We start from the raw sequence: 57,223 nt of genomic DNA on the forward strand, positions 1-57,223 counted from the left end.
GCGCCGCGAGACCGACACCATGGACACCTTTGTCGACTCGTCCTGGTACTTCATGCGCTACTGCGATCCGAAGAACAACGACAAGATGGTGGCCGAAGGCGCCAACTACTGGATGCCCATGGACCAGTACATAGGCGGCATCGAACACGCCATCCTGCACCTGCTTTATGCGCGCTTCTGGACCAAGGTCATGCGCGACCTGGGCCTGGTAAAGGTCGACGAGCCGTTCACCAAGCTGCTCACGCAGGGCATGGTGCTCAACGAAGCCTTCGCGCGCACCACCACCGGCAAGCAGTATTTCTGGGCGCACGAGCTCGACATCGTGCGCGACGAGCACGCCAAGGTGCTCTCCGCCACCGCCAAGGCCGACGGCCTGCCGGTGCCCTACGAGGGCTGGACCACCATGTCCAAGTCCAAGAACAACGGCGTCGACCCGCAGGACCTGATCGAAAAGTACGGCGCGGACACCGCCCGGCTCTACACCATGTTCACCGCGCCGCCCGACACCACGCTGGAGTGGAATGACGCCGCGCTCGAGGGCTCCTACCGCTTCCTGCGCCGCGTCTGGAATTTCGGCGTCAAGCTCGGCGCCGGCAAACAGCCCGAGGGCGGCGCGCCCGCGTTCGACAAGGACACCAAGGCCTTGCGCCTGGAGATCCACACGGTGCTCAAGCAGATCGACTACGACTACCAGCGCATGCAGTACAACACCGTGGTGTCGGGCAACATGAAGCTGCTCAACGCGCTGGAAGACTTCAAGGGCGCGGCCTCCGCCGGTTCGGACGCCGCCCTGCGCGAAGGCTTCGGCATCCTGCTGCGCTGCCTGTACCCGGCGACACCCCACCTGGCGCATGCGCTGTGGTCGCAGCTTGGTTATGCCGCGCAGCACGGCGAGCTGCTCGACGCGCCCTGGCCGCAGGTGGACGCCGCCGCCCTGCAGCAGGACGAGATCGAACTGGTGCTGCAGATCAACGGCAAGCTGCGCGGCGCCGTCACGGTGCCGGCCGGCGCCGACAAGGCCGCCATCGAGGCGGCCGCGCTGGCATCCGAGGCCTTTACCAAACAGGCCGCGGGCGCGCCCGCCAAAAAAGTGATCGTGGTGCCCGGCCGCCTGGTCAACATCGTCATCTGAGACCGTTTTAACGAAAAGAAGGCAAGCCCATGCAGCGTCGCGCATTCCTTTCCCTGTCGGCCGCGGCCGCCGCCCTCACGCTGGGCGGCTGCGGTTTCGCCCTGCGCAAGGCGCCCAACTTCGCCTTCAGCACGCTTTTTTCGTCCCTGGGCGAAAGCTCGGCGCTGGGCGTGGAGCTCAGGCGCTCCTTGCAATCGACCCGCAAGGTGGAGGTGATCTCCGACGTCCGCCGCATCAACGAAGCACAGGTGATCCTCGACGTGCTGGGCGACCAGCGCGAGAAGGTGGTGCTCAGCACCAACGCCTCGGGCCAGGTGCGCGAGTTCCAGCTGCGGCTGCGCTTTCGCTTCAAGCTGCGCACGCTGGCGGGCAAGGAATTGATTCCCGAGACCGAAATCCTGCAGCAGCGCGACATCAGCTTCAACGAATCCGCCGTGCTGGCCAAGGAAGCCGAGGAAGCCTTGCTGTACCGCGACATGCAAAGCGACGTGGTGCAGCAGATCATGCGCCGACTGGCGGCCGTGACGGAACTCTAGGCCGTGCCGGCGGGCATCAAGCCCGCATCAGGGTGCTCTTGCCGAACAGGCTTTCGATCAGGTCCACCGCGACTTCGGCCGTGCCGTTGCGCACGTCCAGCGCCGGGTTCAGTTCCATCACGTCCAGCGAGCCCAGCAGGCCGGTGTCGGCGATCATTTCCATGCACAGCTGGGCCTCGCGGTAGGTCGGCCCGCCCTTGATGGCGGTGTCCACGCCGGGCGCGATGGACGGGTCCAGGAAGTCCACGTCAAAGCTCACATGCAGATGCGTGTCGGCATCCATGCCGGCCAGCGCTTTTTCCATGGTGTGGCGCATGCCCATCTCGTCGATGTAGCGCATATCGAAGACCTCCAGCCCCTCCTGGCGCACAAAGCGTTTTTCGCCTTCGTCCACGCTGCGTATGCCGACCTGCCGTATCGCCGAGGGGCTCATGGCCGGCGTGGCGCCGCCTATGCCGGTAAGTTCGGCCGGGCCGTGGCCGCACAGCACGGCCACCGGCATGCCGTGCACATTGCCGGTGGGCGTGAGGGTGTTGGTGTTGAAGTCGGTGTGGGCGTCCAGCCAGAGCACGCGCAGTTTTTTGCCGCTGGCGCGGCAATGGCGCGCCACGGCGCTGATGGAGCCTATGCCCAGGCAGTGGTCGCCGCCCAGCAGGATGGGCAGGCGGCCCGCGGCCAGGCTCTGGTACATGGCCTCATGCACGGCCTTGTTCCATTCGACCACCTCCACCAGGTGGCGGTAGCCGTCGGCCGGCGGCAGCCAGGGATTGGTCGGGCCGGCCAGGTTGCCGGTGTCGGCCACTTCCAGGCCGCGCGCGTGCAGCGCCTCGCGGATGCCGGCCACACGCAAGGCCTCGGGGCCCATGGAAGCGCCGCGGCTGCCCGCGCCTATGTCGGTGGGCGCGCCTATCAGGTCAACGGGAATGCTCATCAAGAGGTCATTTCAGGGATGGTATCGGGACGGGTTGCCTTGACTGTACGGGCTGCGGCCGGCGCCAGCAAGCCGAACAGGTCCTTGGGGTTGTCCAGGCGCGGCACCAGGTCGATCTGCCGGCGCAGGGCCGGGTCGGCCAGCTGCAGCTTGTGCAGGTAGCGCAGGGCCGAATAGTCCTCCAGCGCGAAGCCGACCGAGTCGAATATCGTGACTTCTTCAGGCGAGGCGCGCCCCACGGCCGTGCCCTTGAGCACGTCGGCGAATTCGGCCACCTTGAAGTCCTCGGGCATCTGCTGGATTTCGCCCTCTATGCGCGACTGCGGCTCGAACTCGACCACCACGCGGGCGTCCTTGCGCAGCAGGATGTCGGCGTGCAGCTCGGTCTTGCCGGGGCAGTCGCCGCCCACGGCATTCAGGTGCATGCCGGGTTTGACCATCTCCGGCGTCAGGATCACGGCATTGCGCTTGTCGGCGGTGATGGTGGTCACGATGTCGGCGCCTTGCACGGCCTCGGCAGCGGAGCGACACACCGTCACGCGCAAGCCCTGCAGCCCCATGGCGTGCAGATTGCGCGCCAGCTTGTCGCTGGCCCCGGCGTCGATGTCGAAGAGACGCATCTCGCGTATGCCCAGCATGTGGTGAAAGGCAATCGCCTGGAACTCGCTTTGCGCGCCGTTGCCGATGAGGGCCATGACGCGGCTGTCGGGACGCGCCATCCACTTCGCGGCCAGGGCCGAGGTGGCGGCAGTGCGCAGCGCGGTGGTGATGGTCAGCTCGGACAGCAGCAGCGGGTAGCCGGTATCCACGTCGGCCAGCACACCGAAGGCGGTGACCGTCAGCAGGCCCAGCTCGGTGTTCTTGGGATGGCCGTTGACGTACTTGAAGGAGTACTGGTGGCCGTCGCTGGTCGGCATCAGCTCGATCACGCCGTCGGGCGAATGGATGGCGTGGCGCGCCGACTTGTCGAAATCGTTCCAGCGCCGGTAGTCATGCTCGATCTCGCCGGCCAGGCCTTCGATAAAGGCGGCGGCGCCGCGCTGGCGCACGATTTTCTGGATGCTTTCAATGCCAATGTAGTCAACCATGGTGGGGCTCCCATCTTTATGTTGATTTCCATTGTCCGCAGCCCCCATGGCAAAGAAAAGTCAGTAGACTGATCAATTTCTCGGGTTGTTTGAACAAATAGTCAGCCCATATTGGCGTTTCGCCAATAAAATTGGCCTATGGACGATACCGACCGCCAACTGCTGTCCCTGCTGCGCGACAACGCCCGGGCCTCCGTCGCCTCGCTGGCCAAGGTGCTGCGGGTCTCGCGCGGCACGGTACAGAACCGGCTGGCCAGGCTGGAGGCCGACGGCACCATCACCGGCTACACGGTGCGCCTCAAGCCCCAGGCCGAGGGCCACCGCATACGCGCCTTCATGACGGTGGCGGTCGAGGGCAACCGCACCGACGCGGTGCTGGCCGCGCTGCGCGGCGACCCGGCCGTCAGCGCCCTGCACACCACCAACGGCCGCTGGGACATGGTGGCCGAACTGCAAGCCGACAGCCTGGAAGCCTTCGACCGCGTGCTGGGCCGCATACGCCTGCTCGAGGGCATTGCCAATACCGAGACCAGCCTGCTGCTGTCCACCACCAAGCTCTGACCCTGATCCGCCCGCTAAACTCCCCGACATGAATCTGGCCCCCGCCCAACTCCAGGAACACCTCAAGCGCGGCTTGAAGAGCCTGTACACCCTGCACGGCGACGAGCCCCTGCTGGTGCAGGAATTCGCCGACGCGCTGCGCGCCGCGGCGCGCGCCCAGGGCTACACCGAGCGCACGGTGCACACCGTGGCCGGCGCGCATTTCGACTGGAGCGAGGTGCTGGCCAGCGGCGGCTCCTTGAGCCTGTTCGCAGACAAGCAGATCGTCGAGATCCGCATTCCCAGCGGCAAGCCCGGCAAGGACGGCTCGGTCGCGCTGCAGCAGATCGCCGAGCGCGCGCAGGGCGACGACAGCACGCTCACGTTGGTCATGCTGCCGCGGCTGGACAGCATGACAGCCAAGGGCGCCTGGTTCGGCGCGCTTGAGAGCTTCGGCATCACCGTCAAGTTCGACCCGATAGACAGGCGCAGCCTGCCGCAGTGGATCGCCCAGCGCCTGCAGCAGCAAGGCCAGCGCGTGGCCGCCGGCGAGGAAGGCCAGCGCACGCTGCAGTTTTTCGCCGACCGGGTCGAGGGCAACCTGCTGGCGGCGCACCAGGAAATCCAGAAGCTGGGCCTGCTCTACCCGACCCAATCGGGCGGCAGCGACGGCGTTCTCAGCTTCGACCAAGTCGAGAACGCCGTGCTCAACGTGGCACGCTACGACGTCTTCAAGCTCTCCGAAGCCGTGCTGGGCGGCCAGGCCGTGCGCGTGGCGCGCATGCTGGACGGCCTGCAATCCGAGGGCGAGTCCGAGGTGCTGGTGCACTGGGCGCTGGCCGAAGACATCCGCAGCATGAAGCGCGTCAAAGATGCGATCAGTGCCGGGCGCCCCATGCCCATGGCGCTGCGCGAAAACCGCGTCTGGGGCATCAAGGAAAAACTGTTCGAGCGCGTGCTGCCGCAGATCGGCGACACCACCCTGGCCAATCTGCTGCATGCCGCCCACAAGGTCGACGGCATCGTCAAGGGCCTGAAGCAGCCCGACTGGCCGGCCGACGGCTGGCAGGCACTGCACCGGCTGGCCGGCATGGTCTGCGAGCAGTGCGCGGCACCGGGCCGCACCCGGCAGGCATAGCCCCCGGCGCCGTGAGCGCCCTGCGGCAGGCCTAAAATGGCCCCATGAACGCGCCCGACTCCCACCAAGCCCTTTCTTCTTCCAGCGATATCGCGGGCGATGTCGCTGGCCTGATGGAACTGCTGGGCTCCCGGGCCAAGGCGGCTTCGGCCGAGATCGCGCGCGCGCCGGCCGCCGCCAAGAACAAAGCCCTGCTGAACCTGGCCAAGTCGCTGCGCAAAAACACGGCGGCGCTGGAGGCCGCCAACCAGCGCGACCTGGAGCGCGCGACAACCGCCGGCCTGGCCGGTCCCCTGCTGGACCGGCTCAAGCTCACGCCCAAGATCATTGACACCGTGGCCCAGGGCTGCGAGCAGCTGGCCGCCATGGCCGACGTGATCGGCGACATCATCGGCATGAAGGAGCAGCCCAGCGGCATACGTGTGGGCCAGATGCGCGTGCCCATAGGCGTGTTCGGCATGATTTACGAAAGCCGGCCCAATGTGACCATCGAGGCCGCCTCGCTCGCGATCAAGAGCGGCAACGCCTGCATACTGCGCGGCGGCTCGGAAGCCATTGAATCGAACAAGGCGCTGGCCGCGCTGGTGCAGCAAGCCCTGGCCGACGCCGACCTGCCGCCCGACGCCGTGCTGCTGGTGCCCACCACCGACCGCGAGGCCGTCGGGCAGCTGATCGCCATGCCGCAGTATGTGGACGTTATCATCCCGCGCGGCGGCAAGGGCCTGATTGAACGCATCAGCCGCGACGCCAAGGTGCCCGTCATCAAGCACCTGGACGGCAACTGCCATGTGTATGTCGACGACCCTTGCGATATCGACATGGCCGTGAAAGTGGCCGACAACGCCAAAACCCAAAAATACAGCCCCTGCAATGCCAGCGAAGGTTTGCTGGTCGCGCGCGGCGTGGCAACGCAGTTTCTGCCCAAAATCGGCGCGATTTACGCCGCCAAGGGCGTTGAAATGCGCTGCGATGCCGAGTCGCAGGCCATTCTGGCGAGCGTTAAAGGCGCCAACCTCAAGGCCGCGACGGAGCAGGACTGGTACGAGGAATACCTGGCGCCCATCATCAGCATCAAGGTGGTGGACGGGATTGATGAAGCCATCGCCCACATCAACCACTACTCCAGCCACCACACCGACGCCATCCTCACGCGCGACCACATGCACGCCCAGCGCTTTCTGCGCGAGGTGGATTCGGCCAGCGTCATGGTGAATGCGAGCACCCGCTTCGCCGATGGTTTCGAGTTCGGGCTGGGTGCCGAGATCGGCATCAGCACCGACAAATTCCACGCGCGCGGGCCGGTCGGCATTGAGGGGCTTACCTCCCTCAAATATGTGGTGCTGGGACAGGGCGAAGTGCGCTCCTGAGGGCATGCCGGGCCGCGAAGCCGGCCCACGGATTTTTGGATGGCTTGGCTGGCGTTACCCCTTGTAACCCAGGCACCGCATCCCAATCTCCCTAGAATTCGGTCAGCTATAGCCGAAGCAAATAACAGAATCACCTATCGAAAGTGGCCGAATGGTTCCGCACCTCATCACCGCCCTGAACGGCCCCATCAACGAACTCGAACAACGCGTGCTGGACTCCACCCCGGCCATCGAGCGCTGGTTCCGGCTGGAGTGGATGGAGCACACGCCGCCGTTCTACAGCTCGGTCGACATCCGCAACGCGGGCTTCAAGCTGGCCCCGGTGGACACCAACCTCTATCCCGGCGGCTGGAACAACCTGACGCCCGAAATGCTGCCGCTGGCGGTGCAGGCGGCCATGGCCGCGATCGAAAAAATCTGCCCGGAAGCGCGCAACCTGCTGGTCGTGCCCGAGAACCACACGCGCAACAGCTTTTACCTGTCCAACGTGCTGCAGCTCAAGCGCATCTTCCACCAGGCGGGCCTGAATGTGCGCTTCGGCTCGCTGAGCCCCGACATCAAGGCGCCCACCACGCTGAACCTGCCGACCGGCGAGACCATCACCATAGAGCCGCTGATACGCACCGACAGGCGCCTGGGCCTGAAGGACTTCGACCCCTGCACCATCCTGCTGAATAACGACCTGTCGGCCGGCATCCCGGGCATCCTGGAAGACGTCAACGAGCAGTACCTGCTGCCGCCGCTGCACGCGGGCTGGTCGGTGCGCCGCAAGTCGCACCACTTCAAGGCTTATGAAGAAATCTCCAAGCGCTTCGGCAAGCTGCTGGGCATAGACCCCTGGCTGATCAACCCCATGTACGCGCAGTGCGGCGAGGTCAACTTCGCCGAAAACACCGGCATGGAGTGCCTGACCACCAATGTCGACGCGCTGCTGACCAAGATCAAGCGCAAGTACAAGGAATACGGCATCAACGAAAAGCCCTTTGTCGTCGTCAAGGCCGACAACGGCACCTACGGCATGGGCATCATGACGGTGCGCGACGTCAAGGACCTGGACGCGCTGAACCGCAAGACCAAGAACAAGATGAGCACCACCAAGGATGGCCAGGCGCTGTCCGAAGTGATCATCCAGGAAGGCGTGCTGACCAACGAGCGCGTCAACGACGCGGTGGCCGAACCCGTGGTCTACATGATGGACCGCTATGTGGTCGGCGGTTTTTACCGCGTGCATGCCGAGCGCGGCGTGGACGAAAACCTCAACGCGCCCGGCGCCAGCTTTGTGCCGCTGGCCTTTGCCGACAGCGGCCGCCTGCCGCAGCCCGGCGAAAAACCCGGCTCCAGCAGCCCCAACCGCTTCTATATGTATGGCGTGATCGCCCGGCTGGCCATGCTGGCGGCAAGCTACGAACTCGAAGCCACCGACCCGGACGCCGAGGTTTACGACTGAAAAACCCCCGCAAGGGGGTTTTTTGATGGCTTTTTAGGATTTTTCGGGGCCGCCCCCCATGCGCTATAGGCGGCCTACTATTAAATACATAGCATTAACCGGCAATAGGCCGGAGACAGCCCCAAGCACGTGCTGCGCCCTCCTCTTGTTACAAGTTGTTGCGGTGCAACAAAATCGGGATTAGTTGGATTTAGGGGTGCCCGCCGACTTGCAAGCCGGGTCCCCGGGCGCAAAATAGCGTTCCCAAAGGTAACCATTCCCGCCCGCTTGGGACCCGTTTGAACGGGCCTGGCGCAAAGACGGGAAGTTTTTGTGTCTAGTCAAAAATCATCACTCGCGGCGCTCACCCTGGGCGCCATCGGTGTCGTCTACGGCGACATCGGAACCAGCGTTCTGTATGCCGTCAAGGAAGTTTTCGGTTCCGGGCATGTTCCCTTCACCCCCGACAACGTCTACGGCATCCTGTCCATTTTCTTCTGGACGCTGACCGTCATCGTTTCCATCAAGTATGTGGCGCTGGTCCTGCGCGCCGACAACAACGGCGAAGGCGGGCTGATCGCCATGCTGGCGCTGGCCTCCACCGCGGTGAAGGACAAGCCCCAGCTGCGCCGTACCCTGCTGGTCGTGGGCATTTTCGGCACCTCGCTGTTTTACGGCGACGGCGTCATCACCCCGGCGATCTCGGTGCTGTCGGCGGTCGAGGGCCTGGAAGTCGTCTCGCCGGCCTTCAAGCAGGGCGTGATCCCCATCACCCTGATCATCCTGTTTGCCCTGTTCGCGGTGCAAAAGCACGGCACCTCCGGCATAGGCCGGTTTTTCGGGCCCATCACGCTGATCTGGTTCGCCGTGCTGGCCTTGCTGGGCATTTCGCAGATCGCCACCAACCCCCACATCCTGGTGGCACTGAGCCCGCACTACGCCGTCATGTTCATGTGGGCCAATCCCGGCACCACCTTCATCATCCTGGGCGCCGTGGTGCTGTGCGTGACCGGCGCCGAGGCGCTGTACGCCGACCTCGGCCACTTCGGCAAAAAACCGATACGCCTGGCCTGGTTCTCGGTGGTCATGCCCTCGCTGGTGCTCAATTACTTCGGCCAGGGCGCGCTGCTGATCAGCAACCCCGCCGCCGTGAAGAACCCTTTTTACCTGATGGCGCCCGAATGGGCACTGCTGCCGCTGGTGGGCCTGGCCACCATGGCCACGGTGATCGCCTCGCAGGCCCTGATCACCGGCGCCTTCAGCGTGACCAAACAAGCCATCCAGATGGGCTACCTGCCGCGCCTCAACATTCAGCACACCAGCGTGCGCGACACCGGCCAGATCTACATGCCCTTCGTCAACTGGGGCCTGTTCATCACCATCGTGCTCGCGGTGGTGATGTTCCGCTCGTCCAGCAACCTGGCGGCCGCCTACGGCATCGCGGTCTGCACCGACATGCTGATCACCACCATCCTGACCTTCTACGTGATCCGCTACGGCTGGAAGTATCCGCTGAGCCTGTGCATCGCCGCCACCGGCGTTTTCTTCCTCGTCGACTTCGCCTTCTTCGCCTCCAACCTCATGAAGCTGTTCGCCGGCGGCTGGTTCCCGCTGGTCATAGGCGGCGCCGTCTTCACGCTGATGATCACCTGGAAGGAAGGCCGCCACCTGCTCAATGAAAAACTGCGCGCCGACGCGATAGACCTGCCCAGCTTCCTGGACGCCGTTTTTGTGAGCCCGCCGGCCCGCGTCGAAGGCACGGCCGTGTTCCTGACCGCCGAACCCGGCAGCGTGCCCAACGCACTGCTGCACAACCTCAAGCACAACAAGGTGCTGCACGAGCAGAACCTGTTCGTCACGGTGCGCAACCACGAGATTCCCTGGATAGGCATGAACAAGCGCCTGGAGATCCAGGCGCTGGGGCACGACTGCTGGCAGGTCAACGTGCACTACGGTTTCAAGAACGACCTGGACCTGCCCAAGGCCCTGCAGCAGATCAAGGGCCGCGGCTGCGAGCTGGAATCCATGACCACCAGCTACTTCCTCTCGCGCGACACCGTGATCCCGACGATTGGCAGCGGCATGGCGCCGTGGCGCGAGAAGCTGTTTGCGCAGATGCACCACAACGCGAGTGGGGCGGCTGACTTCTTGAATTTGCCGAACAACTCCGTGGTGGAGCTGGGCAGCAAGATAGAGATCTGAGGCCCGCCCGCGAGGGCGAGCAAACCCTCAAGCGCCGCCCGCCAGCAGCGTGGCATTCCCGCCAGCCGCCGTCGTATTCACAGTGACCGTCTGCTCAGCGCAGAAACGGTAAAGGTAATGCGGCCCGCCGGCCTTGGGGCCGGTGCCGGAGAGCCCCTCTCCACCAAACGGCTGCACCCCCACCACTGCGCCAATCATGTTGCGGTTCACATAAATGTTGCCGACATGGGCCGCCGCGGCCAGGGCCTGGGCGCGGGAGTCTATGCGGGTCTGTATGCCCAGGGTCAGGCCGTAGCCGAGTGCGTTGATCCGCGCGATCACGGCCTGCGGGTCCTTGAGCTCGCCGCTGCCCCAGCGCACGACCTGCAGCACGGGGCCGAAGATTTCGTCCTTCACCTCGGACAGGCTGCGCACTTCAAAGGCCGCGGGCGGAATGAGGTTGGCCGGTGCAGCCGGTGCCGCCGGCGTGACCAGCACCTTGGCGCTGGCACCCAGGCGCTGCAAATGCTTCTGGATATTGTCAAAGGCCTCACGGTCTATCACCGGGCCGACGTCGGTGGCAAGATCGGCGGTTTCGCCGGCCACCAGTTCCTGCGCCGCGCCCTGGATCATTTCGATCACGTGGTCCGCGATGCCTTCATGCACGCACAGCAGGCGCAGCGCCGAGCAGCGCTGGCCGGCGCTGCGAAACGCGCTTTGCACCACAGCGTCGGCCACCTGCTCGGGCAGGGCCGTGCTGTCGACCAGCATGGCGTTGATGCCGCCGGTCTCGGCGATCAGCGGGACGATGGGGCCGTCCTTGGCGGCCAGCGCGCGGTTGATGATTTTGGCGACCTGGGTGGAGCCGGTGAACACCACGCCGGCCACCTGGGGCGCCGCCACCAGCGCCGCGCCCACGGTCTCGCCGGGGCCGTGCGCGAGCTGCAGCGCGCCCTCGGGTACGCCGGCTTCATGCAGCAGCTTCACCGCCTCCCAGGCAATGCCGGGCGTCTGTTCGGCCGGCTTGGCCAGCACGGCGTTGCCGGTGGCCAGCGCAGCCGCGACCTGGCCGGTGAAGATGGCCAGCGGGAAATTCCAGGGACTGATGCAGACCCAGACGCCGCGCGCCGAGAGGCGCAGCTCATTGGTCTCGCCGGTCGGACCCGGCAGGGCCACCGGCTGCATGATGCGTTCGGCCTCATTGGCGTAGTAGCGCAGAAAGTCCACCGCCTCGCGCACTTCCGACACGGCATCGCCCCAGGTCTTGAAGGCTTCCTTCACCAGCAGCGCGCAGAGCTTGGGCATTTGCCGCTCCATGGTGTCGGCGGCGCGGCGCAGGATGGCAGCGCGCCCGGCCACGTCCACTTTGCGCCATTGCTGGTAAGCGCCGACGCCCTTCTCCACCGCAGCCGCGGCCTGCCGGGGATCAAACTCCGGCACTGCGGGCACGGAGGTGGTGGCCAGCGCGGTCAGCAGCGGCGCGCGCATGCTGGCCACCGTGAGGTCCAGGCCCAGGCTGTTGGGCCGGCCGGGGCCGTAGAGCGCGGGCGGCAGCGGCAGCGAAGACTCGGGCTCCAGCCGCAGCGGCGAGGTCAGCAGCTCGCCCATGCCGACCGACTCGTCGGCGAGCTGGTGCACAAAGGAGGAATTGGCGCCGTTCTCGAGCAGGCGGCGCACCAGGTAGGCCAGCAGGTCGCGGTGCGCGCCCACGGGGGCGTAGACGCGGCAGCTGATCAGCGGGTTCTTGAGCACCTCACGGAACACGCCCTCGCCCATGCCGTGCAGGCGCTGCAGCTCAAAGGGCACGGCGTTGCGCGAAGCCATCTGCAGGATGGCGGCAATGGTCGCGGCATTGTGGCCGGCGAACTGCGGGTAAATCGCATCGGGTGCGGCGAGCAAGGCCTGCGTGCAGGCCAGGTAGGACACGTCGGTGTGGTGCTTGTGCGTGAACACCGGGTAGTGCGGCAGGCCCATCTCCTGGGCGCGCTTGATTTCCGAATCCCAGTACGCGCCCTTGACCAGGCGGCACATCAGGCGCAGCCTGTATTTGCGGGCGATGGCGGCGATGTGATGGATCAGGTCCAGCGCGCGCGTCTGGTAGGCCTGCATGGCCAAGCCAAAGCCCTGCCACTGCGGGTGGTGTTGGGCCACCAGCGCGGCCAGCGCTTCAAAGACGTCGAGTGAAAGCTCCAGCCGGTCGACTTCCTCGGCGTCTATCGTGAGGTTGATATTGGCCCGGGCCGACAGCTCGCACAGGCCCCAGACGCGGGGCACGAGTTCGGCCATCACGCGTTCGCGCTGGGCGTCTTCATAACGCGGGTGCAGCGCGCTGAGCTTGATCGAGATGCCGTCGTTTTTTTCGGTCGGGCCGCTGCTGCTGGCGCCGGCGGCGATGGCCTGGATGGCATGGGTGTAGCTCGCCAGGTAGCGCAGCGCGTCGGCGTCGGTGCGCGCGCCCTCGCCCAGCATGTCGTAGCTGAAACGCAGGTTGGGGATTTTTTTGCGGCTGTCGTCGGCCTCGCCCATGGCGTCGCCAATGGTCTGGCCCAGCACGAATTGCCGGCCCAACAGCTGCACGGCGCGCAGGGTGGCGGCCACGACGGTGCGCGCGCCCAGCTTGCTCATCAAGTTGGGGTGGCCGCCCTCGGGCAAAAACAGCTTGGACATGGCGATCGCGGAGGCCGACAGGCGCGCCATCACGCCGTCGCCGGCACCGTCAAAATCGGCACGCCCGAGCTGGTCGGCCGTCAGCGCAATCGCGGTCTCGGCATCCGGCACGCGCAGCAGGGCTTCGGCCAGGCGCATCAGGGCCAGGCCCTCGGCGCTGGAAATCGGGTATTCCTTGAGCAGGCTTTCCATGGCCCAGAAAGGCGGCGGGTTGTCGCGCACGGCCTGCACCCAGGGCTGGGCCGAATGCGCCGCCGCCGCCCAGTCCAGCGCGCCGGCCAGGCTTCGCAGCTGGCCGGCCACGATCTCGGATTCAGGGCGGTAGGGAAAAGGCAGGCGCGGGGAGGTGGACATCAGGGGCTCCATGGAGGATTTCACGGTTTGGGGCACTTATTCAGTGGATGCATCGATGTTCCGTTGAATAATGATGAGTTTCCCGCTAAATTTCAGAAAATAACCGAATAACTCACTACTCATGTTTGAAGCCTCCGCAGAAATTGACCGCATAGACCTCAAAATTCTGAATGTTTTACAGCAGGACGGCCGGATTTCCAACCTCAAGCTGGCCGAAAGCGTGGCCCTGTCGCCCACCGCGGTGCTGGCCCGGGTCCAGCGCCTGAGCCGGGACGGCTACATCCTGGGCTATGAGGCCCTGCTGAACCCGCTCAAGCTGGGCGCCGGCATGATGGTGTTTGTGGAGGTGCTGCTGGACCGCACCACGCCCAATGTCTTCGAAGCCTTCAAGGCGGCGGTGCAGGTCCACCCTGAAATCACCGAATGCCATATGGTGGCCGGCGGCTTTGACTACCTGCTCAAGACCCGCATGGCCGACATGGCGGCCTATCGCTCTTTCGCCGGTACCGTGCTGTGGCAGCTGCCGGGCGTGCGTGAAACCCGTACCTACGCGGTGATGGAAGAAGTCAAAAGCACCACCCGGCTGGCGCTGGGCGTTTGAAACCTCTCTCGAGACCCAAATCGTGCAATTCGAGACTTTTGCGGCATTTTTGCCGCTCTTGAGGTGCCGAAAGCGCAAGAACGGGGGCTAACCGCGTTGCCAAGCCTGCGGGCTTGGGATACCTTGGCACCACAACACCTAGGTGGTGGATTGCATAGGTAGCGCAGCCGTATCCCCGGCTGCGGACAATATCGGAGGGCTTCCTGATGAACAACCAGCCATGGTCCCGGTTCGGCGCGCTGCTGCTGGCGCTGGCCGCCGGCACCGCGCACTGCGCGGAAACCGGTGTCAGCGACAGCGAAATCCTGGTCGGGCAGTTCGCCGCCCAGACCGGCCCCGCGGCCGAGCTGGGCAAGCGCATGCAGCTGGGCATACTGGCCCACTTCAATGCGGTGAATGCGGCGGGCGGCATCAACGGCCGCAGCCTCAAGCTGGTCTCGCGCGACGACGGCTACGAGCCCGAGAAGGCCGCCGCCGCGGTCAAGGCCCTGATCGAGGAGGACAAGGTATTCGCGCTGATCGGCTCGGTCGGCACACCGACCACGCTGGCCGCCGTGCCGGCCATCAACGCGGCCGGCATTCCGCTGGTGGGCCCCTTTACCGGCGCGCAGGCCCTGCGCGAGCCCTTCAACCGCAACATCTTCCATGTGCGCGCCAGCTACTTTGACGAGACCGAGCGCATCGTGCAGCACCTGAGCACCGTCGGCATCACCAGGATCGCCGTCTTCTACCAGAACGACTCCTACGGCAAGGCCGGGCTGGAGGGCGTGACGCGGGCGCTGGCCAAACGCAACCTCAAGGCCGCAGCCAGCGTCACCGTCGAGCGCAACAGCGTGGACGTGGCCGCGCCGCTGGCGGAGATCCTCAAGGCCGCGCCCGAAGCGGTGATACAGATCAGCGCCTACAAGTCCTGCGCCGCGCTGATCAAGCAGGCCCGCGCCAAGGCTTACGGCGGCCAGTTTTTCAACGTGAGCTTTGTCGGCTCCAAGGCCCTGGCCGAGGAGCTGGGCGACGCCGGGGCCGGCGTGACGATTTCGCAGGTCGTGCCCTTTCCCTACACGCCCTCCTCGGCCATCGTGCGCGAGTACCAGCAGCGCATGACGGAAGCCGGCAACAAGGATTTTGATTTCTCGAGCATGGAAGGTTTTCTCGCGGCCAAGGTCTTCACCGAAGGCCTGCGCCGGGCCGGCAAACCCCTGACCCGCGAAAGCCTGACCACGGCGCTGGAATCGCTGCGCGACCACAACATGGGCGGCTTCACCATCAGCTACGCGCCCAAAAGCCACGAAGGCTCGCGTTTCACCGACCTGACCATCATCGGGCGCGGCGGGAAATTCATGCGCTGAACCGGGCCCGCCGTTGTGGCAAGGCCGCGCCGGGGCTTGCCAGGCGGCGCTCCCTGGCCATAATGCGAGCACAAACCACCCCCTCCCAGTCAGACCTCACCAGGAGTGCCCATGAAATCCATATCTCTTCTGCTGGCAAGTGCCACACTGGCCTTCGCCGCCGGCGCTCAAGCGCAAACCACCAAGCCCGGCTTGTGGGAAATCACCAACAAAATGCAGTCGAGTTCCGGCGAAATGGAAAAAGCCATGGCCAATATGGAAAAGCAGATGGCCAGCATGCCGCCCGAGCAGCGCAAGCAGATGCAGGACATGATGGCCAAGCAGGGCATGTCCATGGCGCCCGGCAGCGGCGGCGGCATGAGCATGAAGGTATGCATCACCAAGGAAATGGCCGAGCGCAATGAGCTGCCGCAGCAGCAGCAAGGCGATTGCAAGACCACCCAGTCGCCGCGCAGCGGCAACACCATGAAGTTCTCTTACGCCTGCACCCAGCCGCCCTCCAGCGGCGAAGGCGTGATGACCTTCAACGGCGACACCGGCTACACCATGAAGATGAACACCACGACCACCGTCAAGGGCAAGCCCGAGAAAATGACCATGGATGCCACGGGCAAATGGCTGTCGGCCGACTGCGGCACTATCAAACCCATCACCCCACCGAAAAAGTAGCCCGAAGAGATCTCTCTTTACTAGCAGGGGCCGAGGAACCGGCTTTGCCGGGCCTCAGGCGCAGCGGCCCCCTCGGGGGGCAGGGAACTACACGAAGTGAGTGACCGTGGGGGCTATCTACTACCAAATATGGCGGTGCCTACGCGGACCATGGTGCTGCCAGCATGGATGGCGGCCTCCAGGTCGGCGGTCATGCCCAAGGACAAGGTATCCATAGGTGTCGGCAGGACACCCGAAGCATTGACCGCATCAAAAACGGCCTTGGTCCTGGCATGCAGCGCACAGGCCGCATCAAAATCGGCGGCGGGTTCGGGAATGGCCATCAGGCCGCGCAGGACCAGGCGCGGCAGTTGCGCGACCTCCTGCGCCAGGGCCTGGACCTCGGCCGGCGCCAGGCCCGACTTGTTGGCCCCGCCGTCGATGTTGACCTGCAGGCAGATCTGCAGCGGCGGCAGGCCGTCGGGCCGCTGCTCGCTCAGGCGCTGGGCGATCTTGAGCCGGTCGACCGACTGCACCCAGTCAAAATGCTCGGCGACCAGGCGGGTCTTGTTGCTTTGCACCGGGCCTATGCAGTGCCACTCCAGGGCCTGGCCGCCCGGCCGGCCCCGCAGCGCGAGGATTTTCTCCACGCCCTCGGCGATATAGTTTTCGCCGAAGGCGCGCTGCCCGTCCGAGGCGGCATCGGCGACGGCTTCGGCGCCGAAGGTCTTGGACACGGCCAGCAGCCGCACGGTGGCCGGGTTGCGCCCGGCGGCGAAGCAGGCCGTGGTGATACGGTCACGGACAAGCTGGAGATTGCGCACAATCGTGGTCATAATCGAACTGTAAACTTTAGTTGAGTCATTTTTAAAAGGGTCCCGGGATGGATATCACGCAGTTGCTGGCCTTTAGCGTCAAGAACAAGGCGTCTGACTTGCATTTGTCGGCTGGCTTGCCGCCCATGATTCGGGTTCACGGCGACGTGCGGCGTATCAATATCGACCCGCTGGACCACAAGCAGGTGCATTCCATGGTGTACGACATCATGAACGACACCCAGCGAAAAACCTACGAAGAATTCCTGGAGGTCGACTTCTCGTTCGAGATCGACGGACTGGCCCGCTTTCGCGTCAATGCCTTCAACCAGAACCGAGGCGCCGGTGCCGTGCTGCGGACCATTCCGTCCAAGATCCTGACGCTGGAGCAGCTCAACGCCCCGAAGATTTTCGGCGACCTGGCGCTCAAGCCGCGCGGCATGGTGCTGGTGACGGGCCCCACGGGCTCGGGCAAGTCCACCACGCTGGCGGCCATGGTCAACTTCCTGAACGAAACCGAGTACGGCCACATCCTCACGGTGGAAGACCCCATCGAGTTCGTGCATGAATCCAAAAAATGCCTGATCAACCAGCGTGAAGTCGGCCCGCACACGCTGAGCTTCAACGCCGCGCTGAAATCCGCGCTGCGTGAAGACCCGGACGCCATCCTCGTGGGCGAAATGCGCGACCTGGAAACCATACGCCTGGCCATGTCGGCCGCTGAAACCGGCCACCTGGTTTTCGGCACGCTGCACACCTCCAGCGCCGCCAAGACGATTGACCGGATCATCGACGTGTTCCCGGCCGAGGAAAAGGAAATGATCCGCTCCATGCTGTCGGAGTCGCTGCAGGCGGTGATCTCGCAGACGCTGTGCAAGACCAAGGACGGCGCGGGCCGGGTCGCGGCCCACGAGATCATGCTGGGCACCTCCGCCATCCGCAACCTGATCCGCGAAGCCAAGGTCGCGCAGATGTATTCGTCCATCCAGACCGGCAACAGCGTGGGCATGCAGACCCTGGACCAGAACCTGACCGACCTGGTCAAACGCAACGTCATTTCCCCCGCGGAAGCGCGCGGCAAGGCCAAGATACCGGAAAACTTCCCCGGCTAAGTCCGCCGTCTTTCGTTGACAACAGAATCTGTTTGAAAGGAGTCGCTCATGGAACGCGACCAGGCCAGTAAATTCATCAACGACTTGCTCAAACTCATGGTCAGCCGCAACGGCAGCGACCTGTTCATCACGGGCGACTTTCCGCCGGCCATGAAGGTGGACGGCAAGGTGACCAAGGTGTCGCCCCAGCCGCTCAACGCCAACCACACGCTGGCGCTGGCGCGTTCCATCATGAACGACAAGCAGGCGGCGGAGTTTGAGCGCACCAAGGAGTGCAACTTCGCGATCTCGCCGCCCGGCGTCGGGCGCTTTCGCGTGAACGCCTTCATCCAGCAGGGCAAGGTCGGCATGGTCATGCGGACGATTCCGGCCACGCTGCCCACCATCGACGGGCTGGGCGTGCCCCAGGTGCTCAAGGAAGTGGTGATGAGCAAGCGCGGCCTGACCATCCTGGTCGGCGCCACCGGCTCGGGCAAATCCACCACGCTGGCCGCCATGGTCGACTGGCGCAACGAGCAGTCCTACGGCCACATCATCACGATTGAAGACCCGGTGGAGTTCGTCCACGCGCACAAGAACTGCGTGATCACGCAGCGCGAAGTGGGCCTGGACACCGACAGCTGGGAAGCGGCCCTGAAAAACACGCTGCGCCAGGCACCCGACGTGATCCTGATGGGCGAGATACGCGACCGCGAAACCATGGAACACGCCATCGCCTTCGCCGAAACCGGCCACCTGTGCCTGGCCACGCTGCACGCCAACAGCGCCAACCAGGCGCTGGACCGCGTGATCAACTTCTTCCCCGAAGAGCGCCGCACCCAGCTGCTGATGGACCTGTCGCTCAACCTCAAGGCCATGATCTCGCAGCGCCTGGTGCCCAAGCAGGACGGCAAGGGCCGTTTTGCCGCGGTGGAAGTGATGCTCAACTCGCCGCTGATCTCCGACCTGATCTTCAAGGGCGAAGTCTCCGAGATCAAGGAGATCATGAAGAAAAGCCGCAACCTGGGCATGCAGACCTTCGACCAAGCCCTGTACGACGCCTTTGAAAGCCACTTCATCACCTACGAAGATGCCCTGCGCAATGCCGACTCGGTGAACGACCTGCGCCTGCAGATCAAGCTCAATTCGCAGCGCGCCAAGTCGACCGACCTGTCGGCCGGCACCGAAAACTTCGCCATCGTTTAAGGCGCGAGGCGCCGGCCTCGCGCCGGCGCGGCTCTCTTCTTTCTCTTTCTTCTCTTTCTTCTCTTCCCACGCATCCGTTCCCTGAATCCATTCCCATGTCCAGTACCACCTCCAAAACCTACGAATCCTCGTCCCCCCGCCAGGTCGCCTTCCTGGGCCTGGGCGTCATGGGCTACCCCATGGCCGGCCATCTGGCGCTGGCCGGCCACGGCGTCACGGTTTACAACCGCAGCGCGGCCAAGGCCGCCGCCTGGGTTGCCGAATTCGCGGCCACGAGCAAGCCGGCGCAGGCCGCCCTGCCGCGCCTGGCCGTCGCCGGCGCCGACATCGTGTTTTGCTGCGTCGGCAATGACGACGACCTGCGCGCCGTCACATTGGGCGCGGACGGCGCCTTCGCCGGCATGAAGCCGGGCGCCATTTTTGTCGACCACACCACGGCCTCGGCCGACGTGGCGCGCGAACTCTACGCGGCGGCGGCCAAGCTGGGCCTGCAGTTTATCGACGCCCCGGTGTCGGGCGGCCAAGCCGGCGCGCAGAACGGTGCGCTCACCGTGATGTGCGGCGGCGACAAGGCGGCCTTCGACGCCGTCAAACCCGCCGGCATGGCGTTTTCCAAGGCTTTCACGTTGATGGGTGCCAGCGGCGCCGGCCAGCTGACCAAGATGGTCAACCAGATCTGCATCGCCGGCCTGGTGCAGGGCCTGAGCGAAGCGGTCGCCTTCGGCCAGAAAGCCGGGCTGGACGTGAACCAGGTGCTGGAGGTGATCGGCAAGGGCGCGGCGCAAAGCTGGCAGCTCGACAACCGCGGCAAGACCATGGTCGCCGACAAATTCGATTTCGGCTTCGCCGTCGACTGGATGCGCAAGGACCTGGGCCTGGTGCTGGACGAGGCCAAGCGCAACGGCGCCCGGCTGCCGGTCACCGCCCTGGTGGACCAGTTCTACGCGGACGTGCAGGCCATGGGCGGCCAGCGCTGGGATACTTCGAGCCTGGTCAAGCGCTTACGCTAAGCCCACCCCACAGGCAAAAAAAAGCGGCCGCACCGGCTTGTCCGGTGCGGCCGCTTTGCTTTTGGTTCAGCCGCCCGCGGGCTTGGTGCTTTGGGCTGGCGGCGTGGCAGGCTTGGACGGCAGCATGCGCGCCAGCTCTTCCTCGCTGATGATCTCGAAAATGCGGATGACCTTCTGCACGCCGGGCGTGGAGCGCACCACCTCGGTGGCGCGATCGGCCTCGCGCTGCGTGACGCGGCCCATCAGGTAGGTCGTTCCGCGCTCCGTGATCACCTTGAAGGCGTTGGAGGACAGGTCGCGCGCATCGAGCAGCATGGCCTTGACGCGGCCGGTGACCAGGGCATCGGAAGAGCGCTGCGTCAGGGTCGAGGCGCCCATGACGGACAGTTCGTTGACCACCGAACTCACGTTTTCCACGCGCGCGACGATCTGCTCGACCAGCTGCTTGTCCTGGGCATTCGGCACTTCGCCGGTGAGCAGCACCTGCCGGTTGTAGCTGGTCAGGTTGACGTGCACGCGCTCGCCGACATTGCTGCGGATGCGGCTGGTGGCGCGCAGCTCAATGCCCTCGTCCTCCAGTTGCGCGCCGGAGGTGCGGCGGTCGGTCGCCACCAGCGCGCCGCCCGCGACGCCGCCCACCACCAGCGGGAAGCAGGCCGTCAGGCTGCCGCCCAACACGGTGGCCGCGACCACGGTCAAAGTCAGCCGTTTAAACGAAACACATTTCATACAGAGGTCTCCTGATCGCCAAGTAACTGGGTGTCCACGCCATCGCAGATGCAATGCAGGACAAGAAGGTGCACTTCCTGGATACGCGCGGTCCGCTCATGCGGCACGCAGATATGCACATCGGTTTCACGCAGGGCATGGGTGATCTTGCCGCCGCCGCGGCCCGTCAGGGCCACCACGGTCATCTCGCGCTCGTGGGCGGCCTCGATGGCGGCCAGCACATTGGCCGAGTTGCCGCTGGTGCTTATGGCCAGCAGCACATCGCCGGCGACGCCCAGCGCGCGGACCTGCTTGGAGAAGATCACCGAAAAATCGTAGTCGTTGGCGATCGCGGTGAGGATGGAGCTGTCCGTCGTCAGGGCGATCGCGCCCAGCTCGGGCCTCTCGCGTTCATAGCGGCCGACGAACTCGGCGGCGAAATGCTGGGCGTCGGCGGCCGATCCGCCGTTGCCGCAGGCCAGCACCTTGCCGCCGCTGGTGACGCTGGCCAGTATGGCCTGCACCGCCGCCGCGACCGGTTTGGAAAGAACCTGGGCAGCCTGGTACTTGAGGTCGGCGCTGTCGATAAACTGCTGTTCAATGCGTTGTTCAAGCATGCGCCAATGATAGCGGGTCGGGATTGCGCCTGATCGTGACGGCCGAATGGCAAGCCCTCGAGCCCAACGGCGCACCCTATGCAAATCAAGAACTTACAGAGGCGAAAACCGCTTTTGTACCCGGGATTGGCCGGCTTTGCCAGGGTGAATTGTTAAAGCGGGTGACAGCAGGCAGGGGCCGTTTTTACGGCGCCGCAAGCGTCAGCGAATGCATCAACCCGTCTGCGACCACGTTGAAGTCGGCGATGGGGCGGTCGATCTCCCGGGTAATCACTTGAAGCCCGGCGCGCTCCAGCAATCTGACATCAGCCATCGGGATGTTGACGCCTTCAGGGGCAAACGCCCAGCGGATCGGGCGGTGGTTCGGATCCGGCGGCACGACAAAAAACAGGTCCGTGCCGCCGCCTTTGTGCTCGACGGACACGACGGGTAAGGCCGACGCCTGCTTCCTGCTGAAAAAACTGCCCTCACGCAGTTCGTCTTTCCAGCTTTGCATCAACGCAGAAAGGTCTTCCTCAACCTTGACCTGCGCGGTCGCGAAGACATCGGCACGGCGATAGGGAGCACCGCCGCGCGCCTCCTCGACGATCAGCAGGGCTTCGTCCCAGGTCTCCTGGCTGTCCAGGCGGATCTTGCCCGGCGGCACCTCCAGAAGCGACCAGAGCACGTCCTGGCCATTGGCGCGCGCGGCGCGGTTGAGCTCAAGCACACGGACTTCGGCCATCTCCTTGAGCACACTTTTCATGTCCAGCCAGTGCCTCCACTTGCGCACATAGGCCTCGCCCAGCAGTCCCTTGATCTTGCTGCGATAGCCCTGCACCGACTTCGCAGCCTGCGCCAATACGTCCTGGCCCTGGCCGCCCGCATTTTTCAGCCTGTTCATCGCCGCGGCAATGCCGGCTTCGTGTTTTGCCAGGTACTCAAAAACCGGCGCCCAGGCTTCGTCAAAATCCGGCCCGATGACACTGCCCAGTTTCCGGAATGCGGGCAACAGATCCAGCTGGCGCGCCTCGCGCAAGTCCTTGTCGACCTGGTGCAAATTGCGATTGAAACGGCTCTGCATACGCACCACGTCAACCTCGCGCAGAACGTCCAGGCGGTCCTGGAACACCTTGCGGGGCCGCACCTGCGGCAGTTTCACCCCCTTCGGGCCCAGGGTCTGATAGGCCAGGCAGCGCGTCTCCACGTCGCGAAAGATTGGCTCCAGGTAGTCACCGCTCAAACCCTCAAGTTTTCCGTCCAGCCTGTGCGCGGCCTCAAGATAGGCCAGAAAACTGCCTTCGGACGCATGACGGCGAAGCCGGACGGCGGCCTTGATGTAGAAGTCGGCCGCACGGGCCACTTCGGGCGACAGCCCCATCAGCGGCGTGAAGATGGAGCGCCAGCTGCGGCCCAGCACCACAGAAAACCCGAAAGGCAGCTGGAATGCCGCGGCCGTGGCCTTTCGCACCTGCTGCTGTCCGCCGCCCGTACTCATGGCGACACCGCGCCTTTACCTTTGAGCAATTTGGCATTGCCCTTGAGTCCCGCCACGTCGATGGCCGTCATCGCGACGTTGAAGACCGACCAGGCATAGCCCGGCCCCGCGGCCAGGCTTTTGCCTGGGTCGACATGCGTCCAGGACGCGGCCCGCTCGCGCCACTTTTTGTATTCTTCCTCGGCCGTCGACGCCACACCCAGCAGCGTGGAAACAATCGCGATGGTCGCAGCCACAGGCGGCACCTCGGCCGAGCCCAGCGCCATGGCCATCAGCTCACCGGTCCCGGCCGCCATCGAGGCCTTTTGCAGAAGGGACGGCTCACCCTCCTCGGCCAATCTGTCTTCGGCGGCGGCATAAGCCAGGGTCCCGGGTTCAATGGCCACATCCTCCAGGTAGCCATGCACCAGGAACGGGTAGGCCCAGACCTTGTCCGGGCTTTCCTGCAACTCGGCGCCGACCTCGCGCGAGGCATCGATCACTTTTTCCAGCTGCAGCCAGATTTCACGGCGCGGAAACAGGTAGCGGAAAAAATCCACCGCGTTTTGCGCCGCCGGCCGGCGCGGCTGATCGAGCTGCAGGTTCATCGCCATGGCCGGCAGGTCGGTGGCGTGCAGCCTGAACATGATGGGCATTTCCAGGCCGATCCGGGCCAGCTCGACGGCGAACGCCGCAAGCTGCTCATTGCGCACCTGCCGCGCGGCCAGCGAGGCTGCTTCGGCGCCTTTGAACGCGCCGGGGTTGTGGTAACTCGTCATCGCGGTCAGCGCCACGGCCAGTCCCTTGCGGTTCGCATCCTGGGTGATCTTCTCAAGCCGGGCTTTCCACTCGGCGATGTCGAGCAGGGTCTGAAAAAGCCGCTCAAGCCGGCCGGCTTTGAGCGGATAAGGATCGGCAAGCCCCGGCAGGCCCCTAAAAGCCGCCTCCTGCTTGCCGGGATCAGCGCTGTCGCCCAACTCAAACAGCAGCGAAGCCTCCCGCAGCGCCTCCACACCCGACCGCGCAAGGCGGATGCGCGCGAACAGTGCGATGTCGGCAGCCATCGCCGCCTGTATCTGCGCGATGCGCTGCTTGGTCTGCTCGCGCTCCAGCGCCCAGAGATTGAACAGCTTGCGGCGCGGCGATTCCGGATGCAGCACCATCGGAGGGTCACCGCGCAGGCCGAACTCCTTGACCGGCCAGCGCGCGACACCGACGATGGCGCCATGGATCGCCTCGAAAGCCGCGCGGCCGTAGATGGAAAAAACCATTTCACAACAGGCCTTGAACTCCGCGGCCAGATCTTTGGAGGCCACGTCAAAAGACAGCTTGATCAGCGAGCCATAAGGTTTTCCTGTTTCAGGCACGGCCTCATGCACATCCAGCAGCAGGTCCTGCGGCCGCAAAGGCTCACCCGCCGGCATCGGGTGCTCGGCTTCCGCCTTCAGCAAGTCAAGCACAGCGGCGCTGCCGTAGCTGCCGCGGGTTTCAGTGACCCGCTCGGGAATGGCCAGCACGAAGTGCTGGCCTGGCACCATCTCACCGGGTTCGGTCAGCATCTGCGATTTCCGCTTGTGCCTGGATGGCCAAAAATGGGCTCAGGCATAACGGCCGGGAAAAGCCGGCAGGGTCAGGGTGGGGGTATCGATGGCCACCAGGGTGGTCGGCAGCGAAATATCGATGGGCGCGCCGACAACAATGCCCCCCACTTCAAACAAGGCATCGTCGACCGCGGCGGCGACCGGCCGGTCCAGATCAAAAGTGAAAGGGTTGGCGATGGCCTTGACCACATAGATCTTGCCGCCTATGCGCACTTCACGCTGCAGGTCCGCGGGTTCGCTGAAATTGGTCCCGCGCACAGTCGCGCGCCGCGCGCCGGCCGCGATGGTGACGCGGCCCGGCGACAGCGAAAAACCGTCGCGGGCGGCGCGCGCCAGGTCTTCGGCGATGGGCTGCTGGCGTGAGAACCACGGCACCATCCGGCTCGGGTCATTGAGGAACTGCCCATTGAGGTAGAGGTCCACCAGCGGCTCCATGCCGGGCAGGCAAGGCAGTTGCACGCGCGCGGCGCCGGCCCCCAGGAAGCGCGCGAACTGCGGGTCGGCGTTGTAGGCGGTCGCAAGCGCCCCCCATTGCTCGCCGCGGCCGTAAAAATAGGCTTCGAAGCGATAAGCCAGGTTCGCCCAGTCGAACACACGCTCGAAGAAATCAATCATGACGCCATAGGCGGGCAGGGCCTGGCGATTGATGGCCGGCAGGCTGCCGTCGCCGGACGCCGCCAGCACATTGCCCGCCAGGCTCGGCAGCTGCAGGCCCATCAGCATGTCGATGATGGCCCGCTTCAATTCATTGCGCTCCACTTCCCGGTAAAAAGAATCTGGGCGGACCATGTCGACGCGCGCGTTGTCGAGCTGGGCGCGCTGCAGGGCTGCCGCATGCTCGGCCTGCCGGGCGCGGTAGGCGTCCATGAAGACGGCATAGCTTTTTTCCGCCCACTCGCGCTCTTTGGCGGCCGTGCGCACGCAGTCCAGGCGGATGGAAAAAATCGCCGCCTCCAGCGTGGTGGTCACCCCGATGGAGACTTCGCCTTCAAGATGCACCCTGCCCTGGCCCTGCTCCTGGAGCGCCTGGTTCAGGCCATAGACGAACCCGCCCGCGCCATTGTTCGCGCCCGCCACCGGCACCATCAGCGTGAAACGGCGCCCGCCCATCAGCAAAGTGACATAGCCGTTTTCATGCACGAAAGAGTTGGTCTCGTGCAAAGCCAGCTCTGGCTGCTTGAGGCGGGCCTTTTGCCAGGTCTTGAACGCGATTTCACCGTCTTCCGCGGCGTAGCCGGCCGGGATCTTGATGCCCGCTTCCGGCACGGCGGATTTGGAGTTGAGGGACTCCCACCAGTCGGTGTCCGCACCGTTGATGTTGGCGCGAAATTTATGCGCCAGCGCCTTTTCATCGGGCTTGTCATCCGGCGTGAGCGATGCCATGCCATGGGCCTGCTCCGTCAGCCCGGGCGGCAGCTCCAGCTGCACGCCCCATTGGCCCGCCAGCGTGACGATGTCGTGCCAGCGCACGGGCTCGTCAAGCCGCTGCGGCACGCCGCGCACCGTACGGCTCAACGCAAAGTCACCCAAGTCGATTTCCCTGGGAGCCGCGCCCTGCCCATCGCCCGGCAGCAGGGGCGGCAGGGGCGCCGGCCCTGCGGTCCTGGACGCACGCATGCCCTCCAGGCTGGCCCAGAAGGCCGCGGGCTCCGGGATGATGAATTCATAAAACTGCCGCCGGCCGTAATTGATCAGGTGCAGCTGGTATTTCTTTTCAATCCACCGGTACACGCCGACGATGTGCCCGTCGCCCTGGACATTGTTGAAGCCGTGCGTGGTCGTGTCGCGGATTTCCGAGGTGGTGATCGACTCGCGCACGGTGCGGACCCGGTCGGTGATTTTTTCCTGCACCCGCGACACGATCTCGCCGACATGCTGCTGGGCGGCGGCTTCACGCGTTTCGGTGCTGCGGTTGTAGCTGGCCGAGGCGCCCGCGGTGATCACGTACTGCCCGGTCCCCGTCGTCCCGCTGACCATGGCATTGAGGCCGCCTTGCAAGGTCAGGTTGTCCTGCTTTTGCGCCGACCACTCACGCTTGAATTCGTCACGCGTGGTCGACTGCAGGTCGCGCTCGGTGACCGATTCCTGGATCTCTTCGCTGAGCAGCCGGACCTCGTCGCGCTTCAAATTGCGGAACGAACGCTGGTAGTTTTCGCTTTTCAGCACGTTCTCAATATGAGCGACTTCACCCATGGCATACGAGAGCAGGTGCTGCTTGACCACCACCAGGTCACCCACATACTGGTGTACCGGCCGTATCGGCTCGGACGGCGTTGTGGGCTTAGGCTCGCCCTTGAGCAGCTCCAGGTCGCGCTTGCGCAGGTTGCCGAACATGGACGGCTTGGGCGGCGCCGCTTCAATCGGGAACACCAGGATGCCCTGCAGGATGGCGGGCTCCCAGGCCAGCAGGCGGTCAGGGTTGCGCCGCGAAGTCAGCAGCCGCTCAATCGACTCCATCGCGCAAATCGTCGCGGCCGTGCCTTCGCGGTCTACGGTGGCATCGTTGCACAGCACGGCGGCCAGCAGCACGTCGGCCAGTGCGGCGCGCCGGGCCGCCATCTGGAGCAAAGCCTCGGTCAGCACGCCCGACTCTTCGCCCAGCCATTTGTCCAGGTTGCTGCCGAGCGCGGCGCCGTGCGTGACAAACTCGCTGAGCACATAGTCGAGGGCGCGGCCTTCGCTGCGGGCTTCGGCAAACTTTCGCAGCGCCTTGACGTGGGGCGCAAACCCGATGGCAAACGGCGAACGCCCGCCCTTCCAGGTCTCCAGGGCTGCCTCCACCTTGATGCGCGCCCTCAGCGGCGTGCGCCAGTCGCCCTGGTGGATCAGGGCCTTGACGTCATTGAGATACGCCAGGGTCTCATCCGTGGCGCTTCGGCCATAGGCCGGCACGACGCGGGGATGGGGTGAGTTGTCGTCCAGCTTGTCCGGTGTACGCAAAACGTAGAAGCTGCTCAGTTCATCAACGATCATGTCGCCCCCCTTGGATGGGTGTCACTGAAATGGCATGGCCCGCGGCTTGCGACGCTGGCGATTGGCCGCCATTGACGCACGGAGGGGACCTTTTGCGACCCTGCGGGCACCTCGCCTGCCGCAAAGCCACGACAGGCTATCACTGGCAACGGTGACGCTGAAAGGGAATAAAGACCCGAGAACGTCGCCGCCAAGGGCTGCGGCCCAACCCGCGGCAACTTGGGCACGCACCTTGTTTGCTACAAAATGAATAGCAAACTACCTTCATACCTGTTGAACTGGATGCTCATTTGGCTCATAAAGCCAACTGGCAATCCTGCCGCGGGTGCCTCTGCCTGTTCTTTCCAAGCAAAACAAACCTTACGTTTTCTTTCAGTCAAAAAGCGGATGGAAACAGCAGACCCGGATGGGCAGCTCAAGACGATCCAGAAGCGTCGAACGCCGCAGGCAGCCATTCCATGGCGCCGCCAGCCCCCCGCGCCCAGCGCGCCGTTGATCAGCACCACGTCACACCGGCTCGGCGACGGCCGGCCCGCCCCGCCAAACTTTATAGAATCGAGGGCTTTGCGAAAAAACCGCCGCCTCCGGGGGAGGCGGGCCCACCGCGAACATCAAGGCACAAAAAGCGGAACTAGTTCCAGGAACTATGCCCGGTTCATTCCACAAATGCGGCGCACGGCGGCCGCCTGCGGAAAATTTGCGCCATCATCGATATACATACGGTTACTTAACAAGCCAGTCCCACGCACATGAGCAGTCCCGTCTTTGATCCCGAGGTCGTCAGGAATGTGACCGCCGCCTTCATGCAGGCGACGGCCGCGAGATGGCCGTTCCCGAGCGTGGAGCTCCAGGACCGTGACACCTTCATGCTGATACGCGTGGACGTTCCGCCCTCGGACAAGCGCGACATCGACCTGCCCGTGCGGCAATCCATCGCGCTCGCCCTCAACCAGGCCGTCCCCGTGCATTTCACGCAGAAGTTCGGCCACTGGATCGTCACCTTCCTGCGCGACAACAAGATGGTCGAGACCGTGCACCCGAGCGAATTCCAGACCTGACCCGGCAGGCGCCCCGCCTGGCGGCGGGCACGGTTCACGAAGCGTCGAACGCGGCGGGCAGCCATTCGATGGCGGCGCCCGAACCTTCACCGAGCGCGCCCCTGACCAGCAGCACGTCAAAACGGCAGGGCGGCGGGCTCGCGAAACGCATCAGGTAGTGGCGCGCCGCCAGCACGATGCGCTGCTGCTTGGCACTGCTGATGCTGGCCGCCGCGCCGCCGTGCAGGTCGTCCGCACGCTGCCGCACCTCCACAAACACCAGCGTGCCGTCGGGCGCGCGCATCACCAGGTCGATCTCGCCGCCGCCGCGGCCCGGCGTTCGATAATTGGCCTCCACAAAGCGCAGCCCCGCCCGCACCAGGTAGGCGCGCGCGGCGGATTCCGCGGCATCGCCGCGCGACTTGGTGGTAACCTGCCCGGGCAGGGGCCGCGCCTCGGCGGCCGCGCCCACCGGCGGGACCTTGGAAACCTTTCTGGAAAACCACATTGAACGCTTCTTTCGACCTAGCCCTGGATGCGGCGCGCGCCGCGGCGGGCATGCAGCATTATCCGGAAAGCGCGCTGTACGTCGTGGCCACGCCCATAGGCAACCTGGCCGACATCAGCCTGCGCGCGCTGCAGGTGCTGCAGCTGGCGGACGCGATTGCCTGCGAGGACAAGCGCCACTCCCAGCCCCTGCTGCGCCAGTACGGCATCGACAAGCCGCTGCTCGCGGTGCACGAGCACAACGAGGCGGAGGCCGCGAACCTGGTGATTGAACGCCTGCAGCGCGGCGAGCGCGTGGCTTACGTCAGCGATGCCGGCACGCCCGCCGTGAGCGACCCCGGCGCGCGCCTGGTCGCGGCGGTGCGCGCGGCCGGGCTGGCCGTCATGCCCCTGCCCGGCGCCAGCAGCGTCACCACGGTGCTCAGCGTGGCCGGCCTGGCCAGCCCCGGCGGCGAGACCGGTTTTGTGTTTGCCGGCTTTTTGCCGAGCAAGGCCGGCGAACGCGACCAGGCCATCGCGGCGCTGCAGGCCGATACGCGGGCCGTCGTCATTCTTGAAGCGCCGCACCGCATCGAGGCGCTGGCGCGCGCCATGGCCGTGCTGGGGGAACGCCTGGTCACCGTGGGCCGCGAACTGACCAAACAGTTTGAAGAAATCGCAACCGTGCCGGCGCAGGACTTCGCGGCCTGGCTGGCCGCGGGGCCGCAGCGCACGCGCGGCGAATTCGCCCTGGTGCTGCACCCGTGCGCCGCGCCCGAAAGCGCCGAGGACGGCACGCGGGTGCTGCAGCTGCTGCTGGCCGAACTGCCGCTCAAGACCGCGGTGAAGCTGGCCGCCGACATCACCGGCCTGGGACGCAACGAACTCTACGAAGCCGCCCTCAAACTCAAAAACGCATGAACCCCAATGCCGACCAGCTCTGGCGCGCCCCGCGCTGGACACTCGCCGCCCTGCTGGCCATCCTCGGCATGCTGGGGCCGTTTTCCATAGACACCTACATCCCGGCGTTTTCGGGCATCGCGCAGTCGCTGGGCGCCTCGCCAGTGCAGATGCAGCAGACGCTGTCGGCCTACCTGTTCGGCTTTGCCTTCATGAACCTGTTCCACGGCGCGCTGGCCGACAGCTTCGGCCGCCGGCCCGTGGTGCTCTGGGGCATCGCGCTGTTCACCCTGGCCTCGGCCGGCTGCGCGCTGTCGCAAAGCATAGGCCAGCTGGTGTTCTTCCGCGCCGTGCAGGGCCTGTCGACGGGCGCCGGCATCGTGGTCTCGCGCGCCGTGATCCGCGACATGTACCCGCCGGCGCAGGCCCAGCAGGTCATGAGCCAGGTCACGATTTATTTCGGTGTGGCGCCCGCGCTGGCGCCCATCGTCGGCGGCTGGCTGTTTGTGCACCTGGGCTGGCACAGCATCTTCTGGTTCCTCACCGGTGTGGGCGTGGTGCTGTGGGCGACCAATTTCCGCTTCCTGCCCGAGACGCTGCCGCCGCTGGACCGCCAGCCGTTTGAGGTGCGGCACCTGATGCGCGGCTACTGGCAGCTGGGCTCCAGCCCGCGCTTTTTGCTGCTGGCGCTGGCCAGCGGCGTGCCCTTCAACGGCATGTTTTTGTACGTACTGTCGGCGCCGGCCTTCCTGGGGGACCACCTGGCGCTGCAGCCCACCGAGTTCTTCTGGTTTTTCCTGCTCACCATTTCCGGCATCATGTCCGGCGCCTGGCTCAGCGGCCGGCTGGCGGGCAAGATCGCGCCCAAGCAGCAGATACGCCACGGCTTTGTCATCATGCTGCTGACCTCGCTGCTCAACCTCACGGCCAACCTGCTGTTCACGCCGCATGCCTCCTGGGCGCTGTTCCCGATCGCGGTGTTCGCCTTCGGCTGGGCGCTGATGGTGCCGGTGGTCACGCTGCTGGTGCTGGACCTGTATCCCGAGCGGCGCGGCATGGCGTCGTCACTACAGGCCTTTATCGGCTCCACCGCCAATGGCATCGTGGCCGGTATCGTCGCGCCGCTGGTCATGCATTCCACGCCCGCGCTGGCCGCGGTGTCGCTGGGCATGATGTGCATAGGGCTCACGGCCTGGATGTATTTGCACCACCGCTGGCCCGAGATAGGCCGCGTCGCCTCGCGCGACTGAGAGCAAATACCGGAGACCGCCTTACAAGCGGTCGTTCATCCTGATCGGGAACTCCATGCCCTGACCCACACGCCGCACCACGTAGCCGGCATCGAGATAGACAAAAAAGAACATGTCCTGGTCGCCGTCCCGCCAGCGGTAGGTCATGATGTCGCCCGACCAGGAGACCACGCCGTCGACCTTCGCGGGAGGCCCGAACTCGCGCTCCACGTCGGCACGCGTCCATTTGCCGACTTCTATCCTGGAGAAGTCCTGCGGGTTCAGGACCTGCCTGACGCTCACCACCTTGCCAGCGGCATCGAGGTCGACCATCACAGCCGACTGGCCCGCCGGCTGGCGGGAATACTGCAGGCGCGTGCCCGAGGCCAGCGCCACTGTGCGCGTGGGCGTTCCATAACTCGCGAGAACCTGCTCGCGCGACATGCCGGGCTGCACGCCGACGGCGCAGCCCGCGGCCAACAAAGCGGCAAGGGCCGCCGCGGAAACAGTTTTAACCATGGTCATAGGGGTAGCTCCTGGATTCATCCCTGGATTTGTCTGACATCGCCGGCACACGAAATGTTCCCGACGAACTGGAACGGGCTAGCTGTTCAGCTGCGCCCATCCCGGCGTGCCCGCGCGGCCCGAGTAGCGGCTGGTCGCGTCGTAACGCTCCCAGGCCAGCCGCGCGGCCCGCCCGCCATAAACATCCCGCTGCAGCCATTCACATTCGGCCTGCAGCGTGGCATCGCCGCCCAGCCGCGTGTGCCAGACCTTGGCGGTGCTGTCCCAGCGGTAGCCGCGGTTCTTGAGCAGCTCCTTGGCGGCGAAAGGCGCGCCTGTGGCCTGCAGGCGGTAGCTGGGCAGGCGGGCAGTGGACAACAAGTGCGCCAGGCCGTTGACGCCCTGGCCCGGCAGTTCGGCCATCAGCACCGCCAGCAGCGCATGGCAGTCCATTTCCGCGCGGTGCGCATCGTAAAACCAGCCAAGTTCGGAGGCCAGGTAGCTGAGCTTGGCCGAGCTGTGGCCCGCCGCCGTCCAGTCGATGTCGGCGAAAGAGCAGGCCCAGTTCAGCGCCTGCGCCTGTGGAATCAGGCCTTCGACGAAAGGGCGGTCAAAACCCGCGTTGTGCGCGATGACGAGGTCCGCGCCGTCCAGCAGGCCGGCGACACGCGCCATGTCCAGTTCCTGGCCCGCCAGCATCGCGTCGGTGATGCCGGTGATTTCGCGCGCGATTTTCGGCACCGGCATGCCCGGGTCGCGCAGCCCGTCATAAACCTGGACCGGGCCCGTCGCGAGGCCGGTTTGCGTGTCGACCTGGATGCGCAGCAGCGCCAGTTCCATGATCTGGTCGCGCGAGGCGTCCAGCCCCGTGGTTTCGGTGTCCAGGATCACCACATGGGCCACGGGCCCCTGCGGCGCCTGCGGAAATTCCATGGCCGGCACCAATCGCCTGAGCACGCGGTAGTCGGGGTGGCGCTCCAGCGCCTGGGCCATGGCCTCGGGGCTCTCGCCCGTCGCGGCGGGAGGAAGTGCCGCGGCCTCAGGCGCCACGGGCTTGGGCGCCTTCGCCGCCTTGGGCTTGCGCAGCTTGGCGGCAGCGGCCTCGGCGGCCATCGCCAGCAGGGCCTCGTCAAAACCGAAACCCAGTTGCCCGCCCGCCGTCATGCGCGCGGGGAGGCCTGAAGCCTCTGGGGATGGATAGCGTCTTGCATGCCTGCTCCTGGGTTTGCTGGAAATAAAGCACGCTATCTTCGCAGATAGCAAGCCAGCGGTCCTTTCATGCCGGCACCGTTTGCGCACCGTGCAAGAGACCGAGACATTCGACGCCTATGCGCGGCGCGCCTGCTCTGCGGCCTTGTGCTGGCGCGCGAAACTCTTGGCCAGGTCCAGGAAATTCTTTTCGGCCGGCGAGTCGCTGTCATCCCGGCTCACCAGCGTGATGGGCGCCACCAGCGCGGGCCTGGCATTGCGGATGCGGCAGTACACCACGCTCTCGCGGTGGAAATTTTTCATCGAGGCTGGAACGACGGAGACGCCCGCGCCGGCCGCGACCAGGCTGATGTTGGTCAGCATGCGCTCGACCTCGGTGGCGATCTTGAGCGTGAAGCCCGCCTGTTCGCAGGCCTCGATCAGGTCCGAATACATGCCCGGTGCGCCGTGCCTGCGCACCAGGATGAACTGCTCATCGGCCAGGGACCTCAAGTCAACGAACGGCATCTTGTCCTTGGCGGCGCCCGCGACCAGCGCGTGGCCCACCGGCAGGATCAGCAGCATCTCTTCTTCCAGCAGGGAGAAAAAACGCACGCCGCGCGGATGGCTGACGGGCGAACGCAAAATCGCGACATCGACTTTGCCCCGGTCTATGCCCTCGGTCAGCTCGGCCGCATTGGCTTCGCGCAGGTCCAGGTGGACATCGGGATAGGCGTCGCGGTAGGCGCGGATGATGCCGGGAATCAGGGGATGGGCCGCGGCCGAACTGGTAAAGCCTATGGCCAGCGTGCCTTCAAACCCCTGCGCGGCGCGCGCCGCGCGCGCCGCGGCCTGCTCGACGCCGCGCAGTATGGCCTTGGCCTCCTGCACAAACACGGCGCCGCCGGCCGTCAGCGCCGCGCCCTTGGGATGGCGGCGGAACAACTCGAAGCCCAGTTCTTCCTCCAGCAGCCGGATCTGGTGGCTCAAGGGCGGCTGCTGCATGTTCAGCCGCTCGGCGGCGCGCGTGAAATGCTGCTCCTCGGCAACCATCAGGAAGTAGCGCAGGTGTCTCAGTTCCATCTCAGTTCCATCGCCTCAGCCCATCTTTTAAAGATATCAGGAATATTGCATTCGGATTTTAGGTATATGCCCTGGGCGCAGGATGACACCTACGCGTCTTTACACTCACCGCCCATCCCCAAAAATCCACCGTATGGCGCGGCTCGCGAAGCCCCGCGGCAAGATCACCCGTAGACTGGGCGGTCGATGACCAGAACCAGAAAAACACTTCGCCATCCCATCGCGCAGATGGCCTTCGCCTTTGCCGCCGGCATGCTGCTGGGGCATTTCTTCCCTTCCGCCGGCGCGCTGATGAAACCCCTGAGCGACGGCTTTCTGCGCCTGGTCGGCATGCTGATCGGTGTGCTGATTTTTTGCCTGGTGGTGTCCGGCATCGCCGGCATGCGCAACCGGCTGCAGGCCACGCAAGTGGGCGTCAAGGCCTTCTTCTACTTCGAGGCCATGACGGCGCTCTCGCTGGCGGCGGGCATGGTGGGCGCCCTGCTGCTGGCGCCCGGCAAGGGCTTCGCGCCGGTTTTTGCCGTCGAGGCCGCGCAGCACGCGGCGCCCGCGCCGGCCACACAAAGCGCGAGCGGATTTTTGCTCGACATCATTCCCTCGACCTTCGCTGGCGCCTTCACCGGCAACAGCATTCTGCAGGTCCTGCTGCTGGCGCTGCTGACGGGCATCGCGCTGGCGCGCGTGGGCGAGCGCGGCCGCGGCCTGCTGGAGCTCATTGAAGGCGTGCAGCAGGTGTTCTACGGCATGGTCGGCATGGTCCTGAAGCTGGCGCCATTGGCCGCCTTCGGCGCGGTGGCCTTCATGATAGGCCGCTACGGCATATCCTCGGCGCTGCCGCTGCTGCACTTTCTCGCCGCCATCTACCTGGTCAGCATCCTGTTTGTCTTCGTCGTGATGGGCCTGGTCGCGCGCGCCGCCGGCTGCAACATCTTCCGCCTGGTCGCCTATGTGAAGGAAGAGCTGCTGCTGGTCTTCTTCACCAGCTCATCGATCGCCGCCCTGCCGGGCCTGGTCGAGAAGCTGGAAAAAATGGGTTGCGCCAAACCGGTGGTGCGCCTGATGCTGCCGGCCGGCTATAGCTTCAACCTGAACGGCAGCAATCTTTACATCGCGATGGCGGCGGTCTTCCTGGCGCAGGTGGCACATGTCGACCTGGGGTTCTGGCAGCTGCTGTCGCTGCTGGGCATCATGATGCTGACGTCCAAGAGCGCCGCCAGCGTCGCCGGTTCGTCCTTCGTGGCCCTGACCGCGACGCTGGCCAGCCTGAACCTGATTCCCCTGGCCGGCATGGTCTTGCTGCTGGGCGTGGAGCGGCTGATGAAATGCCGCTCCCTCACCAACGTGATCGGCAACTGTGTGGCCTGCATCGCCGTCTGTGCCTGGGAAAAAGCGCTGGACCACCAGGCCATGCATCAAGCCCTGTCGGGCAAGGACCTCCCGGCCGCCGCCAACCAGATCTGATGCAGGCGGTCGCCCAGGCACTCCGCGCGGCCCAGGAACAGGGCATCCAGGCACTCGGGCCGCTCCAGCCGGCGGTAGAGCGCGGCCCGCTCCTCGTAGTGGTCGGCCATGCGAATGGCGGCCGCGACGTAGCCCTCCACGCTGGCGGCAATGCTCCAGTCCGGCAGGCCCAGGCGCCGGAACAGGGCCTCGTCAATATGCTCGAACACCTCGGGCCCCGTCTTGCACACGCCGGGCAGGCCGACCGTCATCGCGTCGGTGATGCCGTTGGTGTTGCCGAACGGAAAAGGGCTCAAAAACATGTCGCAGCGGCTGAAGATGGCGAGGTAGTCGGGATAGGGCTGGTGGGCGTAGACCTCGGCGTCCGGCAGGTAGCGGCGTACCACCCTTAGCACCTGCGGGTAGATCAGGCCGGTCGCCTGTCCGATCAGGAAATGAAAGCGCACCTGCTTGCGCGAGCCGGCGCGTATCTTCTGGCAGGCCAGCAAAAACTTCGGGTTGAGTTTCATGGTGGTCGAGGCCACGGCGATGTTGACGACGGGCGAGTCCTGCCGCCGCGGCCTCTCCAGCGAGACCGCTATGGCGGACGGCCGGTAAGGCTGGCCGTCTTTCGGCAGGCGCAGCAGGGTTTCGCTGAAGCAGGCCGGGTCGCCGACAAAGTCGTCTTCCACGCTGATGTAGTCGATGCGGTCGGAGTGCGTGGTGGCCGGATGGCCCAGCGCGGCCACCTGCACCGGTGCCAGGCGCTGGTTGGCCGCGAACATGGTGATGGGGAACATGCCGACGCTGGGCATGTAGAACACCGCGGGCTTGAGGGCGCAGGCCAGCGTGTGCAGCTGGCGCAGGCAGGCCATCATGTCGTTGGGCACCTCGAAATCCACGACCTCGTCGAACACCGCCCGGCCCAGCTCGTCGATGTTGCCGGGATAGGCGACGGCCACCACGTAGAAATGCCGGCGCGCGGCCTCCATGCTCCTGGAGTGCGTGCGGTAAATCGAATGCCCGCCGGAAAACCACTCGAGCAGCACCAGCATGACGGGTTTGTCGGCGCTGGCCAGGGTCAGGGTGGCCGGCACGCGGGCCAGGCCCAGCGCCTCCAGTTTCTTGCGGATCAGGCGGTTGATGGGGCGCTTGATCTCATGGCGGCCGGGCAGGTCGGCGTAGCTGCAATGCATGTACACGTCGTGCAGGATGCCCAGCGGCAGCAGGTCCAGGCTGTCGATTTCCTCGAGGTGATCGGGCAGCCAGGCCAGCAAAGCCTCGCGTTTGGAGTGCGCGGCGGGCGAGCCGAGAAAGCGCGGCGAGAGCAGGGCCGTGAACAGCGCGGCGGCCAGTTTTTTGTTCTGCCGCCACAGCAGCTCCGCGTCCAGCGGGATTTCCGATTCGGGCGAATACAGGATGCAGAACTTCACCAGGTCCTGCTCGCTCACGTGGAACTCCGGCGCGCCCGGGCCCAGGAAGTTGAGCGACTTCAGGATGTGGTCGCAGTGGACGAAGGCGCTGGCGGCGAACAGCGCCGAGAGCCAGCGCTGGAAGTTGATGAGCTGGCCGAAGCCGTTTGGCGTGACGTGAAAGCCCGGGTCGGAAAACAGCGCCGAGATGGCGCTGGTGATGCGGGTCAGGCCGTGCGCGTCGCGCTCCTGCGCGCCTATGGCGGCCGACAGGCTGAGCGCGAAATTGCCGTCCAGGTTGCCGTAGTTCCTGTCTATGAGCAGCAGCAGCTTGACCAGCTCGCGCGCGGCCGGCTCCTGCTGCCGGGAGTAGCACAGGTATTCAAAGTTCTCGAGCGAAAAAACATCCTCAGCCATGGCGCCCCTCCGGCAACGCCAGTATCGCCGTTGCCGACGCCAGGCTCATTGGAACAGCCCGGAAAAAGTGCGGTCCAGCTTCCGCTGGGCCAGCGCGAGTTTTTCTTCCTGCGCCTTGAGCCAGGCGGCGTCCTGGTCGAGCCGGCGCTTTTCGGCCGCCAGCATCCTGGTGGTCTCTGCGCGCTGCGGGCCGCCCAGGCCTTTGCTCGAGGCCAGCATGTTCTGCGCGCTCAGCGCGGTCTGGTAGCGTTCCCGCGTGAGCGGGAATTCCGTGCGCGGAAAGTCAAAGGCCTTCACCGCTTCGGTGTACAGCTGCTTGACGACGTCAAAGGGAATCTCGGCAGGCTTGAGCTTGTGGGCGCGCCCGTAGCTGACCAGGTCCGAGGCGAAATGGTGGCCGACCCGGAACGGGACATCGGAGTCGCGCTGCAGGATGTCGGCCAGCTCGGTGGTGGTGGAGTAATCAGCCTCGACTTCCTGCAGGGCGCGGCTGCGGTCTATGACGAGGTTGTTCATCAGCTCGGCCAGCTTCACAAAGGCATCGGTGGTGAGCTCCAGGGTTTTTTCGACCTGGTCGCGTTTGTAGTCGGGCATGCCGGACGTGACGTTGTGCGCCTCCAGCTGGTAGGTGAAGGCGCGGCCCACCACCTCGCTGGCCTGCAAGCGCAGCGTGTTGAGGGCATAGGGGTTGCGCTTTTGCGGCATGATGCTGCTGGTGCCGGTGAGCCGGCCTTCCTGCAGGGTGATCCAGGGCGTGGCCTGGTGGTACTGGGTGTGCATGTCCTGCACCAGCAGGCCCATCATCAGCGCCGCGTTGCTGCACAGGCCCACCAGCTCCACACCCTGGTCCAGCGCACCCAGCTGGGCCGCGTCGTAGGAATTTTCCAGCGCGCCGTCAAAACCCAGCAGTTCCGCCAGGCGCTCGCGGTTGACCGGAAAGCTCGAGGTGCCGAGCGCGCCCGCGCCCAGTGGGCTCAGGTTCAGCCGCGCATAGGCTTCCTTCAGGCGCGCGCTGTCGCGCCCGAAGACCGAGGCAAAAGCCAACAGGTAATGCGCGTAGGTGGTGGGCTGGGCCTGCACGCCGTTGGTATAGGCCGGCACGATGGTGTCCAGGTTTTTTTCGGCCACGGCCAGCAGCTGCGCTTTCGACTGGATCATCGCGGCCATCAGGGCCAGCGCGCGCTCGCGCTGCATCAGCCGCCGTGTGGTGGACAGGATGTCCTGCCGGCTGCGGCCCGAATGCATGCGCGAGCCGTCGGGGCCGGCCAGCGCCAGGATCAGCGGCTCGTACTGCAGGTAGTCCCCCGGGCGTTTGGCGCCGGGCTGGTTGCCGTCGCGGATCACCTGGTCGACCGCCCGCGCGATTTTTTTGCCGAGCTCGGGCGGCACGATCCGGGTCTCCACCACCATCACGGTGGAGGCCTTGTTCATTTCGCCGAGGAAATGGAAATTGTCGTGCTCGGCCTTGCCGGAGGTTTTGTCCGTGGCGATGGCCGCGCCGGACAGCGATGCCAGCAGCAGCGCAAGCAGCACCCGCCGCCCGGTCCGGCGCGGCGGCAGGAAACGGATGGTCGCCGCGGCGGGCGCGGGCTCAAGGCGTCGCATCGTCTTTTCCCCCGGCGGATGCATTGAGATCGGCGCCGGGCGACAGCACGGAAATGGTGAGCCTGTCCGTGCCGGCGCCGGGAGAAGGCGCCGCGGTGTCGCCCGCAAGCGGCGCCATCCAGTCGCCGCCGGCCATTTCGGTCTGCAGCGCGGCGGTGGCACCAGCCGTCGCGGCACTGGTCAGGCTGTTGTTCATGGTGCCGCCCAGGTTGCGCAGCACGGTGCCGGAGCCGGTGGCGGCAATCGTCGTGACATCCGAGGACTGGCTGAAGGCCTGCCCGTTGGGCGCGCTGGCGCTGATGAGCAGCAGGCCGTTCTCCACCTGCAGCTTGTTGGTGCCGCCGTCTATGCGCACGCCGTAGCTGCCGCCCGAACCCGAAACGCGCAGGCTGCCGTCGCCGCCCGTGCTGACGGTGTTGAAGGCATTGGCGCTGCTGCCGACGATGGACAGCCCCTCGCCGGAGCCGGCGGTCGTCGCCTGGATGTCGATGTCGCCGCTGCCCGAGGTGATGCTGACGCCGTTGGCGGCGCCCGAGGCCGCGCTGCGCAGCAGCACCGCCGGCGCGGCCGAGGCCGCGCCGCTGTTGCCGGTGACCGAGAGCTTGCCCGAGACCGTGGAGATGGCGGCGGAACTGGTCGCCGTCGAAGGGTAGAGGGTGACGCCGCTGCCGTAACTGGAACTGCCGGCCAGGCTCACCGTGCCGCTGCCGGTGGCGCGTATGACGTTGTTGCCGGTCAGCACGCCCACGCCGTCGCCGTAGACGCTGCTGCCGGTGATCGCCAGCGCGCCGTTCTCGACGCTGAGCAGCGCCTTGCCGCCACCGTAGATGCTGACCCCGTTGCCCTGGTCGGCGGCATTGCCGACCAGCGTCACGTTGCCGGCGCCTGTGGTCTGGATGCGGTTGGCGACGTTCTGGATGGCGATGCCGTGGTCCAGTTCCGCGATGTTCGGCGAGTGGAAGTTGCCCATCAGCGTGATGTTGCCGCCCTGCGAGGCGATGTTGTTGACCGAGTTGGTGCTCGAAGCGCTGCCGCCCAGCGAGATGGCGTCCGAGGTGCCTATGGAGTCGCCGCGGAAGGTAATGTCGCCGCTCACGGTGGTGACGTTGACGCCGCTGGCGTTGCCGGTGGAGTTCAGGAAGATGCCGTAGCCGCCGAAGCTGCTGGTGCTGTTGCCGTTGACGGCAATGGCGCCGCTGCCGGTTGTGATGTTGATCGCTGCATTGGCGCCGGAGGGCGCGATGTCGACGCCCCGGCCCGAATAACTGGTGCCGTCCAGCGTCAGCGCGCCCGACTGCGTGCCCAGGTTGATGCTGGCGTAGGCACCGCTGGCGTCCAGCGACACCGCCTTGAACGAGCCGGTGGTCGGGTTGACCACGCTGTTGTTGGCCAGCAGCTTGAGCGCGCCGGCCGTGCTGCTGATGTTGACCCTGGAGGCGGTGGCCGCGCTGGCGCCGCTGCCCGAGCTCAGCAGCCCCAGCGCGGGCGTGGTGCCGCCCGAGGTGTTGCCGGCCACCGTGATGGCGCCGTCGGAGAAGATGCTGATGGAGGATCCCGAACCCGTCGAATTGAGCACCGTGCCATAGCTGCCGGTGCTGCTGCCGCCCAGCGTGATGGCGCCGCCTGCCGTGGCATTGAGCACCACGCCGCCGGTGCCCGAGGCCGCCAGGTAGACGCCGCGGCCGGCGCCGGCAAAGCCGTTGGAATTGGCCTGCACCGTCAGCTTGCCGCTGCCCACGGTGAGTTGCTGCGAGGAGCCGCTGGCGGTCGAGCAGATCAGCACGCCGAAGCCGGAAGTCGCGTTGCCGCTGATCGTCAGGTTGCCGGAACCGCTGGCGGCCAGGGTGTTGTTGGTGCTGAAGATGCGCGTGCCGTTGCCGCTGCCCAGGTTGCTGCTGTCCACGGTGATGGAGCCGGCGCCGCTGGTCAGCACATTGCTGCCGCCGGTGAGCACAAAGGCATCGCCGGTTCCGCCGGCGATGCCGACGTTGGCCAGGATGGAGATATTGCCGCCGCCGGCATTGAGCGTGGAGCCTGAGATATTCACCGCGCTGGTGCTGGAGCTTGTCGAGGTGGAGGCACCGCGTATCGTGATGTTGCCGCCGCTGGTGCTCAGCGTGGTGCCCGCGGTGATCGCCACGCCCGAGGCGCCGCTCTGGTTGGTGGCGGCATAGCCGGTCAGCGGATTGCTGCCGCCCCTGATGGTGATGGCCCCACCGTTGGTGGTGATGGTGCTGCCTGTCAATGCCACCGAGCCGTTGCCGGTGTCGCCGTAGTTGGAGACCAGCGAGACGTTGAGGCTTTTGCCGGTGCCGTTGGAGATGCTGCGGCTGCCCATGATGATGTTGCGGTGCGCCTGCAGGGTCAGAGAGGCATTGCCCACGCCCTTGACGTTGTCCAGCACATTGATGTCGCCCGAGGTGCCGCCGACGGCGGAGGTCTGGACGATCACGTTGGCGCCTTCGGACAGCGAGGCATTGAGCACGGCCGAACTCAGGTTGGAGCTGGCCGCGCCGCTGGAGGTGAAGGGGGAACTCCCGGTCGCGCCGACGCTCGCCGTGCTCGTGATGTTGATGTTGTAGGGGTCGATCAGCCAGGTGCCTCCCTTGCCGGAGGCCGCGCTGATGTCCACCGAGCCCGTTGCATCCAGGTGGTGGCCCGAGGTCTCGACCAGGCCGCCGCTGCCGGTCTGCCCGCCGCCCAGCACCGTGATGCCGCCGTGAAAGCGCGTGCTGTCGGTGGACCACAGGATGACCTTGCCGCCGTCGCCGCTGCTGATCGCGTCAGCGTTGATGCGGGCGTCTTCGCCCATGAAGGTTCCAGCGGCCTGGCGCTCGGTGCCGCTGCCCTGGTAGTTGCCGCCGATCAGCACGGTGCCGCCGCCGGTGTCGCCCGAGGCGTCTATGCGCGCGCCGTCGAACACACCGACGTACTGGCCCAGGGCCTTGAAGCTGCCGCCGGTTTCGCCGGCGCCGCGGCCCGAGACGTCGACACGGCCGCTGACCGCGACGACACCCGCGCCGCCGCCGTCGAGCAGCACGGCGCCGTTGCGGCGCTGCAGGCTGGTCGCCTCGATCACGCCCTCGTTGTTGACCACCTGGGACAGCAGCGCGTCGCCGGAGCGCGCCGACATGACGACCACGCCGCCGTTGGCCTTGAGCAGGCCCTGGTTCACCACGCTGGCGCCCAGCGCAGGGTCACTGACCTGCATGGTGATCAGGCCGTCGCCGTTGAAGTCCAGCGTGACCTTTTCGCCGGCGCCCAGCATCACGCTGCCCAGGCGGGCGGTGATGCTGCCTTCGTTGCGCACCTGCGCGCCCAGCAAGGCCACGTAGCCGCCGTCGGCCGCGACGATGCTGCCCTGGTTGATCACGGCGCCGCCCGCCCCACCCGTGCCGCCGGCTTCAAAACGGTTGTTGCCGGCCATGAAATTGGCGTCGGAAAGGTTCAGCGAGCTGGCCACCAGGCCGCCGACGTTGACGGCCGAGCCCTGGCCGAACAGGATGCCCGAGGGGTTAATCAGGTAGACCTGCCCGTTGGCATTGAGCTGGCCCATGATCTGCGAGGCGTCGCTGGAGGTGACGCGGTTGAGCGCCACCGACGAGGCCGAGGGCTGCGCGAAATTGACCCTGGCCGCGCTGCCGATGTTGAAGGTGTTCCAGGTGGCGGCCATGCGGTCGCTGGCCTGCACCACGTTCATGACGTTGCCGCTCTGGCTGATGCTGCCGCTGCCGGCCGTGACCTGGCCGCCGGTCGGCAGGGCGCCGGGGTCCAGCGCGTATGCCCGCAGCGGGTAGATGCTGCACAGCGCCGACAGCATGGCGGCCGTCAGCGGCGTCAGCCTGGGGCGGTTTTTGCGCGCCGCATGAATGGAAGAAGCCGGGGAAGGTTGGTGCGTCATGGCGAGCCCCTCAGAATGTGTAGTTGATACCGACACCGATCGCGCGAATCGTGGTGCCTACGCCGGAGGTGCCGAACACGCCGGCGACGGCGTAGTTGTAGTTGGCCAGCGGCTGGTTGCGCAGCACCACGTACTGGCCGAATATCCTCAGTTGCTTGCTCCAGTTGTAGGAAAAGCCGATGGCCTGGGAGGTCGCGCCCATGCCCTCGGTCGAGCAGTTCACGCCGTTGCCGGAAATCATGGTGCAGTCGCCCGCGAAGGCCTTGGCGTGGCTGGCGCGCAGCTGCCAGGCGCCTATCTTGTGGGTGACGCCGACCATGTAGGCGCGGCGGCGGTAGCTGGACATGTCGCTGGAGGTAACGCTGGTGTTGACGACGCCGGATTCGGCGTAGCGCAGCTCGTCGGCGATCAGCGAGACCTTGGTGTCGCCGAAGTCGTAGGCCACGCCGTAACGCACGCTGTAGTCGTCCGAGGTGGTGCCCTGCGTGACGTGGGTGTTGGTGCCGACGCCGCGCGCGTTGCGGCCCAGGCTCGCGATGCCGAAGTAGTTGATGTGCTGCTCGGCTGCCACCACGGCGGAGAAGCCGCCGTTCTCGTAGGACAGGCTGCCGCCGTAGAGGTAGCCGGTGTCCACGTCGGGCGCGGCCTTCATGCCGTTGTTCGAATACGCCAGCTTGAGCTGAAAGCCCCCCATCTTCGGCGTCCAGTAGCCGTACACGCCGGCCTGGCGGCGGTTGAAAGCGGCATCGTCGTTGTTGTTCACCGCCGCCGTGCCCACCGGGCCCGAATTCCGGGTGATGCTGGTGGCAAAACCCGGCGAGCCGATGATGTTGTAGTGGGCCGCGCTGGTGGTGGCGCCGAAGGGGTCGAAGGAAGTCGTGCTCTCCTTGAGCGGCATGTCCCAGTTGCCGTACATCGCGGTGCCGGCGTCGGGATGGGCGACGGCCACGCCGGTGTTGCGCAGCTCCTGCCTGTGCGTCCAGTCCGGCGAGGCATCAACGCCGGCGGCGCCGGCGCTCAGCGACAGGCCCAGCTCCAGCTGCCACAGCAGCTTCCACTGCTCGTAAATCGGGATGCCGCCGCGCGCGCCTATATAAGAGACGTTGTCGCGCGCGCGCCAGAAGCCCGACATATTGCGCCCGTTGGGCGTGGCCAGCCGACTCTGGTCGGCGGGCGCCGCGGGCGTGGAGTCCGAGCGGCTCACGTATTCGGGGATGATGCCCAGCGAGCCGTAAAACAGCATGCCGTCCTGCGCTTCCTCGAAATCCTCGCCGCGGTTGCCGCCGCTGCTGCTGGAAGCCAGGCCGGTGAAGGCCTGGGGCGACCCCGAGACCGACAGCCACAGGCGGCGCGCGCTTTTCGGTTCGCTGGTCGGGTTGACGCCGGGCGACATCGCCAAACTCGCATTGAACACCAGGTCCTTGTGGTAGACGTTCAGGCCCACGCCGTAACCGTAGCGGCTGGCGCGGTTTTCGCTGGCATCCCAGGGCTTCTTGTTGATGGTCACGCGCCCCGCGTCGGCAAACAGCGCGCCTTCCACCACCGCGTTGCCGACGACGCCCAGGGTCTTGCGCAGTTCCAGCCGGGCCAGCATGCCCTGGTCGCCCGCGGCCTCGCCGGCCGGGTAGGCGCGCACGCCGTTCGAGCCGCCCAGGCTCATTTTTTCCGACGCGTCCAGGTTCTTGTCGGCGTACTGCGCGCTGACGGAGCCCAGCAGCGAGAAGCCGCCGCCCAGCTGCTGCAGGCGGCTATAGGACAGGTTGAGTTTTTTGTAGTCGCCGGCCGCGTTGGCGGTAAAGCGGTCCAGCGCGGCGTCGTTGGCGGTTTCTTTTTTCAGGTGGCCCATGCCCATGCGCACATTCCAGCTGTTGCTGGCCGGCGCACCGGTGAAATCGTCGCGCCAGTCGCCAAACAGGCCCGCGCTCAGCACATGGGCGGATTTGTCGACGGTGGTGCCGCCTGTGGTGTCCTGGAAATGCCGGTATTCCGCCGCCACCGAGGCATTGACGTTGGCGCGCCGGCTGCGCAGCAGCGCGGCATTGAGGAACAGCGTGCTGATGCGGGCCTCGCCGCTGGCCTGGACCTCCTTGAGGTTTTTGCCGATGTTGTACTGCAGGCCCGCGAAGTTCGCGCCCACCGTCAGGCCCGTCGTGCCCAAAGGCTGCTGGTAGCCGACGCCGGCGATACGCAGGCCTTCAAAAGTCTGCTGCGTGTTGAGGCTGAAGCTTTCGCCCATGCCCAGCGCGTCGTTGAGGCTCAGGTTGGCGGACAGGCGATTGGCGCCCGTGTAAAAGCTGCCGCCGTTGTCTATGCTCACGCGCGCGGTGATCGCGCTCATTTCGCTGAGCTTGACGATGACGTCGGTGGCGCCCGGCTCCGCCGACGGGCGCAGCACCGCCTTGACCGTCACGCCGGCGATATCGGACAGGCGCAGCAGCGTGTTTTCCAGGTCGCTTTCCTGGATCACCTCGCCCGGCTGCAGCCCCGCGAGGTGCCGGCCTATCAGTTCCGGGTCCAGGCGCACATTGGTGTCGGGCTCGGCCACCACCCGGCCTATCACGCCTTCACGGATGCCGAGGGCGACCACGCCGCCCTGTATTTCCTGGGCCGGCAGGTAGGCGCGCGCCACCAGGTAGCCGCGCGCGCGGTAGTAGGCGGTGACCTTGGCGGCGGCCTTGCCCAACCCGGCGAAGTCCAGCTCGCGGCCGACAAATTCCTGCAACTGGCCCTGCAGCTCGGAAGCCGGCAGGGACCGGTTGCCGCTCAGCACAAAGCCCGTGACCTGCACGCCCGGCCCGCCCGCGGCCAGGCCCTGGCCTTCATCGCTGCCTTCCGTTTCTTTCTCGATGCGCGCGGGGCGCTGCACGGCTGCCGGCGCGCCGGTGTTTTCCGTGGGCGAGAGCTGCTGCCGGTTCGCGTCAAACAGGGTGCCGGCGCTGGGCGGCGTCTGCGCATGGACGGCAAATGGCACGGTGAAGGGCGCGGCGGCCAGCATCGCGCAGATCCGCGATGCGAGGATTTTTCGCCGGGGTGCGGCAAGGCGTGGGGATTCCATCATGTATTCGTTTTCTGTCTTGTTGTTGTGCGCGCGCCGTGGGCTTCTTCCGTGTTTTCTTCGTGTGCCCGCGTTTCGGCGCGTCCCTGTTTGTCCCTGTGTGTCCTTATGCTGTCCCCGCTTTTTGCTAGTGGCCGGCGGCCGGGAAAATTTTTGCGGCGACCTCGTGCGATTCAAAAATGTCGGCCGCCTCGTGGCCCGCGTCGGGCACCACCATGACGGCGCGCGCCACGGGCGTGCCCCACTTGCGGGCCAGAAATTGTTCGTAGCGCAGGTAGTTCCTGTGCCGGTTCAGGCGGTCCGTACCCTGCAGGGCGGCGCCGCAGGATTTGTCGAGGGACTCGTAGGCCGGGTCGTTGTCCTGTGCGCCCACCAGGTAGAGGACTTCGCGCGCCGCATAACGCTTGAACAGCTGTTCGCCGTCCAGGCCCTGGCCGTAAGGGACCATGTTGCCCAGGCCGTAGCGGAAATTGTTGTAGCCGGGGCAGAGGATGCTGTTGACCGGCTTGAAGTCCTCGCCCTCGGGGCGGTTGGCATCCAGGTACAGATAGGAGGACGGGCTGGAGACCACATAACGCACGCGTATGCCCGCCTTGCGCAGCGCCTCCTCGCTGTTGTTCAGCACGGCATAACGCTGCATCAGCTGGCCGCCGGCCGAGTGGCCGATGAAGACGATTTCCTTGAGCACGGGGAAACGCTTGTCCGCGCTCAGGTAGCGGGCGATATCGTCGAGCACGCCGCAGGAGTTGATCGCCTCCTTGCCGCGGGACTCCTGGCACTGCATCCAGTTGCCGCCGCGCCAGAGCGGGATGCTGCCGTCCGGCGACGGGTCCGAGGCCGTCAGGAAATGCGGCACCAGCAGCACGGTGCTGGAGGCGTCCAGCCGCGCGGCCTGCAGCAGCCCCAGGCCCACGCCGAAGTAGCGGTCGGCATCGCGCTGCACGCCATGCACAAAAACCACCGCGCGCCGGATGCCGGGATCCGGACGGCGCAGGTCGATGTTGGAATAGACCGCAAAGGGATAGGCCGCGCCCGCGGTTTCCAGGTCAATCACCTGCTCCTTGGGCGGTTCGCCAGCGGTTTTGTCGGCCGCGGCAAAAAGGCGCACACAGAGAAAAGCCAGGCCCATTGCCACGACAACTTGTAACCATCGATTGCGAATGCACATCATGCCTATCCCCCGCTTGTCAAAAATACGGAGATCGACATGGCTTCACGCCTTGTGCGCTATGGCGGCTTCCCCGCATACGCGACACAGATGGACTGCAAGTCCAGCGTTTCCTTGACGATCTTTTTGCCCGGCCACCGGAAAAGCAAGCTGTAACAACTTGCAAATCCCGGCTGTTTGGCGCGATTCTAGGAACGCATGTGCAGCATGTAAAATATCTTAATTCGGGCTATTGGATACTTTTAAAGTATCCAAAGAGGCTTTTCTCCCCTTACCCGGCCAGGCGGGGGGCCGCGCGGGGCCTCTGTTCGCGGCCTAGGCTGGCCGTGACGAGCGCGCGCCTATTTGCAGCGCGTGCGGCCCCCGCACCAGCTGTTCCTTGAGGAACTCGACGCAGACCCTGACCTTGGCCGAGCCGGCCGAGCGGGTGCTGGTCATGGCCCAGACGTCGGCCGGTTCGTGGTGTGTGGGCAGCACCCTCACCACCCGGCCGTCGCGCAAAGGCTGCGCGACATCCCAGATCGACAGCAGGCAAATGCCCTTGCCGTCCACGCTCCAGCCTTTCACGACGTCGCTGTGGTTGGAGCTGAAGCGGCTGGTCACCTTGACGGACTCCGGCCCTTTGGGCCCTGTCAGGCGCCAGGTGCCGAAGGGCTGCTCGCGCTCGCGGTACAGCAGGCATTCATGCTCGGCCAGTTCGGCCACCGACTTGGGGTGGCCGCGCCGCGCCAGGTATTCGGGTGAGGCGCACAGGATGCGCCAGCTCTCCACCATGCGCTGCGCAATCAGCTGCGGCTGGGCCGGCTCGCCGACACGGATGTCGAGGTCGAAGTTCTCGCTGACCAGGTCCACGCGCCTGTCCAGCAGCTCAAGCCAGACCTCGATGCGGGGGTAACGCGTGCCAAGCAGGGACAGTATGGGCGCCACATGTTCGCGGCCCAGGCGCTGGCTGGTGGCGATGCGCAGCTGGCCCGAAGGCTCGCTCTTGGCGCTGCTGAAGGCCTCGGACATCGCGTTGCTGTCGTCCAGGATGCGCCGCGCCCACTGGTAGGCGCGCTCGCCGTCCTCGGTGATCACCACGCGCCGCGTCGTGCGGTGGAACAGGCGCACGCCGAGTTGCGCCTCCAGGATGCCAATGCGCTTGCTGATGTGCGCCGGCGTCGTGCCTATCTCCAGCGAAGCGGCGGCAAAGCCGGAGCGGCGAACCACCTCGCAGAACACGTGCAGATCCTTCAGGTCCATGGCCTTGATTATCAACAGTTCGTTGAATACGAATCAACTATTTGCGGATTGTAGATATTTTTGTTGTTACTAGACTCCAGCCCAACAGCAGCCCTCATCAAAAAAGGACCCATGAGCAGACTTCCTATCGCCGTGATCGGCGCCGGCCTGATCGGCATCACCCACATAGACCGCGCGCTCAAAAGCCCGGACGTGAAACTGGCCGGCATCGCCGACCCGACACCGGCGGCCGCCGACTTCGCGCGCTCCATCGGCGTGCCCTGCTTCCCCGACTACCAAAGCCTGCTGGCCGAAACCCAACCGAAAGGCGTGATCGTCGCGACGCCCAATGTGACACACGCCCAGATCACGGTCGACTGCCTGGCGCATGGCGCCGCCGTGCTGGTCGAAAAACCCATCGCCGACACGCTGGCCGACGGGCTGCGCATCTGCGAAGCCTCGCGCGCCACCGGGCTGCCGGTGCTGGTGGGCCACCAGCGCCGCCACAACCCCATCATGCGCAAGGCCAAGGCCATCGTGGCCGCCGGCACGCTGGGCCGGCCGGTCAGCGCCACCGTGATGTGCACCTGGCTCAAGCCGCGCGACTACTTCGACGTGGCCTGGCGCCGCGAGCCGGGCGGCGGCCCCATCCTGATCAACCTGATCCACGACATCGACCTGATGCGCCACCTCTACGGGGAAATCGACAGCGTGCAGGCGCTGGCGTCCAGCGCGGTGCGCGGCTTCGGCGTCGAGGACACCGCGGTGGTCGCGCTGCGCTTTCGCAACGGCGCGCTGGGCACGGTCACCGTGTCGGACACGGCGGCCGCGCCCTGGAACTGGGACCTGGCAGCCGGCGAGGCGGAGCGCTTCCCGCGCCAGGACATCAACGCGCATTTCTATTCAGGCACGGAAGGCTCGCTGACCCTGCCACGCCTGGAAGTCTGGCGCTACCGCCAGGACCAGGGCCCAGCCCAGGGCTGGCACGACCCGCTGACCATGGAGCGCACGGCCCTGCACCTAGGCTGCCCCTACACCGAACAGCTACGCCATTTCGCCGCGCTCATCGAAGGCCGCGAAGCGCCCGTGTGTTCGGCGCAGGACGGTTTCCGTACGCTGGAGGCGACCCTGGCGGTGACGCAGGCGGCAAGCACGGGGAGCGCGGTTTCGCTGCCGGCCTAGAAAGCCAAGCCCGAGGGCGCCGGGCCGGCGCGCCCATGTCGGTTCCCCAAAAAACCTATTCACGAGACAAGAGCGACAGACATGAATTACAGCTTCAACTTCGCGGTGCTGCTGCCGCACTGGGAACAATTCGCCCAGGGCTGCTGGCTGACGCTGCGGCTTTCGGCGATCGCGGTGGCGATTGGCATGGCCATAGGCCTGCTGGCCGTTCTGGGCAAGCGCTCCGCGGCCGCGCCGCTGCGCTGGATTGCGCAAAGCTATATCGAGATCGTCCGCAACACGCCTTTCCTGGTGCAGGTGCTGTTCATCTTTTTCGGACTGCCCTCGCTGGGCCTGAGCCTGACGCCGAACACCGCGGCGGTGGCGGCGCTGAGCCTGAACCTGGGTGCTTTTTCGGCGGAGATCATACGCACCGGCATTGAATCGGTGCCGCGCGGCCAGTTCGAGGCCGGCGCCGCGCTGGGCCTGAACCCTTTGCAGACTTTTCGCCACATCATCTTCAAGCCTGCGCTGCGCACGGTCTACCCTTCGCTGGCCGGGCAATTCGTGATGCTGCTGCTGACGACCAGCATCGTCTCCTCCATCTCCGCGGAGGAGCTGACCTCGGTGGCCCAGAACATCGACTCGGACACCTTCCGCAGCTTTGAGGTCTACATCGTCGCCGCCTTGCTGTACCTGGCAATGTCGACGGTTTTCTCGACGGTCTTCAAGCTGGTAGACCGCTTCTACTTTTCTTACCCCACCCGGTGAGGCCGCCATGATTCGCGACTTCACGCTCACTGAATTCTGGGTCATTGCCAGCGGCCTGTGGGCCACGCTGCAGCTCTCGGCCATCGCCTTCCTGGGCGGCGGCCTGGCCGGGCTGGGTGTGGCGCTCGCCCGCACCGCACCGGTAAGGGCCTTGCGCGTGGCGGCCGGGGTGTTCATCGACTTCTTCCAGGGCACGCCCATGCTGCTGCAGCTGTTCCTGGTGTTTTACGGCCTGCCGGTGTTCGGCTTCAAGGTCAATGTCTGGGTCGCGGCAGCCGTGGGCTTGACGCTGCATGCGGGTGCCTTCCTGGGCGAGATCTGGCGCGGCGGCATCCAGGCCGTGCCGCGCGGGCAGTCGGAAGCGGCGCACGCGCTGGGCCTTTCCTACTGGACGCGCATGCGCCACATCGTGCTGCCGCAGGCGCTGCGCATGTCGTTTGCGCCCACCGTCGGTTTCCTGGTGCAGCTGATCAAGGGCACCTCGCTCGCGGCCATCATCGGCTTCGTCGAGCTCTCTCGCTCGGGCCAGCTCGTCTCCAGCGTCACCTACAAACCGCTGCTCGCCTTCGGGCTGGTGGCGGCCTGTTACTTCGCGATCTGTTTTCCCTTGTCGCGCTACAGCGCGCGGCTGGAGAAGCGCTTTGCCGTTGCAAGCTGATCCCATCACGCAAGACCCGCGGATTTCCGCATTCATTCGAGGAGACAAACCATGATTCGACAATTCACCCGCCGCAACCTGATCGCCCTGTCCGTCGCGCTCACCATGGCCGGCCTGGCGCACGCGCAGAAAGTGGCCGACATCAAAAGGTCCGGCGTGCTCAAGGTTGGCGCGCAGGTCGCCCAGGTTCCCTGGGGCTTCAGCGACAAGGACAACAAGCTGACCGGCTATGACATCGAGTTCGCGGAAATGCTCGCCAAGGACCTCGGCGTCAAGCCGGAGTTCACGCCGGTGACGGTGGCCAACCGCACGGCGGCGCTGCTGACCGGGCAGGTGGACGTGCTGGCCGCGGTCGTCACCATCCTGGCCGACCGGCAGAAGGTGGTGCTGTTCTCGCGCCCCTACTCTTATCTGGAGACCGTGCTGATCGGCAAGACATCGCTTCCGGCGATGAAGGGCTATGCCGACCTCAAGGGCCTGCGCATCAGCGTGCCGCGCGGCAGCGTGCAGGATTCGGCCATGACCAAGGCGAACTCCGGCGCGACCGTGCAGCGTTTTGACGACGATGCCGCGGCGGTGCAGGCGCTGCTGTCGGGCCAGGTGGACCTGGCCGGCGCGGCGCACACGCAGCTCGGCTCGATCGCGCAGATCGCCGGTGCCGGCAAATACGACATCAAGCTCGTGGTGGCGCGCGGCTACCAGGGCGCGGCCGTGCGGCCGGGCGAGCGCGAATGGGCGGACTACATCAACGGCTTCATCGCGCGCAAGATCGCCAGCGGCGAACTGGGCTCGCTCTACAAAAAATGGATTGGGCAGGACATGCGCACGGACATGCCGGCCTCCGGCGAGACCGAAGCCGCCTTGCCCGCCGTGGTGGCGAAGTAGTTGAACAGCGGAGCGAGGACCATGATCTCCAGGGATTCCGGCATCGCGCCGGACCACGCGGTGCCGCGCGCCGCCGGCAAGGAAACCATCATCGCGATGGAGGGCGTCAGCAAGTGGTTCGGCGCGGCGCAGGTGCTGAACGACGTCAGCCTGACGGTGCGCAAGGGCGAGCGCATCGTCATCTGCGGGCCTTCGGGCTCGGGCAAGTCGACAACGATACGCTGCATCAACCGCCTGGAGCCCTTCCAGAAGGGCCGCATCGTGGTCGACGGCATGGACCTGGGCGCCGGCACGAAGAACGTCAGCGCGGTGCGCGCCGAGGTTGGCATGGTGTTCCAGCAGTTCAACCTGTTCCCGCACCTCACGGTGCTGGAGAACTGCATGCTCGCGCCCATGAAGGTGCGCGGCACCGGCAAGGCCGAGGCCGAAGCCATTGCGATGAAATACCTGGCGCGCGTGCGCATACCCGAACACGCGAAGAGGTACCCGGCGCAGCTCTCGGGCGGCCAGCAGCAGCGCGTGGCGATCGCCAGGGCGCTGTGCATGACGCCCAAGATCATGCTCTTCGACGAGCCAACCTCGGCGCTGGACCCGGAGATGGTCAAGGAAGTGCTGGACACCATGATAGGGCTGGCCGAAGAAGGCATGACCATGCTGTGCGTTACGCACGAGATGGGTTTTGCGCGCAGCGTCGCCGACCGCGTGCTGTTCATGGACCGCGGGGAGATCGTCGAGCAGGGGCCGCCCGAGACGTTTTTTGTCAACCCACAACATGAACGGCTGCGCGACTTCCTCGGCCAGATCCTCCACAAATAACACCATGATTCCACTGTCTCTTGCCCATCTCACCGTGCTGGACGCGGCGCCGCCGGCCTTCTTCGACCTCGCGGCCCAGGCCGGCTACCAGAAGGTCGGCATCCGCGTCTTTCCCGCCGTGCCCGGCGGCCTGTGTTATCCGCTGAGCCGGCCCACGGTCATCGAATGGCGCCGCCGCCTGGCCGATGCCGGCGTCGGCGTGCATGACGTGGAGTTCCTCTCTGTCGCGCCGCAGTTGCGCGTGGGCGACTACGCCGCCACCGTGGCGCTGGCCGCCGAGCTGGGTGCACGGCGCCTCAGCGTCTCGGGCGACGACACGGACTTCGGCCGCCTGGCCGACAACTTCGGCGTGCTGTGCGACCTTGCCGCCGGCGTCGGCCTCGGTGTGGACCTGGAGTTCATGCGCTTTCGCATCGTCGGCACGCTGCCGCAGGCGCTGGAAATCGTCACGCGCGCGGCACGGCCCAACGGCAGGCTGCTGGTGGACATGCTGCACCTGTACCGCTCCGGAGGGTCGGCCGCCATGCTGCGCGAGATCCCGGCCGCCCTGCTCGGCTCGGTACAACTGTGCGACGCGCCGCTCAAGGACCCGACCGACGCCGGCGTCACCGACGAAGCGCGCCAGGGACGCCTGTTCCCGGGCGAAGGCGAGCTGCCGCTAAAGGATTACATGGATGCCTTGCCGGCTGATATCCCCTTATCGGTGGAGGCGCCGGCCGGCAAGACCCATCCGGAACTGGGACTGCCGCAGCGCGCCGCGCGGGCCTGCGCCGCGTCGCGGGAGCTGCTGAAATCCTGGCGGCCGTCTCGTTAGTTTCGCAGGTTGAGTTGTCCCTGGAAGCATAAGCGTGCCGCGGTAGCCGGATTGTTGCCAAAGGTTCCCGCACACGTCCACGGCTGCGCGCGGGCTCGCCGCAAATCGACCCCTGCCGCCTGAAACTCTGCCAACGCTATTGGCGATGGCAGTCCTTGTTTGCTGCACAGCAAATAAGGGGCTATTCGCTAACGTAGCCACTGGATTTCCAATATATTTGTTATTGAAAACGGGATTCTCGCCAATATAAGTCTCACACGCGCCGAACACTTGAGATCAAACCAGAACTACACCTATGAACCTGTTCCCGCTTTTTCTCCGCCGGCGCATGCTGGCGAGTTTCGTATCGTTGACAACGGTGATCTGGTGGCGCAACGGGTCCGCGCAAGTGGGCTCAGGAGGAACAGGCATTACTCAAAGCATTGGCAGTGCTGATTTGGTGGTGGGTGAGGTCACTTTGCGGAGGGCCGGGCAGCAACCAATAGGCATGGTGAAAGGCGCCAAGCTGCTCCAAGGCGACCTCATTGAAACCAGGAATGACTCTGAGGCCCACGTTGCGTTTGACGATGGTGGCTACCTCGCAATACGACCAAACTCGACCGTTCGGATAGCCCAGTACGTAGTGACCGGTGATGTCACGGACACGGCGACAATTGACTTGCTCAGAGGCGCATTGCGATCGGTGACCGGGTGGATCGGGAAGCTCGACGCACCGCGTTATCGAATCACCGCCAACACTGCAACGATAGGGGTCAGAGGCACCGATCACGAAGTGGTACTGGTACAAGCTGGAGATGCGGCGGGCCTTGAGCCAGGGGTCCATAACCATGTAAACGAGGGCGCGACCACTTTGCGCAACCAAAGCGGAGTCGTGAACATTGCGTCCGGCACGGCCGCATATTCGCCAAGTTCAGGAGCGCGACCTTTGCGCCATGCAGTCGTCCCTGGCATTTTTGAACGCCTGCGTACACGACAGGAAAACGCGATAAACAACCATGCCCAAAATATTCGCCAGCGCATGGAAGAACGTTTGCGCGAACGTGGAAAACTGCGCTCCAACGAACGTTTCGAGCAGTTCCGGCAGCGTCAGCAAACTCTTCGCCAGGGGCGGGCGGACCTCAAGCAGTCGGAAAAGAGCGCTGGTCAATCTCAGGCCGCTGAGGTATCGAAAGACAAACAGGCAGCACGACAGGCTTTGCGGGAACAGCGGCAAGAAAAAATTCGACAGCAGCAGGAAAGCCGAGCTCAAAAACGGGCGGGTCAACGAGACAGAGCCAGCGAAAAACATCGAATCGCAAAATGATCACGCGAACATCGCTGCGCTCAAGTTAGCGACCTTAGGGAAGTCCCCGCATGTGACCACATATTTGTTCCAGTCGAACGGGCGCAGGAATCCTTGGCACAACTCCGGGCGCTGCAAGAGGCGGCCTCATCATGAAATGCGAGTCCACCGCTGCGACGCCCAACCCTTCCATCGAGGGTGTTGAATTCCGCTGAAGTCTGACCCGAAACCGCTGTCGGTCGCTTGGAAGCATAGCCGTGCCGCGAGTGGCCGAATCGCGCAATCGTCCCTGATCGCCTGAGACTCTGCCAAAGCTGTCGCCGATGGCAACCCTTATTTGCTGCACAGCAAATAAGGGGCTATCGCTAACGTAAACCGCTATATTTCTAACATACTAGTCATTCGAAAGTCGAATTTATTCGACAAATTGAAGATTGGCCGCTAAGGTAGAGACATGGTCATTCTCAGTGAACTCTCTCATGTCGTGAAATGCTAGAGATCCGAAATGAGTCTCAGCCAGGAACGTCTTGGAGAATTGGCAGGCTTATCGCGTGCAACGATCAACGAGCTTGAAACCGGGAAGCGAGCCAATCTAAGTCTCACGCGCGCCGAACGCTTGGCTAACGTGTTGGGTTACGGCTTGGGGGTGACGGGCATCCGCAAGCCAAAATCAGATGAACAACCTGGCAACGCGATAGAAACCCGTCGCCCCATAGCGGACATTAAATCGTCGAAAATAGACTAGCTTCCTAGACGTCTCAGATATGGGGCGGAAGCGGTATTCTATGAGTCGGTCCTCTCGGCTGTCGGCGCTAATTGAATACTGCCCCTCCAGTTTTCGGCTAGCGACAGCACTGCAACGCCCTCGAAGCTATGGACAGCACACCATAGGTCTGTATAGGCATCTTCCCTTCGATGGTCTAGCATGGAATGTGGGAAGCCTAAAGCCGTTTGCATGCCTAAAACTCGTGCCATACTTGTTCTAATGAAGTTGACTTTCCCATACTTGGGCCATTTTCGATTCAGCGTGCATGCTGTCTGAGCTCCATCCCGACCAGCCAACGTGCCTATCAAACGCTGCGACCCCGGCTACGCCAGCCGGCTGGTATATCGCCTGCCGATCTTTCGAATTGAAGCGCTCGCCACTGGGCTTAAGGATTGCCGGTCACTCACTGGTGTTTTTTCGGGATGACCAAGGCCAACCCGCTGCGCTCGACGACCGCTGCGCACACCGCAACGCACCCTTGTCCGCCGGCAAGGTGTGTGACGGGCGCCTGCGCTGCGCGTACCACGGGTGGGAGTACACAGCGCAAGGTGAGTTGGCACGCATACCTGCATTGCCGACAACTGCTGTAGTAGCACACGTTCGGGTTGCTCACTACGTCGTTGAAGAGAAGCAGGGCTTTGTCTGGGTCTGGTTGCCCAATGCGATACAACCCGCACCAAGGGCCGGTGCACCTCTATTTCCCCATTACAAGGAGCCTGGTTGGACCAGCTTTGTCATGCACACCCGGTTTGAAGGGGGCGTCGAGGCTTGTCTGGAGAATTTTCTAGATTGTCCCCATGCAACGTTTGTGCACCGCTACTGGTTTCGTTCCCCGACGGCGAAACCCGTCAAGTGCGTGGTGCGGACATTGGCGGACGGGGCGGAGGCGGAATATTTTGAAGAGCCACGGGAAAAGAGCCTGGTTTGGTGGGCGCTGGCGCCTGCCCGAGGCAACATGCGCCATACCGATCGCTTCATTGCGCCCAACACCAGTCAGGTGGACTATGCATTCCCGGGTGGCCTGCGCTACACCATCACCTCTTCTTGTACGCCCATCCATTCGAATGCGACCCAGGTTACGACCGTCATCAGTTTTCGCTATAAGAAGATTGGTTTCGTCGTTCGCTTATTCTTTGAGCCCTTGTCACGTTTGATCATTCGGCAGGATGTCAAAATGTTGCGCTTGCAGGCGCAAAACATTCAGCGCTTTGGGAAAGCTGAATTTTGTAGCACCCCTGCAGATCTGCTCGGCCCCCACATTGTTGCCTGGCGTCACGCGCTGTCCCGTGGTGAACCAGTACCCCAGGAAGCAACAGAACGCGATGTTGAAATTTTCCTCTGAATCGGCGCTACGACTGGCCGTGTGCGTTGTGTTGCTACTGCTCGCGGGGCTGACCGTGGGCTTCTACCTCATGCAAAATCACACCGGCTTGATCGGAGGGGAAATCGCTTTATCAAAGGCCGTTTGGCTGGCGCTTGCGATTCTGTTCTGGTTGCTGTTGCCAGCCTTGATACTGATGGACGGAAAAACGGTCAACGCATGTCGGCTGCCGTTTGCCTGGCTGCTGGGTCTCATGGCGGCGCGCGGCGTGATTGAAGGCTTGATGCTATATGTTTATAACAATTGGTCGCCGCTGTATGGTATCGCCCACGATGTGATCTGTCTTGTGGTGATGGGCGCAATGGCCTTATCAATGTATGGCCGGGAAAGGCAGCATCAGCCGACGTCGACACGCCGCCTGGGTTTGCATGCCATGGTGACAGGTCTGATGTTTTTGCCGGAAATGTATTACGCTTGGTACATGCGGGCAAACTTCCATACGCAGGGCAACCATGCCATCTATTTTGTGCCGGATAATGGCCAGCATACGCTGGTGCTGGGCGTCACCACAACGGTCAATCTACTGCTGATTGCCTATCTATTCTGGTTCGTGCCTCGTTGGCTTCATGACAAAACTCAAAGCGACAATCCGCAAGCGGTGTGAACTCAAC

The 57,223-nt window shown here is 65.1% G+C and carries 48 protein-coding genes (2 of these 48 only partly in view); 28 read left to right on the forward strand and 20 right to left on the reverse strand.

What is annotated here, in order from left to right; translation table 11 throughout:
* Positions 1–1,132, forward strand: partial view of a leucine--tRNA ligase gene (leuS, locus tag ACEN9P_RS09325; RefSeq protein ID WP_495621787.1) — the 3' end only. 1,493 nt of this gene lie to the left of the window's left edge; the window shows 1,132 of its 2,625 coding nt (coding positions 1,494–2,625); the start codon falls outside the window, past its left edge; its stop codon occupies positions 1,130–1,132.
* Between the two features lie 29 nt (positions 1,133–1,161).
* Positions 1,162–1,668, forward strand: coding sequence for an LPS-assembly lipoprotein LptE (locus ACEN9P_RS09330; protein WP_477664530.1), 507 nt, complete (start codon positions 1,162–1,164; stop codon positions 1,666–1,668).
* 16 nt (positions 1,669–1,684) lie between these two features.
* On the opposite strand, the gene rocF is transcribed toward ACEN9P_RS09330, so the two are convergent.
* On the reverse strand, positions 1,685–2,599 hold the full coding sequence (rocF, locus tag ACEN9P_RS09335; RefSeq protein WP_495621788.1) for an arginase: 915 nt from the start codon (positions 2,597–2,599) through the stop codon (positions 1,685–1,687).
* Positions 2,599–3,687 carry an ornithine cyclodeaminase gene (ocd, locus tag ACEN9P_RS09340; protein WP_495621789.1) on the reverse strand — a complete coding sequence of 363 codons (1,089 nt, stop codon included), beginning with the start codon at positions 3,685–3,687 and terminating at the stop codon, positions 2,599–2,601. The genes rocF and ocd overlap by 1 nt, the downstream gene beginning before the upstream one ends.
* Before the next feature lie 138 nt (positions 3,688–3,825).
* Between ocd and ACEN9P_RS09345 the strand changes: the two genes are divergently transcribed.
* The 5 genes from ACEN9P_RS09345 to ACEN9P_RS09365 all read left to right on the forward strand — a co-directional run bounded on the left by ACEN9P_RS09345 (position 3,826) and on the right by ACEN9P_RS09365 (position 10,360).
* A complete protein-coding gene (locus tag ACEN9P_RS09345; RefSeq protein ID WP_477664527.1) occupies positions 3,826–4,248 on the forward strand; it encodes an Lrp/AsnC family transcriptional regulator in 423 nt (140 codons plus the stop codon).
* A 28-nt stretch (positions 4,249–4,276) separates the two neighbouring features.
* A complete protein-coding gene (holA, locus tag ACEN9P_RS09350; protein WP_495621790.1) occupies positions 4,277–5,365 on the forward strand; it encodes a DNA polymerase III subunit delta in 1,089 nt (362 codons plus the stop codon).
* A gap of 113 nt (positions 5,366–5,478) precedes the next feature.
* Positions 5,479–6,732: a glutamate-5-semialdehyde dehydrogenase gene (locus ACEN9P_RS09355; protein WP_495622157.1), complete on the forward strand. Its 1,254-nt coding sequence runs from the start codon at positions 5,479–5,481 to the stop codon at positions 6,730–6,732.
* 151 nt (positions 6,733–6,883) lie between these two features.
* On the forward strand, positions 6,884–8,179 hold the full coding sequence (gene gshA, locus ACEN9P_RS09360; protein WP_007872875.1) for a glutamate--cysteine ligase: 1,296 nt from the start codon (positions 6,884–6,886) through the stop codon (positions 8,177–8,179).
* 312 nt (positions 8,180–8,491) lie between these two features.
* Positions 8,492–10,360 (forward strand): potassium transporter Kup, encoded by a 1,869-nt coding sequence (locus ACEN9P_RS09365; RefSeq protein WP_074578808.1) that lies wholly within the window; start codon positions 8,492–8,494, stop codon positions 10,358–10,360.
* 27 nt (positions 10,361–10,387) lie between these two features.
* Here ACEN9P_RS09365 and ACEN9P_RS09370 read toward each other — a convergent pair whose 3' ends face one another.
* Positions 10,388–13,360, reverse strand: a complete 2,973-nt coding sequence (locus tag ACEN9P_RS09370; RefSeq protein WP_495621791.1) for an L-glutamate gamma-semialdehyde dehydrogenase — start codon at positions 13,358–13,360, stop codon at positions 10,388–10,390.
* 121 nt (positions 13,361–13,481) lie between these two features.
* On the opposite strand from ACEN9P_RS09370, the gene ACEN9P_RS09375 reads away from it, so the two are divergent.
* The 3 genes from ACEN9P_RS09375 (at position 13,482) to ACEN9P_RS09385 (ending at position 15,976) form a co-directional block, all read left to right on the forward strand.
* On the forward strand, positions 13,482–13,961 hold the full coding sequence (locus ACEN9P_RS09375) for an Lrp/AsnC ligand binding domain-containing protein (protein ID WP_007872894.1): 480 nt from the start codon (positions 13,482–13,484) through the stop codon (positions 13,959–13,961).
* Between the two features lie 206 nt (positions 13,962–14,167).
* Positions 14,168–15,307, forward strand: a complete 1,140-nt coding sequence (locus ACEN9P_RS09380; protein WP_477663729.1) for an ABC transporter substrate-binding protein — start codon at positions 14,168–14,170, stop codon at positions 15,305–15,307.
* Between the two features lie 111 nt (positions 15,308–15,418).
* Complete coding sequence (locus tag ACEN9P_RS09385) at positions 15,419–15,976, forward strand: DUF3617 domain-containing protein (RefSeq protein WP_477663728.1); 558 nt, start codon at positions 15,419–15,421, stop codon at positions 15,974–15,976.
* Between the two features lie 113 nt (positions 15,977–16,089).
* Here ACEN9P_RS09385 and ACEN9P_RS09390 read toward each other — a convergent pair whose 3' ends face one another.
* The gene (locus ACEN9P_RS09390; RefSeq protein WP_477663727.1) at positions 16,090–16,791 is read right to left on the reverse strand and encodes a YggS family pyridoxal phosphate-dependent enzyme; all 702 of its coding nucleotides are present in this window, start codon (positions 16,789–16,791) and stop codon (positions 16,090–16,092) included.
* A gap of 47 nt (positions 16,792–16,838) precedes the next feature.
* Here ACEN9P_RS09390 and ACEN9P_RS09395 point away from each other — a divergent pair, with 47 nt between their 5' ends.
* The 3 genes from ACEN9P_RS09395 to ACEN9P_RS09405 all read left to right on the forward strand — a co-directional run bounded on the left by ACEN9P_RS09395 (position 16,839) and on the right by ACEN9P_RS09405 (position 20,077).
* Positions 16,839–17,882: a type IV pilus twitching motility protein PilT gene (locus ACEN9P_RS09395; protein ID WP_007873468.1), complete on the forward strand. Its 1,044-nt coding sequence runs from the start codon at positions 16,839–16,841 to the stop codon at positions 17,880–17,882.
* A 48-nt stretch (positions 17,883–17,930) separates the two neighbouring features.
* Positions 17,931–19,067 (forward strand): PilT/PilU family type 4a pilus ATPase, encoded by a 1,137-nt coding sequence (locus ACEN9P_RS09400; protein WP_413328589.1) that lies wholly within the window; start codon positions 17,931–17,933, stop codon positions 19,065–19,067.
* Positions 19,068–19,162: 95 nt separating this feature from the next.
* Complete coding sequence (locus tag ACEN9P_RS09405; protein WP_477663726.1) at positions 19,163–20,077, forward strand: NAD(P)-dependent oxidoreductase; 915 nt, start codon at positions 19,163–19,165, stop codon at positions 20,075–20,077.
* Between the two features lie 66 nt (positions 20,078–20,143).
* On the opposite strand, the gene ACEN9P_RS09410 is transcribed toward ACEN9P_RS09405, so the two are convergent.
* From ACEN9P_RS09410 to ACEN9P_RS09435, 6 genes are all read right to left on the reverse strand, one after another.
* Positions 20,144–20,806 carry a BON domain-containing protein gene (locus tag ACEN9P_RS09410; protein WP_495621792.1) on the reverse strand — a complete coding sequence of 221 codons (663 nt, stop codon included), beginning with the start codon at positions 20,804–20,806 and terminating at the stop codon, positions 20,144–20,146.
* Entirely contained in the window at positions 20,803–21,402 is a 600-nt protein-coding gene (locus ACEN9P_RS09415) for a phosphoheptose isomerase (protein ID WP_007867672.1), read from the reverse strand. Before ACEN9P_RS09415 ends, ACEN9P_RS09410 begins: the two co-directional genes overlap by 4 nt.
* A 184-nt stretch (positions 21,403–21,586) precedes the next feature.
* On the reverse strand, positions 21,587–22,879 hold the full coding sequence (locus tag ACEN9P_RS09420) for a hypothetical protein (protein ID WP_495621793.1): 1,293 nt from the start codon (positions 22,877–22,879) through the stop codon (positions 21,587–21,589).
* Positions 22,876–24,417: a hypothetical protein gene (locus tag ACEN9P_RS09425; protein WP_495621794.1), complete on the reverse strand. Its 1,542-nt coding sequence runs from the start codon at positions 24,415–24,417 to the stop codon at positions 22,876–22,878. The genes ACEN9P_RS09420 and ACEN9P_RS09425 overlap by 4 nt, the downstream gene beginning before the upstream one ends.
* 39 nt (positions 24,418–24,456) lie before the next feature.
* Positions 24,457–27,432: a hypothetical protein gene (locus ACEN9P_RS09430; RefSeq protein WP_495621795.1), complete on the reverse strand. Its 2,976-nt coding sequence runs from the start codon at positions 27,430–27,432 to the stop codon at positions 24,457–24,459.
* A 239-nt stretch (positions 27,433–27,671) separates the two neighbouring features.
* Positions 27,672–27,938: a hypothetical protein gene (locus tag ACEN9P_RS09435; protein WP_495621796.1), complete on the reverse strand. Its 267-nt coding sequence runs from the start codon at positions 27,936–27,938 to the stop codon at positions 27,672–27,674.
* A 243-nt stretch (positions 27,939–28,181) separates the two neighbouring features.
* Between ACEN9P_RS09435 and ACEN9P_RS09440 the strand changes: the two genes are divergently transcribed.
* Entirely contained in the window at positions 28,182–28,490 is a 309-nt protein-coding gene (locus ACEN9P_RS09440) for a hypothetical protein (protein ID WP_477663720.1), read from the forward strand.
* Positions 28,491–28,524: 34 nt separating this feature from the next.
* Here ACEN9P_RS09440 and ACEN9P_RS09445 read toward each other — a convergent pair whose 3' ends face one another.
* The gene (locus ACEN9P_RS09445) at positions 28,525–28,977 is read right to left on the reverse strand and encodes a YraN family protein (RefSeq protein ID WP_495621797.1); all 453 of its coding nucleotides are present in this window, start codon (positions 28,975–28,977) and stop codon (positions 28,525–28,527) included.
* 50 nt (positions 28,978–29,027) lie between these two features.
* Here ACEN9P_RS09445 and rsmI point away from each other — a divergent pair, with 50 nt between their 5' ends.
* On the forward strand, positions 29,028–29,876 hold the full coding sequence (rsmI, locus tag ACEN9P_RS09450) for a 16S rRNA (cytidine(1402)-2'-O)-methyltransferase (RefSeq protein WP_495622158.1): 849 nt from the start codon (positions 29,028–29,030) through the stop codon (positions 29,874–29,876).
* On the forward strand, positions 29,873–31,105 hold the full coding sequence (locus tag ACEN9P_RS09455) for a multidrug effflux MFS transporter (protein WP_477663718.1): 1,233 nt from the start codon (positions 29,873–29,875) through the stop codon (positions 31,103–31,105). Before rsmI ends, ACEN9P_RS09455 begins: the two co-directional genes overlap by 4 nt.
* A gap of 21 nt (positions 31,106–31,126) precedes the next feature.
* Here the strand turns inward: ACEN9P_RS09455 and ACEN9P_RS09460 are convergent, their stop codons facing one another.
* The 3 genes from ACEN9P_RS09460 to ACEN9P_RS09470 all read right to left on the reverse strand — a co-directional run bounded on the left by ACEN9P_RS09460 (position 31,127) and on the right by ACEN9P_RS09470 (position 33,859).
* A complete protein-coding gene (locus tag ACEN9P_RS09460) occupies positions 31,127–31,609 on the reverse strand; it encodes a hypothetical protein (protein WP_477663717.1) in 483 nt (160 codons plus the stop codon).
* 78 nt (positions 31,610–31,687) lie between these two features.
* Positions 31,688–32,752, reverse strand: coding sequence for a 3'-5' exonuclease (locus tag ACEN9P_RS09465; protein ID WP_495621798.1), 1,065 nt, complete (start codon positions 32,750–32,752; stop codon positions 31,688–31,690).
* A 162-nt stretch (positions 32,753–32,914) separates the two neighbouring features.
* The gene (locus ACEN9P_RS09470) at positions 32,915–33,859 is read right to left on the reverse strand and encodes a LysR substrate-binding domain-containing protein (protein ID WP_495621799.1); all 945 of its coding nucleotides are present in this window, start codon (positions 33,857–33,859) and stop codon (positions 32,915–32,917) included.
* A gap of 186 nt (positions 33,860–34,045) precedes the next feature.
* On the opposite strand from ACEN9P_RS09470, the gene ACEN9P_RS09475 reads away from it, so the two are divergent.
* Complete coding sequence (locus tag ACEN9P_RS09475; RefSeq protein WP_495621800.1) at positions 34,046–35,320, forward strand: cation:dicarboxylate symporter family transporter; 1,275 nt, start codon at positions 34,046–34,048, stop codon at positions 35,318–35,320.
* Here ACEN9P_RS09475 and ACEN9P_RS09480 read toward each other — a convergent pair.
* The 6 genes from ACEN9P_RS09480 to ACEN9P_RS09505 all read right to left on the reverse strand — a co-directional run bounded on the left by ACEN9P_RS09480 (position 35,272) and on the right by ACEN9P_RS09505 (position 48,099).
* A complete protein-coding gene (locus ACEN9P_RS09480) occupies positions 35,272–37,128 on the reverse strand; it encodes a peptide transporter (protein WP_495621801.1) in 1,857 nt (618 codons plus the stop codon). The genes ACEN9P_RS09475 and ACEN9P_RS09480 overlap by 49 nt on opposite strands.
* 45 nt (positions 37,129–37,173) lie before the next feature.
* Positions 37,174–38,733, reverse strand: a complete 1,560-nt coding sequence (locus ACEN9P_RS09485) for an argininosuccinate lyase (protein ID WP_495621802.1) — start codon at positions 38,731–38,733, stop codon at positions 37,174–37,176.
* Positions 38,720–42,634: a beta strand repeat-containing protein gene (locus ACEN9P_RS09490; RefSeq protein ID WP_495621803.1), complete on the reverse strand. Its 3,915-nt coding sequence runs from the start codon at positions 42,632–42,634 to the stop codon at positions 38,720–38,722. The genes ACEN9P_RS09485 and ACEN9P_RS09490 overlap by 14 nt, the downstream gene beginning before the upstream one ends.
* A gap of 10 nt (positions 42,635–42,644) precedes the next feature.
* Positions 42,645–45,692, reverse strand: a complete 3,048-nt coding sequence (locus ACEN9P_RS09495) for a ShlB/FhaC/HecB family hemolysin secretion/activation protein (RefSeq protein ID WP_495621804.1) — start codon at positions 45,690–45,692, stop codon at positions 42,645–42,647.
* A 124-nt stretch (positions 45,693–45,816) separates the two neighbouring features.
* On the reverse strand, positions 45,817–46,797 hold the full coding sequence (locus ACEN9P_RS09500) for an alpha/beta fold hydrolase (protein ID WP_495621805.1): 981 nt from the start codon (positions 46,795–46,797) through the stop codon (positions 45,817–45,819).
* A gap of 375 nt (positions 46,798–47,172) precedes the next feature.
* Positions 47,173–48,099 carry a LysR substrate-binding domain-containing protein gene (locus ACEN9P_RS09505; protein WP_477663708.1) on the reverse strand — a complete coding sequence of 309 codons (927 nt, stop codon included), beginning with the start codon at positions 48,097–48,099 and terminating at the stop codon, positions 47,173–47,175.
* 111 nt (positions 48,100–48,210) lie between these two features.
* Between ACEN9P_RS09505 and ACEN9P_RS09510 the strand changes: the two genes are divergently transcribed.
* The 11 genes from ACEN9P_RS09510 to ACEN9P_RS09560 all read left to right on the forward strand — a co-directional run.
* Positions 48,211–49,260 carry a Gfo/Idh/MocA family protein gene (locus ACEN9P_RS09510; protein WP_495621806.1) on the forward strand — a complete coding sequence of 350 codons (1,050 nt, stop codon included), beginning with the start codon at positions 48,211–48,213 and terminating at the stop codon, positions 49,258–49,260.
* 81 nt (positions 49,261–49,341) lie between these two features.
* On the forward strand, positions 49,342–50,010 hold the full coding sequence (locus tag ACEN9P_RS09515; protein ID WP_477663706.1) for an amino acid ABC transporter permease: 669 nt from the start codon (positions 49,342–49,344) through the stop codon (positions 50,008–50,010).
* Between the two features lie 10 nt (positions 50,011–50,020).
* Positions 50,021–50,668: an amino acid ABC transporter permease gene (locus tag ACEN9P_RS09520; protein WP_477663732.1), complete on the forward strand. Its 648-nt coding sequence runs from the start codon at positions 50,021–50,023 to the stop codon at positions 50,666–50,668.
* Positions 50,669–50,719: 51 nt separating this feature from the next.
* Positions 50,720–51,553, forward strand: a complete 834-nt coding sequence (locus ACEN9P_RS09525) for a transporter substrate-binding domain-containing protein (protein ID WP_477663705.1) — start codon at positions 50,720–50,722, stop codon at positions 51,551–51,553.
* A gap of 21 nt (positions 51,554–51,574) precedes the next feature.
* The gene (locus ACEN9P_RS09530; RefSeq protein WP_495621807.1) at positions 51,575–52,369 is read left to right on the forward strand and encodes an amino acid ABC transporter ATP-binding protein; all 795 of its coding nucleotides are present in this window, start codon (positions 51,575–51,577) and stop codon (positions 52,367–52,369) included.
* 4 nt (positions 52,370–52,373) lie between these two features.
* Positions 52,374–53,183 (forward strand): sugar phosphate isomerase/epimerase family protein, encoded by an 810-nt coding sequence (locus tag ACEN9P_RS09535; protein WP_477663703.1) that lies wholly within the window; start codon positions 52,374–52,376, stop codon positions 53,181–53,183.
* Positions 53,184–53,478: 295 nt separating this feature from the next.
* A complete protein-coding gene (locus tag ACEN9P_RS09540) occupies positions 53,479–54,486 on the forward strand; it encodes a FecR domain-containing protein (protein WP_495621808.1) in 1,008 nt (335 codons plus the stop codon).
* 484 nt (positions 54,487–54,970) lie between these two features.
* Complete coding sequence (locus tag ACEN9P_RS09545; protein WP_495621809.1) at positions 54,971–55,210, forward strand: helix-turn-helix transcriptional regulator; 240 nt, start codon at positions 54,971–54,973, stop codon at positions 55,208–55,210.
* Between the two features lie 286 nt (positions 55,211–55,496).
* Positions 55,497–56,573, forward strand: coding sequence for a Rieske 2Fe-2S domain-containing protein (locus tag ACEN9P_RS09550; protein ID WP_495621810.1), 1,077 nt, complete (start codon positions 55,497–55,499; stop codon positions 56,571–56,573).
* The gene (locus ACEN9P_RS09555) at positions 56,554–57,216 is read left to right on the forward strand and encodes a hypothetical protein (protein WP_495621811.1); all 663 of its coding nucleotides are present in this window, start codon (positions 56,554–56,556) and stop codon (positions 57,214–57,216) included. The genes ACEN9P_RS09550 and ACEN9P_RS09555 overlap by 20 nt, the downstream gene beginning before the upstream one ends.
* Positions 57,179–57,223, forward strand: the beginning of a protein-coding gene (locus tag ACEN9P_RS09560; protein WP_495621812.1) for a hypothetical protein. Its footprint extends 699 nt past the window's final position; only the first 45 of its 744 coding nucleotides appear in the window; it begins with the start codon at positions 57,179–57,181; the stop codon falls past the right edge of the window. The genes ACEN9P_RS09555 and ACEN9P_RS09560 overlap by 38 nt, the downstream gene beginning before the upstream one ends.

Source organism: Polaromonas sp. Polasp52 (assembly GCF_059491565.1).

Excerpts from the sequence above, each read along its gene's own strand:
- ACEN9P_RS09460 (WP_477663717.1), bottom strand. The coding sequence starts at position 31,609 with ATGACCATGGTTAAAACTGTTTCCGCGGCGGCCCTTGCCGCTTTGTTG.
- ACEN9P_RS09425 (WP_495621794.1), bottom strand. The coding sequence starts at position 24,417 with ATGCTGACCGAACCCGGTGAGATGGTGCCAGGCCAGCACTTCGTGCTG.
- ACEN9P_RS09470 (WP_495621799.1), bottom strand. The coding sequence starts at position 33,859 with ATGGAACTGAGACACCTGCGCTACTTCCTGATGGTTGCCGAGGAGCAG.
- ACEN9P_RS09445 (WP_495621797.1), bottom strand. The coding sequence starts at position 28,977 with ATGTGGTTTTCCAGAAAGGTTTCCAAGGTCCCGCCGGTGGGCGCGGCC.
- ACEN9P_RS09555 (WP_495621811.1), top strand. The coding sequence starts at position 56,554 with ATGTTGAAATTTTCCTCTGAATCGGCGCTACGACTGGCCGTGTGCGTT.
- gshA (WP_007872875.1), top strand. The coding sequence starts at position 6,884 with ATGGTTCCGCACCTCATCACCGCCCTGAACGGCCCCATCAACGAACTC.
- ACEN9P_RS09490 (WP_495621803.1), bottom strand. The coding sequence starts at position 42,634 with ATGACGCACCAACCTTCCCCGGCTTCTTCCATTCATGCGGCGCGCAAA.
- ACEN9P_RS09330 (WP_477664530.1), top strand. The coding sequence starts at position 1,162 with ATGCAGCGTCGCGCATTCCTTTCCCTGTCGGCCGCGGCCGCCGCCCTC.
- ACEN9P_RS09475 (WP_495621800.1), top strand. The coding sequence starts at position 34,046 with ATGACCAGAACCAGAAAAACACTTCGCCATCCCATCGCGCAGATGGCC.
- ACEN9P_RS09380 (WP_477663729.1), top strand. The coding sequence starts at position 14,168 with ATGAACAACCAGCCATGGTCCCGGTTCGGCGCGCTGCTGCTGGCGCTG.
- ACEN9P_RS09455 (WP_477663718.1), top strand. The coding sequence starts at position 29,873 with ATGAACCCCAATGCCGACCAGCTCTGGCGCGCCCCGCGCTGGACACTC.
- holA (WP_495621790.1), top strand. The coding sequence starts at position 4,277 with ATGAATCTGGCCCCCGCCCAACTCCAGGAACACCTCAAGCGCGGCTTG.
- ACEN9P_RS09345 (WP_477664527.1), top strand. The coding sequence starts at position 3,826 with ATGGACGATACCGACCGCCAACTGCTGTCCCTGCTGCGCGACAACGCC.
- rsmI (WP_495622158.1), top strand. The coding sequence starts at position 29,028 with ATGCAGCATTATCCGGAAAGCGCGCTGTACGTCGTGGCCACGCCCATA.
- ACEN9P_RS09485 (WP_495621802.1), bottom strand. The coding sequence starts at position 38,733 with ATGCGACGCCTTGAGCCCGCGCCCGCCGCGGCGACCATCCGTTTCCTG.
- ACEN9P_RS09540 (WP_495621808.1), top strand. The coding sequence starts at position 53,479 with ATGAACCTGTTCCCGCTTTTTCTCCGCCGGCGCATGCTGGCGAGTTTC.
- ACEN9P_RS09550 (WP_495621810.1), top strand. The coding sequence starts at position 55,497 with ATGCTGTCTGAGCTCCATCCCGACCAGCCAACGTGCCTATCAAACGCT.
- ACEN9P_RS09525 (WP_477663705.1), top strand. The coding sequence starts at position 50,720 with ATGATTCGACAATTCACCCGCCGCAACCTGATCGCCCTGTCCGTCGCG.
- ACEN9P_RS09495 (WP_495621804.1), bottom strand. The coding sequence starts at position 45,692 with ATGATGGAATCCCCACGCCTTGCCGCACCCCGGCGAAAAATCCTCGCA.
- ACEN9P_RS09535 (WP_477663703.1), top strand. The coding sequence starts at position 52,374 with ATGATTCCACTGTCTCTTGCCCATCTCACCGTGCTGGACGCGGCGCCG.
- ACEN9P_RS09410 (WP_495621792.1), bottom strand. The coding sequence starts at position 20,806 with ATGAAATGTGTTTCGTTTAAACGGCTGACTTTGACCGTGGTCGCGGCC.
- ACEN9P_RS09505 (WP_477663708.1), bottom strand. The coding sequence starts at position 48,099 with ATGGACCTGAAGGATCTGCACGTGTTCTGCGAGGTGGTTCGCCGCTCC.
- ACEN9P_RS09545 (WP_495621809.1), top strand. The coding sequence starts at position 54,971 with ATGAGTCTCAGCCAGGAACGTCTTGGAGAATTGGCAGGCTTATCGCGT.
- ACEN9P_RS09400 (WP_413328589.1), top strand. The coding sequence starts at position 17,931 with ATGGAACGCGACCAGGCCAGTAAATTCATCAACGACTTGCTCAAACTC.
- ACEN9P_RS09465 (WP_495621798.1), bottom strand. The coding sequence starts at position 32,752 with ATGACGGCGGGCGGGCAACTGGGTTTCGGTTTTGACGAGGCCCTGCTG.
- ACEN9P_RS09480 (WP_495621801.1), bottom strand. The coding sequence starts at position 37,128 with ATGGCTGAGGATGTTTTTTCGCTCGAGAACTTTGAATACCTGTGCTAC.
- ACEN9P_RS09385 (WP_477663728.1), top strand. The coding sequence starts at position 15,419 with ATGAAATCCATATCTCTTCTGCTGGCAAGTGCCACACTGGCCTTCGCC.
- ACEN9P_RS09430 (WP_495621795.1), bottom strand. The coding sequence starts at position 27,432 with ATGATCGTTGATGAACTGAGCAGCTTCTACGTTTTGCGTACACCGGAC.
- ACEN9P_RS09405 (WP_477663726.1), top strand. The coding sequence starts at position 19,163 with ATGTCCAGTACCACCTCCAAAACCTACGAATCCTCGTCCCCCCGCCAG.
- ACEN9P_RS09390 (WP_477663727.1), bottom strand. The coding sequence starts at position 16,791 with ATGACCACGATTGTGCGCAATCTCCAGCTTGTCCGTGACCGTATCACC.
- ACEN9P_RS09530 (WP_495621807.1), top strand. The coding sequence starts at position 51,575 with ATGATCTCCAGGGATTCCGGCATCGCGCCGGACCACGCGGTGCCGCGC.
- ACEN9P_RS09420 (WP_495621793.1), bottom strand. The coding sequence starts at position 22,879 with ATGAGTACGGGCGGCGGACAGCAGCAGGTGCGAAAGGCCACGGCCGCG.
- ACEN9P_RS09510 (WP_495621806.1), top strand. The coding sequence starts at position 48,211 with ATGAGCAGACTTCCTATCGCCGTGATCGGCGCCGGCCTGATCGGCATC.
- ACEN9P_RS09370 (WP_495621791.1), bottom strand. The coding sequence starts at position 13,360 with ATGTCCACCTCCCCGCGCCTGCCTTTTCCCTACCGCCCTGAATCCGAG.
- ACEN9P_RS09515 (WP_477663706.1), top strand. The coding sequence starts at position 49,342 with ATGAATTACAGCTTCAACTTCGCGGTGCTGCTGCCGCACTGGGAACAA.
- ACEN9P_RS09440 (WP_477663720.1), top strand. The coding sequence starts at position 28,182 with ATGAGCAGTCCCGTCTTTGATCCCGAGGTCGTCAGGAATGTGACCGCC.
- ACEN9P_RS09415 (WP_007867672.1), bottom strand. The coding sequence starts at position 21,402 with ATGCTTGAACAACGCATTGAACAGCAGTTTATCGACAGCGCCGACCTC.
- ocd (WP_495621789.1), bottom strand. The coding sequence starts at position 3,687 with ATGGTTGACTACATTGGCATTGAAAGCATCCAGAAAATCGTGCGCCAG.
- ACEN9P_RS09395 (WP_007873468.1), top strand. The coding sequence starts at position 16,839 with ATGGATATCACGCAGTTGCTGGCCTTTAGCGTCAAGAACAAGGCGTCT.
- ACEN9P_RS09375 (WP_007872894.1), top strand. The coding sequence starts at position 13,482 with ATGTTTGAAGCCTCCGCAGAAATTGACCGCATAGACCTCAAAATTCTG.
- ACEN9P_RS09355 (WP_495622157.1), top strand. The coding sequence starts at position 5,479 with ATGGAACTGCTGGGCTCCCGGGCCAAGGCGGCTTCGGCCGAGATCGCG.
- rocF (WP_495621788.1), bottom strand. The coding sequence starts at position 2,599 with ATGAGCATTCCCGTTGACCTGATAGGCGCGCCCACCGACATAGGCGCG.